The sequence below is a fragment of the Rhodoferax aquaticus genome (genome assembly GCF_006974105.1).
Lineage (GTDB): Bacteria > Pseudomonadota > Gammaproteobacteria > Burkholderiales > Burkholderiaceae_C > Allorhodoferax > Allorhodoferax aquaticus_A.
This window is the reverse complement of the sequence record NZ_CP036282.1, coordinates 681453-735765: the sequence shown is the minus strand read 5'-3', so window position 1 is coordinate 735765 and position 54313 is coordinate 681453. Positions and strand designations below refer to the sequence as shown.

The following is a 54313-nucleotide window of genomic DNA, read 5'->3' as shown; positions in this document are numbered from 1 at the left end:
GGGCGGGGTGTTGGTCTTCGGCTATTGGGCTTATGCCGTTGTGAGGAGGCGAGTAGCGCAGGCGTGGGTGGATCAGGGCTGGCGATTGTTTGAGCCCGCAGGGCGAGTTCGAGCCAGACCCCACCCATGCCGAGCAACGCAGCGTGCCCGCAGGGCCGACGCATCCGGCTCGCCTTCTTTTGCTTACTTTTCTTGGCGAAGCAAGAAAAGTGAGTGCGCTGTCGGGCGCATGTCCCGACACGCCACAAAGTCCAGAGGTATCGTGAGAGAAAAGCAAGGTCACACGCATCCCCCCAAGTACAACGAAAATACCCGCTGCCCCCAGCCCCCTCTGCTTGCGCCGAGGAGCACAGAGCCAGACGGGTGAGGACGGGCGATTGTTTGAGCCGTAGGCGAGTTCGAACCCGGCCCCGGCTGGGTCGAGCACCGCAGCTTGCCCGTAGCGCAGCGAAGGGACGCAAGCAGTGGGGTCGCCTTTTCTTTGCTTACTTTCTTTTGGCGACGCAAAAGAAAGTGAGTTGCTGCCGGGCAAGCCCCGGCATGTTGGCGCGCAAGCCCACCCGAAGCTGAATTCACATCAGCGCCCAAGGTACACCTCAATCACCCGCTCATCCGCCTGCACCTGATCCAGCGTGCCTTGCGCCAACACCGAGCCCTCGCACAACACGGTGACGATGTCGCTGATGGTGCGGATGAAACTCATATCGTGCTCCACCACCATGAGGGAGTGCTTGCCTTTCAGGCTCAAGAATAACTCCGCCGTGCGCTCCGTTTCTTCATCCGTCATGCCCGCCACCGGCTCATCCAAGAGCAAGAGCTTGGGGTCTTGCATGAGCAGCATGCCAATCTCTAACCACTGCTTTTGCCCGTGGCTCAAGTTGCCTGCCAAGCGGTGCACGCTCTCTGCCAAATGGATGGTGTGCAGTACCTCGGCCAAGCGGTCGCGCTGGGCCGAGTCGAGCTTGAAGAACATCGAGGCTTTAACGCCCTTGTTCGTCTTCAAAGCCAGCTCCAAGTTTTCAAACACCGTCAGCTGCTCAAACACCGTGGGCTTTTGGAACTTGCGGCCAATGCCTAGCTGGGCAATTTCGGCCTCTTTGTAGCGCAGCAAGTCGATGGTGCTGCCAAAGAACACCGTGCCCGTATTGGGCTTGGTTTTGCCGGTGATGATGTCCATCATCGTGGTCTTGCCCGCCCCATTGGGGCCAATGATGCAGCGCAGCTCGCCCGGTGCAATGTCTAGCGACAAGTTGTTGATAGCCTTAAAGCCATCAAAGCTCACGCTCACATCTTCCAAGTACAAGATGCGCCCGTGGGTTACATCCACCTCGCCCGGCGTGGCCAGCCGAGAAAAGCCTGCAGCGCGCCCGCCCGACTCGGTTTGCCCTGTGCGCGCTTCAAGCGCCGCTACATGGGCTTGCACGCGCTTAGCGCCTTGTTCCAGCAGATCGGGGGTCATGCTTTGCCTCCCTTGAGCTTTTTCACCAAGCCCACCACGCCATCGGGCAAGAACAAGGTCACACCAATAAACAAGGCCCCCAAAAAGTACAACCAAAACTCAGGGTAGGTCACGGTCAACCAGCTCTTGGCACCGTTGACCAAGAAGGCACCCACGATGGGGCCAATGAGGGTGGCACGCCCGCCCACTGCCGCCCAAATGGCAATCTCAATCGAGTTCGCAGGGCTCATTTCGCTGGGGTTGATGATGCCCACTTGCGGCACATACAAAGCCCCGGCCACGCCACACATCATGGCGGAGATCACCCAAATGGTGAGCTTGTAGCCAATGGGGTTGTAGCCACTGAACATGACCCGCGTTTCTGCATCGCGCACGGCTTGCAGCACGCGGCCAAACTTGCTGCCCACCAACCAGCGCGCCATCAAGAAGAAGCTAAGCAAGGTGGCTGCGGTCATCACAAACAAGGTCATGCGCATGCTGGTGGTGGCAATTGGGATGTCCACAATGCGTTTGAAGTCGGTAAAGCCGTTGTTGCCACCAAAGCCGGTTTCATTGCGAAAGAACAGCAGCATTGCCGCAAACGTCATCGCCTGCGTGATGATGGAAAAGTACACGCCCTTGATGCGAGACCGAAACGCAAAGAAGCCAAACACCAAGGCCACCAAGCCCGGCACCAGCACGACCAGCAGCAGCGTGGCGACAAAGCTGTCAGACAAGGTCCAATGCCAGGGCAGAGTCTTCCAGTCCAAGAACACCATGAAGTCAGGCAAGGCGCTTTTGTAGTTGCCGTCCAAGCCAATCTGGCGCATGAGGTACATGCCCATGGCATAGCCGCCCAGCGCAAAGAACACACCGTGCCCTAAGCTCAAGATGCCGGTGTAGCCCCAGATCAGGTCCATGGCCAGCGCGCATATGGCGTAGCACATGATCTTGCCCACCAGCGCCACCGCAAAGTCGCTCATGTGGAACACGCTGTCCGCAGGCACCCACAGGTTCAGCACCGGTACCACGGCGCACAGCACCACCAGTGCCACCAACCAAGCGCCCCAAGCTGAGCGCGTTAACAAGGGCTTGCTCATGCTTCCCTCCCTTTCATGGCGAAGATGCCTTGCGGGCGCTTTTGAATGAAGATGATGATGAACACCAGCACCGCAATTTTGGCCAGCACCGCGCCGGTCCAGCCTTCCAAGAATTTGTTCAACACGCCCAGCCCCATGGCTGCGTACACGGTGCCCGCGAGTTGCCCTACGCCACCTAGCACCACCACCATGAACGAGTCCACGATGTAGCCTTGGCCCAGGTCCGGCCCCACGTTGCCCACTTGGCTCAAGGCGCAACCGGCCAGGCCCGCAATGCCCGAGCCCAGTGCAAATGCGTAGGTGTCAATCCGCGCGGTGTTCACCCCCATGCAACTGGCAATCGGCCGGTTTTGGGTCACGCCGCGCACAAACAAACCCAGGCGGGTTTTCTCAATCAAGAACCACACACCCACCAAGACCGCAATGGCAAAGCCCACGATCACCAAGCGGTTGTAGGGCAAAGACAAGTTGCCCATGAGCTGCACGCCGCCGCTCATCCAGCGGGGGTTTTCTACGCCCACGTTTTGGGCTCCGAAAATGGTGCGCACCAGCTGCATCAGCATCAAGCTAATGCCCCAGGTAGCCAGCAGGGTCTCCAGCGGGCGACCGTACAAAAATCGAATCACGCTGCGCTCTAGCGCCGCGCCCACCAAGGCCGACGTGGCAAATGCCACTGGCACGGAGGCCAGCAAGTACCAGTCAAACGCGCCGGGTAGGTATTTCTGAAACAGCCCCTGCACCACATAGGTGGCATAGGCGCCAATCATCATCAGCTCGCCATGGGCCATGTTGATCACGCCCATCAGCCCATAGGTAATTGCCAGTCCCAGTGCGACCAACAGCAAGATGCTGCCTAAGCTGATGCCACTGAACAAAGCACCTAAGCGGTCGCCCCAGGCCAAGCGCGATTCCACCGCGCTCAAACTCTTGTGCAGCGCTGCTTTGACGGAGCCGTCTGTCTCAACCTGCAAGCGCTCTACCAACAAGGTCTTGGTGGCCGCCTGGGTGCTCTCGCCCAAGGCTTGCGCGGCCTCTAAGCGCTTCGCAATCTCGGTGCTGCCCAGCAAGGCGGCGGCGCGCAGCAGGCCCAGCTGGTCTTTGATGTCGGCCACCGTTTCGGCAGCCAGTGCTTGTTCTATCAAAGGCAGCTTGCTCTCATCCACCTCGCCGCGCAGCGTCTTCACTGCGTCACGGCGTACCTGCGCATCCGCAGAGAGCAGCTTGAGTGCGGCCAGCGCAGTGTCTAGCTCGCCACGCATGCGGTTGTTGTTCATCACGTCTTCGGCGGTCTCGGGCAGTGCCACAGGGGCCCCGGTGACAGGGTCTTGGCCTTGCCCATCGACCACCAGCACAGGGGTTTCGCCCACCAGCTTTACCGCGTCGTCCGACAGCGCTTGGATGAACGCAAGCGTCTTGGCATCGGCGTGGCTAACCGCCGCACGCAATGCCTCGATACGCGCATCTCCCTCGCCCACCGCAAGGGATTTTGCCTCTGCAGCGCTCAGTGCATATGCACGACCCGCTATGCAAAACATAGCAATGAGTAGCACATGGATTATTCGCTTTGGCATACGCCAAGTTCTCCCAGTCAAACCAAACAACCGCCACCCCCTGCAACAGGCGGCGGCGGCCCGGGCCTTTTCGGCTCTCTCCCTGACCTTGCCTGTGACAGCCTTACTTCTTGACGGGTTCGTCAGGCTTGACGTCGTTACCTTCGATGTACGGAGACCATGGCTTGGCCTTCACAGGACCCGGTGTCTTCCAGACCACGTTGAACTGGCCGTCGGCCTTGATTTCGCCGATGAACACGCTCTTGTGCAAGTGGTGGTTCTTTTCATCCATCTTGGAGACGATGCCGCTAGGTGCCTTGAAGGTTTGACCCGCCATCGCTGCGATCACCTTGTCCACGTCGGTGGACTTGGCTTTCTCCACGGCTTGCTTCCACATATTGATGCCGATGTAGGTCGCTTCCATCGGGTCGTTGGTCAAAGGCTTGTCCTTGTGTCCAGCAATGCCCTTGGCCTTGGCGTAATCAGACCACTTCTTGATGAACTCGGTGTTGGTGGGGTTCTTGATGGACTGGAAGTAGTTCCATGCCGCCAAGTGGCCCACCAGCGGTTTGGTGTCCACACCGCGCAACTCTTCTTCACCCACGGAGAAAGCCACCACTGGCACGTCTTTGGCCTTCAAGCCCGCGTTGCCCAGCTCTTTGTAGAAGGGCACGTTAGAGTCGCCGTTGATGGTGGACACCACGGCGGTCTTGCCGCCAGCGCTGAACTTCTTGATGTCCGCCACGATGGTTTGGTAATCGCTGTGGCCAAACGGTGTGTACTTCTCGTCAATGTCGGTGTCCTTCACGCCCTTGGACTTCAGGTAAGCGCGCAAGATTTTGTTGGTGGTGCGGGGGTACACATAGTCGGTGCCCAACAAGACCCAACGCTTGGCAGCGCCGCCTTCTTTGCTCATCAGGTAGTCGACAGCAGGAATAGCTTGCTGATTAGGCGCTGCACCCGTGTAGAACACGTTCTTGGACAGCTCTTCACCTTCGTACTGCACGGGGTAAAACAGCAGGCCGTTCAGCTCTTCCACGACCGGCAGCACCGACTTGCGGGACACCGAAGTCCAGCAACCGAAGATGACGGAGACTTTGTCTTGGGTCAGCAACTGCTTGGTCTTTTCAGCAAACAGCGGCCAGTTAGACGCTGGGTCTACCACCACAGGTTCCAGCTTCTTGCCGAGCACGCCACCCTTGGCGTTGATTTCGTCAATGGCCATCAACACAGTGTCTTTCAACACGGTTTCAGAAATGGCCATGGTGCCAGACAGGCTGTGCAAGATACCCACCTTGATGGTGTCAGCCGCAAAAGCTGGCACTGCAGAGAGGGTGCTAAGAGCGACGGCAGCCGTAAGGGCCTTGAGCGTGAAGCGCCGAGAATTTGTGCGTTGCATGAAGAGACCTTCCAAAGTTAAAGAAAAACCAAACTCGCCGCGCTGGGTGCTTGCTGCTGCAAGCCTTTGCGTTAACGTGGTTCAACTTTAGGCAAGGCCCCGGGTTTGGGAAATACGCCGAGTGGCGTATGTGGGGCCGTAGGGCTCAACACTCTTCCTCGTTCAGTCCGCTTCAGTTTTTATAGCTGCTTGCGCAATCCACATGCGCGCCAGAGCCATAATTAGCCCAAATTTTTCTCACCATGACCGCAGCTGCACACCGCCCCACCACCCCGCTGTTTCGCCGCGACCTGGTCCGCTGGCAGCACCTGGTGGTGCCGCAATGGTTGGCGCTGTTGCAGGCTGGTGCGCCGGTGGAGGCTGCGCCTGAGGGGGCGTGGTGTGTGCTGGAGGTGGGGTCGGACGGCGGGGCGGCCTATGCCCAAGGCCATGTCCCGGGCGCTAGGTATGTGGACACGCACTGGCTGGAAGCGCCGCCGCTCTGGAACAAGGTGAGCGATGACGCTTTGCTGGCGGTGCTGCTGGGCCTGGGCATTGCCCATGACACCACGGTGATTGTGCTGGGGCGCACGGCCACGGCCGTGGGCCGCGTGGCGCATCTCATGCTCTACGCCGGGGTGCGCGATGTACGCTTGCTCGATGGAGGCGTAGCAGCGTGGCAACGTGCGGGCTTGCCGTGGGCCCAAGGAAAAGGGCATTTGCCCTCACGCGTGCAAGCACCCTGCCCGCCAGCAGGCTTTGGTGTGCCCTGCCCCGCACAGCCGCAGTGGATGCTGAACTTGGCGCAAGCCGAGCAGTACCCCCACACGCCGGGCGCGGCCTTGGTCAGCGTGCGCACCTGGGGGGAACACACGGGCCGCACCTCGGGCTACGACTACATCAGCGCCAAGGGCGACATTCCCGGCGCGCTGTGGGGCCATGCGGACAGTGCGGAGAGGCACGCGCTTGCCCGTGTGGATGTCAACGGCATGGACGCCTTCCACACCGCCGACGGCTGCCTGCGCAGCGCGGCTGACATTGCCGCCATGTGGCGTGCAGAAGGCATTCACCCCGGCTTGCAGCTTGCGTTTTATTGCGGCACGGGGTGGCGGGCGTCGCTGGCTTTTTTCTACGCCTGGCTCATGGGCTGGGAGCACATTGCGGTGTTTGACGGCGGCTGGCTGGAGTGGAGTGTGGCGCTCGCGCCAAGCAATACCCCTGCAAATTAGCTGTGCGAATCAGTGTGTGGTCCAGCGCACACACCATCCTTACAGTTGGGCGATAAGCGCCGCCTTGGTTGCCCCCAATGAGAAGATGCCCTTGGACTTTCTGCGTTTGGTCTATGTAAGCAGTTTGGTGGATGAATATGGCTTTGCCCTGGCGCCACTGCTGACCACGCTGAGCCGCGACTATGTGGCGGGGCAGGTGTCTAGCCTCACCGTGTTTGCCAACGGTAGCCTGATGCAGATGCTGGAGGGTGAGCGTGCACCCGTGCGCACCGCGTTTGCCCATGTGCGTGCGGAACCTGTGCACTTTGGCATCACCCTGCTGGTAGAGGACCCCATTGCAGAGCCCAGCATTGGCGGCACCCACCTGGGGTTGCTGCAGTTTGTGCACGAGATAGGTCGAACGATGTCACCCTCCGTAGAGCTGTTTCAGCTTTCACCCACTGAGCTGTCCAAGCGACTACCGGCCAACGATGTGCTACCGCTGTTTACAAGCTTTGCCTCGGGCAGCCGCGGGGTTGCCTGCTAAAACAAGGCCGCTGTAGGGTGCACGCTATGCCGCACTAAGCGGGCAAGCACACCGACCCACCCAATGTACGAGCGCAGAATGGGCACACCATGCATGCACTGCCGCCTGACGCACCCAGAAACATAGAGGACGCTTTATGTGTGAATGAATGTGTTCCTGTCAAGGGCCATCCATCCGATACTTTGGAAGTGACAAAAAAAGTAGTTAACTATAAAAAGGCCGTTGGCAGCCGCATCAAAGCTCTTCGTACCGAAAGCAGCCTGTCGCAGGAAATTCTTTCCGAGCGCTGCGGGATCTTTCGCACCTACTTGAGTCGCATAGAGTCGGGCTTGGCGAACCCCACCTTGGTGGTATTGGTGGCCTTGGCGCAATCTTTAGGAGTAGAGCCTTTTGAGCTTCTGCTGGTGGACAAACACGAGCCACGCGCCTGAAACCACGTTTCACTTGCACGCTTGGAGTCTTTTGGCTACAATACCTACCAACTAGTCGGCATACAAAAGGTTTTTATGATGGAACAACTCCATACCGATGTTTCGCAACGCGTGGTGCTGTACACCCCGAGCTTGCCGTGGCAAGCCTCTCCGGTGGCGGGGGTAGAGCGTCGCCAATTGGAGCGCGATGGGGGTGAAGTAGCACGCGCCACCTCGGTGGTGCGCTACGCCGCTGGCGCGCGCTTCAATAGCCACACGCACGCGCTAGGCGAAGAGTTCTTGGTGCTGGAAGGCATCTTTGAAGATGAGCACGGCAACTACGGCCCCGGCACGTATGTGAAGAACCCACCGGGCTCTTCGCACACCCCGTTCACCCGCGACGGTGTAAGCATTTGGGTCAAGCTGCGGCATCTGGATGTAGCAGATACCGAGCGCGTGGTGGTGGACACGGCCACTGCCCAGTGGTATCCGGGCATGGTGGCAGGTTTGTCCGTGCTGCCTTTGTCCGAGTACGCGACCCAGCACACGGCCTTGGTGCGTTGGGCACCTGGCACACGGTTTAACCGCCACCGCCATTTTGGTGGCGAAGAGATTTTTGTGGTGAATGGCACCTTTGAAGACGAGCATGGCAGCTACCCCGCAGGCACATGGATACGCAGCCCGCACATGAGTGAGCACCAACCGTTCAGCCTTGAGGGCTGTACGATTCTGGTCAAGACCGGGCACCTGCCCCTGTAATTTAGTTGCACAGATGAAGCATTTTTCAGAACTCAGTGGCGCAGCCGAGCGCGTGGTGGACGTGGCCGAGGTGCTGATACAGCAAGCCGGCTACAACGGTTTTTCTTATGACGACGTGGCACGCCAAGTAGGCATCAAGAAGCCCAGCATTCACCACCACTTTCCCACCAAAGCCGATCTGGTCGCTGTGGTGGCGCAGCGCTACACGCACCGGTTCAGGCAGGAACTGTTGGGCATTGAAGGCAAACACGCCAAGGCTGCGCAACGCCTGACTGCCTACGCGGCCTTGTTTGAGGCAACCTATGCCCAAGACCAGCGCCTGTGTGTGTGCGGCATGCTGGGTGCCGAGGCCCAGGGCCTGCCACCCGAAGTGCGCCAAGAGGTGAACTATTTTTTTGCAGCCAATCTGGAATGGCTGACCCACGTGTTTGCCTCAGGTGCGGCCCAGGGCGGCTTGCGCTTGAGCACAACGCCACAGGCCCATGCCCAACTGTTTCTGTGCGCGCTGGAAGGCGCCATGGTGGTTGGACGTGGCGGCACACCCACCATGGGCCCTGCCATGGTCGGTGAAAGCCTGATTTCTCTCATGCTGGCCTGAAAAGGCTGGCTTTTTTTACCCACACAATCTACCAAGTAGTCGGTAGTTTTTAAGACAAAGGACTTGATATGCAAACTGAATTCAAAGGCCAAAAGCTATTGGTCGTAGGCGGCACCAGCGGCATGGGTTTGGCCATTGCCCGCCACATGGTGCAGCGAGGCGCCAGCGTTGTAGTGACTGGGCACCGCGCAGACAAGACCGCTGAAGCCTTGGCCGAACTGTCTGCACTAGGCAGCGCTGCTGCCATCAACGCCGACCTCATCACCCCGCAAGGCCTTGCGGACCTGCAAAGCCAACTGGCCACCGCGCACCCCGACATCAAGCTCGTGGTCAATGCTGCAGGCGTGTTTGCGCCCAAGCCGTTTCTTCAGCACACGCAAGACGACTACAGGCCCTACCAAGCCTTGAACGAGGCGTTCTTTTTCATCACGCAAGCCGTGGTGCAGCGCATGGTGGCGCGCCAGCAAAAAGGGGCCATCGTGAACATTGGCTCCATGTGGGCCAAGCAAGCCATTGCGGCCACGCCCTCCTCGGCCTACTCCATGGCAAAAGCGGGCCTGCATGCACTGACACAGCACTTGGCGATGGAGTTGGCGACCCACGGCATCCGTGTGAATGCGGTGTCGCCCGCCGTGGTGGCTACGCCTATCTACGAGGGCTTTATCCCCAAAGAGCAAGTGCATGGGGCGCTGCAAGGCTTCAATGGTTTTCACCCCATTGGCCGCATAGGCACGCCGCAAGACGTGGCCGAAGTGGCGTGCTTCTTACTGTCCGAGCGCGCCGCGTGGGTAACAGGCGCCATTTGGGATGTGGATGGTGGGGTGATGGCGGGGCGCAATACCTAAGCAGTCACGTCCGCGCCGCAGGCGTGCCGTCTAGCCCGAATTGGTGCCAGGCGCGGCGCAGTTGGGTGTCGGAGCTAAAGCCTGCGGTCTCAGCGGCTTGGGTGACGTTGCGGCCAGCTTGCAGTGCGGCTTGCGCCACGGCCAGGCGGATGCGGCGCAGGTACTGCAAAGGCGCAATGTCGGCGTGTTCGATGAACAAGCGCGTGAGGTGGCGGGGCGAGGTGTGGGCGACTTCGGCCATGCGGGGCACGCTCCACGCCGATTGCGGCGCTTGGCTCACCGCGTCTTGCACGCGGTGCAGCGCAGCATGCATGTGGTTGCGGTAGGCCAAAAAGGGCGAGAACTCGGGGTCGTGCGGGCCACGGCGCAGGGCCACCACCATGGCCTGCGCCACTTGCGCGGCCAGCGGGGCACCGCACACCGCGCTGATGCGGTGCAAAAACAAATCAATGCCCGTGGTCACCCCGGCGCTGCTGAACACCGCGCCGTCTTCCACAAACACGCGGTTGGCCACCACGTCGCACCGAGGCTCTGCGCGGGCCAATTCCTCCAAATGCTGGTGGTGGCTGGTGGCGCGCCGCCCTGCCAGCAAGCCCGCATGGGCGGCCAGCACCGAGCCCGCACACACGGTGACCAGCTCCACACGGCCCGCCTGCAAACGCAAACCGCGCAGCCAGTGCAACAAGGCCTGCACTTCGGGCACTTGCACATCAATGGCCTCGCCGGGCTGCCCCACCACCACCACCCAGGTGGGGCGCGCAAAGGTATAGGGGGGCAAGGGCTCCAGCCCCGCCAGCTGCGCGCCCACCGAGCTGGGCATTTGCGCCGTGGGCCCGGCAAACCGCATATGAAAGCGCGGGCTCTGGCCTTGCAGCACTAGGTGCCGGTTGGCAATGCGCAAAGCCTCGGCGGGCCCCGCCCAGTCCAAAATCAAGCTGCCGGGTAGCAGCGTGAAGAGCACGTCAATCACAGCGGGGTTGGCAATCACGGTATGGGGTTCCATGCATAGTCCATTTGTTTGGCGGTGCGGTGGGCCAAGGCCTCGCCGCCCAAGCGAGCCACCAGGTGCAAGCTCATGTCCATGCCCGCGCTGATGCCCGCAGAGCTGAGCAAACGACCGAGGTCTACCCAGCGCGGCCCTTGCACCACATCCAGCGCCGGAAACTGAGCGCGCAAGTCCTCAATATCTTCCCAATGGGTGGTGACCTGCTCACGCACGATGACGCCGCTGGCGGCCAGCAAGAAGCTACCGGTGCAGACCGAGGCCGTGATGCGGGCGTGGGCAGACGCCGCGCGAAGCCACGCCAAGGTGGCAGGACATTGCATGGCCGCTGTCACCACGCCACCGGGCACGATGAGCAGGTCAAAGCCTGGGGCTTGCGCAAAGTCGGCATCGGGCAGGAGCACCAAGCCTGCGCGGGCCCGCACGGCTTCACGTCTGCGGGCCACGGTGCGCACCGCAAACAATGGCGCTGTGGCATGGCTGCGCCCGTGCACGCGGCTGGCGGTGGTAAACACCTCGTAGGGGCCGGCAAAGTCCAGCACCTCTACGTCGTCGAACACCAAGATGCCCACTTGCAGAGGCGGGTCGCCTGCGGTGTTGGGGGGCTGTTGCACGTCGGACATGCCTTACGCAGCGGCCTTGGCACGGGCCAAGGCTTGCTCTACGGTGCACAGCGTGGCAAAGCGCTCAGTCAACACGGTGGTGGTGCGGGCCTTGATGTCGGCAGCGCTGAGCGGCTGGCCATTGGGCTGCTGCATGTCAAAGGTGAGCGTGGCGTCCACCACATAGTCCACCGCCCAGCCCAGGTCCGAGGCGTGGCGCGTGGTGGTTTCGCAGCATTGCTCGGTGCGAATGCCGCTGACGATCAGGCGGCCAATGCCGTTCTCGGTGAGCCACACATCCAGCCCTGTGCCCACCAGGGCGCTGTGGCGGTGCTTTTCAAACGTGGCGCTGGCGGCAAAATCCACCAAGCCGCCCAAGGGTTTGATGAGGCCTGAGGCGTGGGCAAACGCGTTGTCAGCCTGGTCGGGGCCGTCGGTATGGAACACCCGCACCACCGGCACGCCTTGGGCAAGAGCCCCCGTAATCAAAGCGTTTTGCGCGGCCAAGTAGGCGGGCATGTCACGCTCGGTAGAGTAAGGGCGGTGGCGGAATGACTCTTGCACATCGATCACTAACAGACAGGTTTTCATGGCTAGACGCTTTCAAGCAGTGGTTAAAGACCGCTCTATTTTGTTGCGCAAGCTGCCATTTAACCACTTACAAAGAGACCAGACCCCATCAAATTAGGACATTTTGTAGTTGTACAAAATGAAGCCCTTGTTGTCGCCCACTTGGTCGTACAAGCGCCGGGCGCGGGCGTTGGTGTGGTGGGTGCCCCAGTACATGCGGGGCGCGCCGCGCTCGCGGGCGACCTGCCCTACGCGGTGAATTAGCGCACCGGCTACACCGGCACCGCGTGCTGCAGGGTCTACAAACAGGTCTTGCAAGTAGCACACGGGTGCAGTCCACACATTCACATGGAACAGGTAGTGGGTGATGCCCACCAAGCGCCCGTCCACCCAGGCGCCAAAGCCATACACCTCGTCAGCTTGCAGCAGGCGTTGCCAGGTGTGGGCGTAGGCCTCATCGGGCAGCACGGTTTCATAAAACGTTTTGTAGGCCTGCGCCAGCGGCAGCCACTGATCAAAGTGCGCGGGCAAGAAGGTGGCGATCTCCAAACCGGCGGGTGTGGGGGCGCTCAAACGGGCACCTTGCTGGCAAGGTTTTGGCTCATGAGCTGGGCCATACGCGACTCGGGCTCGCCGCCGTGCGCGCTCAACCCGGCTACCACGCCACGCTGCTCGGGTGCCTGTTTGTTTTGGCTCGCCTTCCACTTGCCCACCCAGCGCTGCACGGGTATTTCAATGCCCACAATGGCGGCCAGCATTTTGTCGATGTAGTCCTTGGGCGCGTCTGCCACTGCCCACGGCAAGGCTTGCCCCGCTTCGTGGCGCTGGGTCAGGCGGCTCACGATGTCGAGCACGTGCTCTGCGTCTTGCACCACCTGTGCGCTGCCATGCGCGTGCACGGCCACATAGTTGTAGGTGGGCACCTCTTTGCCATGCGCATGCTTGCTGGGGTACCAGTTGGGCGAGATGTAGGCCTGGGGTCCAGTGAACACCGCCACGCCCGACACGGGTGCGGCTTGCAAAGCTTGCCATACCGGGTTGGCACGGGCCACATGGCCTACCAAAGTGCCATGCTCGCCACGCGATTCATCCAGCAAAAACGGAATGTGGTTCACCAACAGTTCGCCTTGGTGTGGCACCACCCAGCTTGCCAAGGGGTAGTCACGCACCATGGCATACAGGGTGGCGGGGTCGGTTTCTTTGAAGTGGTTGGGCAAGTAGGTCATGGTGAATCAGGTACGTGGTTGAAGAAAAATGGCAGAGACTTGTCTACGCGGCTTAAGCCTGCGCCCAAGGCTGGGGCTCACACCGCACTTCGCTCTGGACGGAGTTGGCAATAAAGCATTCGTCGTGGGCGCGGTGGTGCAGGGCTGCTAGCTCTGCGGGCGTGGGCTCTGGGCCCGCAAACTGCACGGCGGGGCGCAGGGTCACGCGGGTCATGGCCTGTTTGCCGTGGGCGTTGCGCGCCATCAGGCCCACGGCGGCGTCACGGTAGTGGTTGACCACCCAGCCTGCGCGGGCCGCAATGTCCAAAAACCACAGCATGTGGCAGCTCGACAAAGAAGCCACAAACGCTTCTTCAGGGTCCACCCCGGCGGCGTCTGACATGGGCAGGGGCACCACATGCGGCGAGGACGAGCCCAGCACCTGCTGCCCACCGTCAAACTGCCAGGTGTGGCGGCGGCTGTAGCGGTGGTCGGTATAGGCTGCGTCGCCGCGCAACCACTCTACGGTGCAAACATGTTCTGCCATGGCGTTCTTTCTGTTCAGGGGCAAGGGGCTTGCCTACAATGGTTCTTCAGTTTATTCACTTCAACGCGACGCCAAAGGGCCAATTCGCCATGCTGGAAAGAACCAATGCGCCCGCATCCCGCCCCACCAAAGGCGAGGCCTTGCGCCAGCAGGTGTACGTGGAGTTGCGCCGTGCCATTGAGCAAGGCACGTTTGCGCCGGGCACGCGGCTACCGCCCTCACGCGCGCAAGCGCTCACGCTGGGGGTGTCGCGCAACACCGTGCTGTGGGCCTTGGAGCGCTTGCAGGCCGAGGGCTATGTGGTGGCGCGCGTAGGCGATGGCAGCTATGTGTCGGAGCATTTGTCGCAATGGGCCAGCAAGCGCAGCGCGCCCACGCCACCCGCCCTTGGCGCCAGCCTGTCCAACCGGGGGCGCCAGCTCACCCATGCCGTTCGGCACTGGAACCCACCGCTGCAAGGCGCCCTGCCCTTTCGCATTGGTGCGCCTGAGGTGGCCAGCTTTCCGTTTGCGCTGTGGGACAGCTTGGCCCGCCAAAGCACCAAGGCGGAGCGCGTGGCACAAGCGCAATACCTAGACCCCGCGGGCTCGCCTGCCCTGCGCAGCGCCATTGCGCAGTGGCTCTGGGCGTCGCGCGGCATACGCTGCGAGGCGGCGCAAGTGGTGGTGTGCTCAGGCTCGCAGCAAGCCATTGACCTGATAGGCCGCTTGCTCTTGGACGGGGGTGACGAAGTGGTAGTGGAAGACCCGGGCTACCCCGGCATTCAGGTGAGCTTGGCCGGGCATGGCGCCAAGGTCTGCCCCGTGCCGGTCGATGACGAAGGGCTGCAGGTGGACCAAGCCGCTGCACGGTGGCCCCAAGCGCGTATGGCCGTGGTCACGCCTACCTCGCAGTTCCCGACCGGCGTGCGCATGAGCCTGCAACGCCGCGTGGCCCTGCTGGACTGGGCCAACACCCAGCGTGCCTGGGTGGTGGAAGACGACTACGACGGCGAGTTCCAGTACGGCCCCCACCGCTTGCCCGCGCTGTGCAGCCTGCCGCATGCGCAGCGTGTGCTCTACGTCGGCACGTTTTCCAAAACGCTACACCCCGGCCTGCGCCTGGGCTTTGTGGTGGTGCCGCACGCGCTGGCCCATGCCTTTGCCATGGCCCGCGCACTGACCGACCGCCACGCCCCCGGCGACACGCAAGCCACCCTCACCCGCTTTATCACCGAGGGGCATTTGCTGCGGCATCTGCGCCGCATGCGTGAGCTCTACCCCAAACGCCAGCAGGTGCTGATAGACGCCGTGGCCCAGGCCACCCAAGGCCGCTGGCAACTGCGCCCCAGCAACCAAGGGATGCACCTGCTGCACGAAATGCCCGCCGACTACCCCGACCAAGCCTTGAGCCAACGTGCGCAGGAGGCCGGCCTCATGCTCGCCCCGCTGTCGCGCTACACCATGGAGTCCAAACGCCGCGGCTGGCTCTTGGGCTACGCGGGCTACGACAGCACCACACTGCGCATGGCGGTGGATCGCCTAGGGACATTACTACAAAAATGATAGTTGCCTGCGCATATTGCATGGGCACTGGGGACTGGTTTCTCCCTTAAACACACTGTGCTGTCATGTGTCGTTCTGCTGGTGTTAGAGTCGCGGTTTTGCTGGGTCTGCTAAAAGCACCTCCTCACGCCCCGTACTTTGGAGTGGATGAGAGGTGAACGCAGCCAACGAGTGGGGTCAAGTACAGAGACCGTCGAGCGTTCAGTACGGGTCTTGTGACTCATTACTGTGACTTGACTCCGTTCGCGATGGGCCATACGTCGCCTCTCTATGTTTCAGTCGATGTCGGTGCAAACACCTACTTGTGCCTTAGAAATCGCGATGCCAATTTCAGTAAGATCCTCGCTCACGCATATGCAGCGCGAAATGTAAAACGCATCGCTCGCGCTTTTCGATACTTAGCAGGGAGAGAGAAAAAATGAAACGCACACCATGGGAATGGCTGGGCTTGGGTGTCCTATTGGTTGGTTGTGGCGGGGGCGGAGGTGGCGGCGGAGGAGTTAGTCCTAGCACCTCTTCCAGCAACTCCACAATCAGCGGGGTAGCAGCTTACGGAGCACCATTGGCTAATGCCTCAGTAGTGGTGAGTGATGGAAATGGACGCAGCACAACCGCCACTGCAGACGCCAATGGCGTTTACTCGGCAACGGTTACGGGGTTTACTGCTCCACTGTTAATTGTCGCAAGTGCCAACTCTGGCGAAAGCACCCGACGCTACCTGTCTCTCTTGGACACTGTTCCCGCATTGGGCACAACAGCTGTAGCGAACGTCACACCATTGACCCAGGCGATCGTGGCTATGGCATCGACCAATGGCACAGATCCAGAAGAATTCGCACGTGATGCGTCCAAACTGCGAAACCTACCTCTGGCCAATATCGCCACTGCGGTAACGCGCCTACAAGGTACGTTGGCACCGATCTTGACTGACGTGGGCTTGAGCAGCAGCTTTAACCCCATGCGAACATCCTTCGCAGCAGACCGCACTAGTGCAGGTGACAAACTGTTGGATACGGTCAAAGTAACTGTGAGTGACCAAGGGGTCAACCTACTTAACGTGCGCGCGCCCATTGCTAGCAATGGTGCGGGTGACAGCAACAGTGTCACTGTAAAGGGACTTGGCGGCGCGGCGCCTGCGGCATTGCCAACACCAACAATCCCACTTTCCGACTTGGTTTCATTGGATGCCTGGCGCAATCAAGTCAATAACTGCTTGGCATTGCCACCGGCGCAAAGAGCAAGTTATTCAGGCGGTGCATACACCTTCCTAGGCGCCTGCGCTTCCGTCACCGGTTTTTCCAATGCTTACAAACACAACGGATACACCTTAAGTCAGACTTGGGGCGCGCGATTGCTGGATGGCATTCCAGCAGGCGCTGTGATGGCGTATCCAGAAATTCTGACATTCTTAAAAAATCTCGCCACAGATGACATCGCCTTAGTGCGACTGAGCTACGCCTCCCCGGTTGGCGGCGGGTCTTACATTGAGACGGCTCGCAAGATCAGCGGTCAATGGGCGATCGACGGAAACCAACGCAACTACGACGCAAGTGTCTCGGTCGCCTTGCAGCGCCAAGAAGATGTCAGTACCAACCCATGGAAAACGGGTGGCGTCAGCGTAGGTAAGTCCAGCGCCTATTCCAGCCGCATGTATTTCCGCTTCAACCAGTCAGGTCCGAACGGCTCTGACGTTTACGCGGTGCGTGTAAAGGGACCAGGTTTGCCATCAGCTGGTTTGGTATTCGCGCGTTCCAGTGCGTGCGGTACCGGCGACTACCTCGCGTTTTATTCTAACGATGGTGGTCTGCCCGCTGCAACATTGGCCACCCAGCCGACTAGCAGCACTGGCAATGGCTGGAATGTTGACGTTGCTCCGTTGGGTAGTGTCTACACGGGAAGCAGTTTTTACAACGACTGGAGAGGAACCTACGATCGTTTCAACTCAACGGCTCAAACGGCTGTGGACTTGTCAACGATCCCCGAGTTTGCGAGTTATGCGTGGGAGGTCTTCACTGTCACCGGTGGATCTACTCCTTTCGCCAGCTTTAATTCGCGCATTACCACGCGACCTGTTGCAGCCGCAGAGGGCTCAAAAATGCAGTGGGCGAATTTTTCATCCGCATCTCGTGAATATGCAAACCCCAGCGTCAGCGTGAAAGCTGGGGAACTTACCTCGGTTAACTTGGCTTGGACGCTGCCAGCAGGCGCACCAATGGTTCGCTCCGCCTATATCGTGGGCTACGATGGCACAAATCGCATGACCATGGATGCGAATGTTGCAAAGCTAGGAGACACCTCCGTGACTCCTCTGGCGATCCAAGAGCGGGACGCGAACAACAGCGTTTGCTCGTACAACAAACTGCCAGCTTTCACTACAACAACAGGCTCACGGGCCATTGCGACCCGGCAATCCACTGATCGTGGACTGCAGTTGCAGCAGAGTCTCTGGCATGCTGGTAGAAGTTAAGCGAGAGGTTTAAGCGTTAGAACAATGGAGGAGCGTCGCGTTTGCGACTGCTCCTTTTTTTGGCTTTGATGCTTTGTGGTGCGGCCCTGTTGAAGCCAATTCCGCTGGCGCGATTTCGTAAAGCATAGCAGCGCGCGCCCTCAAGACACTACAAAAATAGTAGCTACTCGTATTTATCCCATTAGGAAAAACAGCCATTTCTGCATCAAAAATCGGTACTGCATCCATCACTATTGGGCTGTTCTGCCGCAATGCGTCAGCGTATTACCGCCCGGCACCAGGGACTTCATAACAAAGCCAAGTTTGGAACCAAAAGACATTCCGCGTGGGCGGCTGGAGAGACGAAGCTGTTTCATGTTTTCGAAGCGTATGCCCGGGACTGGGTGCAGGCAGCTACGCCCCAGCAACCAAGGTATGCACCTGCTGCACGAAATGCCCGCCGACTACCCCGACCAAGCCTTGAGCCAACGCGCGCACGAGGCAGGCCTCATGCTCGCCCCGCTGTCGCGCTACACCATGGAGTCCAAACGCCGCGGCTGGCTCTTGGGCTACGCGGGCTACGACAGCACCACACTGCGCATGGCGGTGGAGCGTCTGGGCGTGGTGTGCTCGTTGATGGGCATCTAAGTGCCCTAAGACGACGGCCTCCATAAGGGAACGCAGACGCGCACCCAATGGGAGTGCCAGCAGACGTACAACAACTCGCCAAAAACTCCCACAAAATCCAAAAAGGCAAGTTGCTCACCCGGAAATTCGATTTTCCCGTTGTGTAACAACAACGCTATCTCCCACTAAAAATGCGGTTTTTGGGTTGAAACCGTTTTCATACGCCGTTCACGCATGCATGTGAACTGCGAATGAAACGACTCCGATTTCGGCATGACGTACCCACTACGTAACGCTCTTGGGTGTTTTCCCTTGGGGACGCGCACAACGGCACCATCGTTCCAACAATTCATCCGTTGTTACGAATTCGTGACAGCAAAGCGGGAGACAAATCCCTTTCTTTACCCTCACAGTTGAAAACGGTTATGCACAAAAAAATCAAACTTATCGCTCGCACAACTTCAGCGGCGGCCTTGCTTGCCATCGGCAGTTCTGCATTTGCAGCGCCTGAAATCGGAGCCAACATTGAGCTGGACAACACCAATCGAAGCGGAGGCGCTGTAGCAGCAGGCGACAAAGGCCTGAGTCAAAGCGGCCGTGTGGAAATCAGTGCTTCGAGCAAAGCGGGCACCAATTGGTTTGTGGCCGGGAAAAGCGCTTTTGTGACCAAAAAAGATGGCACTCTCGGCACTGACGACATGTGGATCCAACTCGGCTCTGCCACTGGCGACGTAAAGCTGGGCCGCTTTGAGTCCGCAGACCTGTTCCCCCTAGCAGGTGACACCTTGGTCAACCATGCGGGCAATGTTTACGGCGCAAACACACTGCGCGGCCGCAAAGCGGGCGACGTGTTCCATGCGCAAGGGACTATTAACTTTGGCGCAGGCTTGTCATTCGAGTTGGGATTGATTGAAACCACCAACAACAACATCGTGGGTTCCGGCTCCAAGGGTACCCGTCCGGTGTTGTCCTATGCGTCAGGTCCATTGACCTTGCGTGCGGGCGTCGAAAGCGGTGAGTATGCGTCTGGCAATAGGGTCAGCGGATCCGGCCTAACGGGCAGCTACGACTTTGGTGGATTCAAGCTCACGGCCAACATCGCCCAAGGCAAGCAAGACTCCGCGACGGCGCTCAACCAGTCTGCAATCGGCCTATCCGCATCGGTGGGCAACCTTGGGCTGGGCTTCGCCTCGGGAACCAATGACATCACAGGTGGCGACACCAAGGTGAGCACCGTCTATGGGTCCTACAAGATTCCCTTGTTTGATGTGAGTGGAGCTTCCGTCACCCCCGCCTTTTCAAGCTCAACCGTGAAAAACAGTGTCACGGGCATCAGCACCGACGAGAACGCCTTCCGCGTCCGTTTGAACTACACCTTCTAAACGCACAGGCCAACTGCTCACCAAGGGCCAACACAACGGGGTGCGCGCAAGCGCACCTTTTTGCGTTGGCGGTGCTGCATGATGGCTTGCGGACCTACTCGCACGGGGTGCGTGCTCTCCATCATGGCGCGTGGGGTGCGCAGCGCCACCAAGGCAGTTGGCGCACCTGGCTGGCGTGTGAAGGCAACTCAGTGCGCTGCCACCGGCGAGGCGCGCGCACGCTCAGTCGCCCAAGTCAACCACCTGTGTCGGCACCAAGCCCGCTGGAGCTGCGTAATCCGCCAACACAAAAATACGATGCGACTGCGTCACCAGCGTTTGGAGATGGGCTGTCAAGATACGGATCGACGCAAAGTCTAGCGCCGCAAAAGGCTCGTCGACCAACGCAAGTTCAGCCCCACTGGCCAAGGCCGTTGCCCACCACACCTTGCGCTTGGAGCCCGTGGAGAGCATGTACAGCGGCTTGTCCCAATGCGGCTCCAAGTCCAAGGCTTGCGTGAGGGTGTCTAAGAGCGAAGCACTCCACCGTGGGTAGTGCTGGCGCATGGTTTGTAGGTAGGCGCTGACAGGGGTGGCGTCATAGGCGGTGCTGCGCGGCTCCGTCCAGACCACATGGTCTCGGTACGCGGCCGCGTGCTCTCGCGCATCCAGAACACCCGCCTCTAGATGCAGGCGAACATGCCCGTGCTGGGCTTGCAACTCCCCGGCCAAAAGGCGCAGCAACGTGGTCTTGCCTCGGCTTTCACCCCCCTGCACGAGACACACGCCCGGGCGCAGTTGCAGGTTGAATTGCGCAAACACAGGTCCGTTGGGGCCGGAGAAACCAAGCCCTTGCGCAGAAAGCATAAGAGGGGGCATAGACACGGGGTTCCGATAAGCCACTGCGTTGCCCTGATGCCTAGGGGTTGCAGTAGTCGCAGCGCGAGGGCGGTACGGTCAAGCGTAAGACCTCTTGCTCCACATGGCCACACACGGCGCAGGTCGTGGCTTTGGCCTTCAGCGCTGAGCTGGGTTCACCGCATGCCTCGCAGACCGCACCGTAGATGGGCGACACCTCCCCAAAGCCCGTGCTGTGGCAGGCGGGGCAAGGGGTCCGCAGGAGCTGCGACAGCTGCTCGGCGCAACGCCCGATCATGGCCATGCGGGTGGGGTTGCGATGGGCGCGCATGTCGGTTTCTAGCCAAACGGGGCCATGGGCGAGAGCGCCACGCACGTGCTTCTCCAGCTGGCACCAGTTGTCACAGGCCTTGCTGAAGTGGGGTTCTGTGGGCCGGCCCACGATCACGCCATGGCGCTCAAAGCCCGCAGACTTTGCAAACGCCAGTGCCTCGTCCCAGGTGTTGGCGGTGGTTTGGTCATAGTTGGTCTCAGGGCCCTGCACCACGCTGTAGACCAAGCGCTTTTCGTCAGCATCCCACCACGCCAGCACTTCGCTGGCCCAGGCGGTCAGGCCCACATGGGGATCGGGGCCAAAGCTGCCTTCGCTGCCCAGACCATAGCGCTGTCCACTCAGCTGGGTGGCCAGCTTGGCCTTGGTCGCGGCAGCATCGAGCTGTGTGCCGCGGCGCGCCACCTCTCCGGTAAAGGTACCCAAGGTATCGGTGTCGTAACCGTGCACCGTTTCTACGGTGTAGCCCGCCTCTGCCAGCGCGGACTCCAGTGCAGCCTGCTTGGCGTGTTGGGTCAAAAGTGCAAGAGTGGGCATAGTGGTCAGGCCATGATGGCAGCGTTAATGGGCGAGGCTGGCCCGTGAAGGCCGTGATTCCCGCAGGTAAGAGACAAACCGTTTAGCAGCGGCCGACATGGGCTGGTCACGCCGCCACACCAGCAGCCATTGTCGACGAATCGGAAACCCGCTGACCTTGAGTTGCACCAATTGAGGCCCGCGCGCAGGCGACGGCGTATCCACAATATCGGCCACCGCTAGGCGCGACACTACCGCCAAGCCCAGCCCGGCAGACACGGCATGCTTGATGGCTTCGTTGCTGCCTAGGCTCATGGCGATGTGCGGCTCGAACCCCACACGCGCAAAGTGCTGCTCCGCCGCCATGCGGGTGCCACTGCCGGGCTCCCGCATCAACCACCGCGCCTTCGCCAAGCGCGAAAGTGTGAGGCGCTTGCCAGCCAAGGGGTGGTCGGCCGCGGCAATCACGACCAATGGGTTGTCCAAAAAGGGAAAGGTGTCCAAAGGCAACTCGTCTGGCGGCAACATCATGACGCTGAGGTCGTCGCGGCTACGCTGCAGTCGGTCCACCACGCGGTCTCTGTTTTCTACGGTGAGCTCAATGTCAACGCCGGGGTGCGCTGCCGCAAAGGGGCCCAGAAGGTCAGGCACAAAATACTCGGCCGTGGTAACAGCGGCGATGCGCAAGCGCCCGCGCAACAAACCATGCACTTCGGCCATGCGGGTTTCAAAGCGCTGCCAGCAGCCCGTGATCTCGTTGGCAGCGTCTTGCATGGCTTCACCCGCTTGCGTGAGCCGCAGCTGGCGGCCCACGGTTTCGAACAGGGGCTCACCGACTGCGAGCGCGATCTCGCGCAGCTGAATGCTCACGGTGGGCTGCGAGACATGCAACTCTTGTGCGGCACGCGTGACAGAGCGCAAACGCGCGGTGGATTCAAACGCACGCAGCTGTTGGGGTGTTACACGCTGCAAGCGCTTTAGCAATGTTGGCATAGCTTTTTATCTATGGATTGCATGAAAACAAAGTATTTTTCATTATGCGCCAAAGTCCCTACAGTCACGCCGTTCCTCCACACCACACTGAGTACTTCATGAAAATAGATACCGCCCAACAACTCGCCCCAGCCCCCCATAACGAAGCGGATCGCGGCGCGGCTGACACCGTTGCCATCACGATTGCCCATGGCGATGGCATTGGCCCCGAGATCATGGAGGCGACCCTCAAAGTGCTACAGGCCGCGGGCGCACGCATCGCCCCGGAGACGATTGAGATTGGCGAGAAAGTGTATTTGTCAGGCAACTCTGCGGGCATTGCGCCTGAGGCATGGGACAGCTTGCGCAAGACCCAAGTGTTCCTCAAAGCACCGATCACCACGCCCTCGGGCGGTGGCTACAAAAGCCTGAACGTCACGATCCGCAAAACCTTGGGGCTCTATGCCAATGTGCGCCCCTGCGTGAGCTATGCCCCATTTGTGGCCACCAAGCACCCCAAGATGGACTTGGTCATCGTGCGTGAAAACGAAGAAGACCTGTACGCCGGTATCGAGCACCGCCAGACCGATGAGGTGTTTCAGTGCCTTAAGCTCATCACCCGCCCTGGCTGCGAAAAAATTGTGCGTTACGCGTTTGAATACGCACGCAACAATGGCCGCAAAAAGGTCACTTGCATGAGCAAAGACAACATCATGAAGATGACGGACGGCCTCTTCCACAAGGTGTTCGACGAGATCAAGCTGCAGTACCCAGAGATAGAAAGCGAGCACTTCATCATCGACATTGGTGCCGCCAAACTCGCCACCAGACCCGAGCGCTTTGATGTGATCGTGACGCCCAACCTGTACGGCGACATCATCAGCGACATTGCAGCCGAGATGACGGGCTCGGTGGGTCTGGCTGGCAGCGCCAACATTGGCGAACACATTGCCATGTTCGAAGCAATCCATGGCAGCGCCCCTGACATTGCAGGCAAAGGCATTGCCAACCCTTCGGGTTTGTTGCTCGCGGCGGTGATGATGCTGGTGCATATTCGGCAAGCCGACATTGCCAGCAAGATTCACAACGCATGGCTCAAAACCATTGAAGACGGCATCGTGACCGCAGAGCTTGCAGCCAGTGCAGTGGGCCGCCCCTTTGGCAGCATGGACTTTGCCGATGCCGTCATAGAGCGCCTGGGCCAGCTGCCCACTACCTTCAAACCGGTGTATTACAACAACCCAAGCGCGGTGGCGGCCCAGGCCCCTGCCTTGTACACCCGCGCCGCGCCCGCCAAAAAAGAAACCGTAGGCGTTGACGTGTTTGTGCATGATGCGCAGTGCACGCCTGAAGCCTTGGCGGACACACTGGGCGGCTTGGGTACCGCGTCCTTGCAGCTGCAGATGATTACCAACCGGGGTGTGAAGGTGTGGCCGGGCGGCTTTCCCGAAACCTTTTGCACCGACCACTGGCGCTGCCGCTTTGTCGCCCGCTCAACGGGCGGCACCATTGGCCACGCAGACATCATTGCGCTACTCACCCAGCTGACCGAAGCGGGCGTAGACGTCATCAAAACGGAGAACTTGTGCACCTTTGACGGCCAGCAAGGCTTTGCTTTGGGACAAGGGCAGTAACGGCCGCACGCTCCAAAAGGCCTGTACTGCAAGAGGTTCTGCCCACACAGGGGCAGAACCTCTGGTCATTCCGGCAGGCGATAGACCAGTACTTTGAGCGCACGCTCGGGATACGCGTCAGCAAACGCCGCTGGGTTGGGAAGGCGCTCTATGAACTGCAGTTCTGGCGCTTGTTCTTGCACATGGCCTTGCAGGAAGGCCGTGTCCAGCTCCGGGGCATTCAGGCACACCAGCGCATGGCCCCCAGGGGCCATCAGTTCAGGTAGGCGGCGCACGAGGCGGGCGTAGTCTTTGGTGGCAACAAAGCTGCCTTTTTGGTAGCTGGGTGGGTCCAACACCACAAGGTCGTAGGGGCCGCTGCGGGTGATCTTGCCCCAAGTCTTGAAGATGTCGTGACTTAAAAAGCGGACGCCGCTCTCGAACCCGTTCAGCCGGTGGTTTTGCTGGCCGGTGGCCAGCGCCCCCTGGCTCATGTCGACATTGATCACCTGATGAGCGCCCGCTTGCAAGGCCACCACGGAAAACGAACAGGTATAGGCAAACAGGTTGAGCACACGGAAGGCATAGGTCTTAGGGTGGGCAGCCACGTACTCGCGCACCCAGCGCCGGCCCTGTGCCATGTCCAGAAACAGGCCGTGGTTTTGCCCGCGTAGCACGTGCACCTTGTACTGGGTGCCGGCCTCGGTCACCACATGCGGCTCTGGCACGGTGCCGGCCATCAGACGGGTGTCAGCCAGGCCCTCAGCGCGGCACTGGAAGACCCAGTTGAGCGCGTGCTCCGGTGCGAGAGTGCTCCAGCGCACCGACAACGCAGCACCGATGGTGGCCAATGCGTCCTCGCCCACCGGTTTGAAGCTGGTGAGCACCAGCACCGGCGGGTACCAGTCCAAGGACCATTGTTCGCAACCGGGGTACAGACCGCCTCGGCCATGAAACAGGCGGCAGGCGTCGGGGGAGGAAATGTCCATCGAGGCGATGGCGTGGAGCAGAGCTTGCAAAGTGAAGGGCCTTCCATGGATGACTAGGCTGGAAGTGTATGCACCGCAGCCGCCACAAAAATGCCTATGGCGGGTATTGGCCAATCCAATTGGTTATTTCAATAGTCAAAACCTAAACTGCAACACAGCCCGATTTACCAACCGCAACAGGAGACCTGTATGACCACAGAAGCCAAGTGCCCCTTTCCCCACGCAGCCCGCAGCCACACGCAAGCTGCTGCGCCATCGAACGCCGATTGGTGGCCCAACCAGCTCAAACTGGGCATCCTGCACCAGCACGCACCGGCCTCCAACCCCATGGGCGAAGACTTCAACTACGCCGAAGCATTCAAATCGCTCGATCTCGACGCGGTGGTGCAAGACCTGACCGCGCTGATGACCGATTCGCAAGACTGGTGGCCTGCAGACTGGGGCCACTACGGCGGCCTGATGGTGCGCATGGCCTGGCACTCGGCCGGCACCTACCGCACGGCGGACGGCCGTGGTGGCGCCGGGTCCGGCAGCCAACGCTTCGCTCCTCTCAATAGCTGGCCGGACAACGGCAACCTCGACAAAGCCCGCCGCCTGCTGTGGCCCATCAAGCAAAAATACGGCCGCAAGCTCTCTTGGGCAGATTTGATGATTCTGGCCGGCAACGTGGCACTCGAATCCATGGGCTTCAAGACCTTCGGTTTCGCCGGTGGCCGTGAAGACATCTGGGAACCCGAGCAAGACATTTACTGGGGTGCCGAAAAAGCATGGCTGGCCACCAGCGACAAGGAAAACAGCCGCTACAGCGGTGGGCGCAAGCTCGAAAGTCCGCTGGCCGCTGTGCAAATGGGCCTGATCTACGTGAACCCCGAAGGCCCAGACGGCAAGCCAGACCCCGTGGCCAGCGGCCGCGATGTGCGCGAAACCTTTGCCCGCATGGCCATGAACGACGAAGAAACCGTAGCCCTGGTGGCCGGCGGCCACATTTTCGGCAAGGCCCACGGTGCTGGCGACCCCACTTTGGTGGGCCCCGAGCCAGAAGCCGCTGGCATTGAAGAGCAAGGCTTCGGCTGGATCAACAAACTCGGCAGCGGCAAAGGCGTGCACACCACCACCAGCGGCATTGAAGGCGCCTGGAAGCCCAACCCTACAAAGTGGGACAACGGCTACTTCGACATGCTCTTAGGCTACGAGTGGGCGCTGACCAAGAGCCCCGCCGGCGCGCACCAGTGGGTCGCCCAAAACGTGAAACCCGAGCACATGATTCCGGACGCGCATGACGCGTCCAAAAAGCACCCGCCCATGATGACCACGGCCGACATGTCGCTGCGTATGGACCCTGCGTACGAAAAGATCTCGCGCCGCTTCCACCAGAACCCGGCTGAGTTTGCGGATGCGTTTGCCCGCGCCTGGTTCAAGCTCACCCACCGCGACATGGGCCCGCGTACCCGCTACCTGGGCAAACTGGTGCCCGCCGAGGTGCTGAGCTGGCAGGACCCTATCCCTGCGGTGGACCATGCACTGGTGGATGCGGCTGACGTGGCCGCGCTCAAAGCTCAGGTGCTGGCTTCCGGCCTGAGCATTTCGGAGTTGGTGAGCACGGCGTGGGCCTCAGCGTCCACCTTCCGTGGCAGCGACAAGCGCGGCGGTGCCAACGGGGCCCGCATCCGCCTGGCCCCAGCCAAAGACTGGGCAGCCAACCAGCCTGCACAGCTGGCCAAGGTGTTGGGCAAGCTTGAAGCAATTCAGCAAGCCTTTAACGCCGCGCAAACCGGCGGCAAGAAGATTTCGCTGGCGGACTTGATTGTGTTGGCAGGCAGCGCAGCGGTAGAAGCTGCGGCTCACAAGGCGGGCCAGGCAGTGACCGTGCCTTTTGCCCCGGGCCGCATGGATGCATCGCAAGCGCAAACCGATGGGGAGTCTTACCAGGTGCTGGAGCCGGTGGCCGATGGCTTCCGCAACTACACCCACAAGGGGTTGGAGGGCGTGGCTGCCGAGTTGCTGCTCGACAAGGCGCAGCTGCTCACCCTGAGCGCACCGGAGATGACCGTGCTGGTCGGTGGCCTGCGTGCCCTGAACGCCAATGTGGGCCCAGCGCAGCATGGTGTGTTCACCACCCGGCCTGGAACCTTGAGCAACGACTTCTTTGTCAACCTGCTCGACATGCGCACGAAGTGGAGCAAGGCGACAGAGGCTGGTGTGCTCGAAGGCCGTGACCGCCAAACGGGTGCTTTGAAGTGGACTGGTACGGTGGTGGACCTGGTCTTCGGTTCCAACTCACAGTTGCGGGCCTTGGCTGAGGTGTACGCCACCCACGATGCGCAAGCCAAGTTTGTGCGCGACTTTGTGGCCGCATGGACCAAGGTGATGAACCTGGACCGCTTCGACCTCGCTTAATCGCTCCAAGGCGAAAGGCTTAGGCTTGCAAAAGCCGGGGCCTTTTTTTCATTGCTGGCGCGGACGGCGACAGAGCCACCTCAGCGGCAGACACAAAAAAACCAGCCCAAGGGCTGGTTTTTTTTCGGCGCTGCAAGGCGCGTGGTCAAGCGCTTACTGCTTGATGGCTTCCACCTGAACAATCAGCTTTACCGCGTCAGGAAAGCCAAAGTTCATGCCCCAGCCCATGCCCCACTGGGTGCGCTGGATGGTCGCTTCAAAGTCGCCACCACAGGTTTCACGTTTGAGCATGGGGTTGATGTAGCAATTGAAGTTGCTGGCTTTCAAAATCACAGGGTTGGTCTTGCCCAACAGGGTCAACTGGCCCGCCACTTCGGTGACCTTGTCGCCATTGAAGCTGAACTTGTCGGCCACAAACTTGATGGTGGGGTACTTGGCCACATCAAAGAAGTCGGCGCTTTGCAAGTGCTTGTTAAAGCCGTCGGTGCCCGTGTTGATGGAGGTGGCATCGATCGTCAAGTCCACCTTGCCTGATTTGCCTGCGCGGTCCAACTGCACGGTGCCCTCTTTTTTGTCGAAACGGCCACGGTTGGTGGACGTGCCGAAATGGCCAATCTCAAAGGTCACAAAGGTATGGGTAGGGTCCATGGCATAGGTGGCCGCTTGGGCATGCACCAAACCGCCCACCGATGACAGTGCCAAAGCCGCAGCAACAAAAGACAAACGCATAAATACTCCTTAATGAAGGTTCAAAAAAACAGGGGACTCACAACTTGCCAACGCCGCTGAGCGCGAGCTTGAACTTGACTTGCACATCGTCAGCCACCATGGAGGTGTCAGCCCACTCGTTCTCGCCAATCTTGAACTGCAAGCGCTTGAGGGCAAAGCTACCGCTTGCCGTGGTGCTGGGGCCTGCTTGGGTGAGTGCAAACGGAATCACCACGTCGCGGCTTGCGCCTTTGATGCTGAGCTTGCCGCTCACCTCGAACTTGCCGCCGCCCAGTGCTTTGACGGCGGAGGATTGGAATGCGGCTTGCGGAAACTTGGCCGTGTTAAACCACGTAGCTTTGGGCAATTCGGCATCGCTCTCCGGCGCACCCAGCGTAGCGCTGGCAATGTCTACGGTGAAGGCAATCTTGCTGGCGTCGGGCTTGGCCGGGTCAAAGCTGACTTGGGCGTCAAACTTCTTAAAGCGCCCCTCCACGGGAACGCCCATTTGCTTGCTCACAAACACAATTTCGCTCTGTGCAGGCACCAACTTTTGTTGGGCAAAGGCAGCAGGACTCGCCACCACTGCGACGGCGGCAATCAAAGAAAACAAACGGTGTGCGCGCATACCAAGTCTTTCAGGTCAACAGATAAAGAGGGGAAGTAAAAGGACTAGCGGCCGCGACCCGGCAACATGCGTTGCACCAAGCCATCGCGGTCTATCCATTGGTGCTTCAGCGCGGCTGCAATGTGCAGCAGGGCCAGCCCCACCAAGGCGAAGGCACTGATCTCGTGCCAGGGCTTGATAAGCTCCGCCAAGGCCTTGTCGGCAGGCACAAAGTCAGGCAGGGGCAGCACGCCAAACACCACAATAGGAAAACCTGCCGCCGAGCTGTAGGCCCAGCCGATCAAGGGCACAGCAAAGAACAAGGCGTACAGGGCGACATGCGTGCCGTGGTGCGCCCAGTGCTGCCACTTGGGCATGGCCGTAGCGATTGCGGACGGCAGTGCAGGCGGGCGGTGTGTCAAGCGCCACACAAGGCGCAATACGGCCAAGGCCAAGAGTGTGGTTCCCGCCCATTTGTGCCAGTTGTAGAGCTTTAGGCGTGTGGGAGAAAACGGCAAGTCGGCCATGTACAGGCCCACCGCAAACACCGCCAAGATGGCCAGCCCCAAAACCCAATGCAACACGATTGCCACCAAGGTGTAGCGAGGTTCTGGTGCGGTGTGCGAGGGACTGGGCGTTGTCATGGCCGCAAGTCTAGAAGGCCATGTCCCTTGAGCTTTTTAGATTTATTGAAGACACCATTCAAATTCTATGAATTTAAAAGTTCCCTGGATTGAAAAATTTATTTCAAACCCAAGGGCAGCGCCTCCCGAACCATGGCTCAGCATGCAATCCATGCTGGACATGGCGGCACGGTTGCGCCGAGGCCAAGCATGCAGACACTCGACCCAACGCTTGGGCGACGCGAATCACCCAAGCGCTAGCAACTTACCAGCAGCAGGGCATCAAGCCGCCACAGCATGCGATGCCCGCTGCGCAGCATGAGGCTGCGAACGCAGTGGCGGAAAAGGCCGATGCACCGAGTGCAGCGAAGGCCTTGAGGAAGATGGATTTCATGAAATTTCTCCAGTTGATACAGATAAACGGCGGGATAGTGCGTATCTCGCCTTTCAGTCTGGAGGTTTCCATGGCGGGAATGGGGAAGTTCCCTCCGGCGCTGAAGGGTTTGTTCCATGTGCTCCATGGCCCTCCACGAGTGGCTCACGAACTGGGCTAAGCACTATCGCTGGGGCGGTGGAACACACGCCGCAGCCGTGCTCCGAAGGGGAAAGCAGGCAACACGGGGCGCGATCTGCACAACAAGCCTTTAAGGGCTCAGCCATCGCACCCACACCCATACACGCCATCATCACCAAGGCCACAAGGCGGACAAAGGAGAGCTGGAGAATGCGCATAGGGAAAGTCTAACAAAGAACCCCGCATCGGTGTCGCGGGGCAATCGTCGCAAGCCGCTACCTGCCGGTGCTTCAGGCCTCGAACTGGGGGTGCAGTTGCCGAATGCGCGCCATGGCCATGCCAGCTGCTGCGGTGCGGGTTTCAACGCCCAGCTTAACGAACACGCGCTCTAGGTGTTTTTTGACGGTCATGGGGCTTGAGCCCAAGATGTCGCCGATGTCGCGGTTGATCTTGCCTTTGACCACCCAGTACAGCACCTCGGCTTCGCGGGGTGTGAGCTTGAAGCTCAGGGCGATCGCGTCCATCACGCTTTCGTCGGACACCTCTTGCATGATGATGAGCCAGTCGCCACCGCCTTCACTGTCGCCAATGTGTTGGTGCAGGCGAAAGGTCAAGCGCTTGGGGCCTTGCTCAATGCTGAGCCGTGGTGGCTCGCCCGACAGTTTGCCTGCGGCAACATCGGCCGCATTGCGCCGCAGCCATTGGCACACCGCCTCCGGGGTGTGGGGCGCCTCGCTGGCGTAGTAGCGCATTAGCAGCGCACGCGCCAAGGGGGTTTGCCACATGAGCTTGCCGTCGTGCACCCGCACGGTGATGCTGGCGTAGCCAAAGGCGTCCAGCGCGTTACGCGCCTGCCGGCGCTCACGGGCACCCGCCAAATGCACTTGCATGCGGGCCAGCACTTCTTTGGGCTTGATGGGTTTGGTCACGTAGTCCACGCCGCCGCTTTCTAGCGCGGCCACCAGGTACTCGGTCTCGGTCAAGCCCGTCATGAAGATGATGGGAATGTGCGCGGTGCGGGGGCTCGCCTTGAGACGCCGCGCCACGTCAAAACCGTCCATACCAGGCATCATGGCGTCCAGCAACACAATGTCTGGCAGAGCCTGCTCGGCGCGCTGCAAAGCGGCCTCGCCATGGGTGGCCAAGAGCACGGTGTAGCCGGACTCGTCCAAGGCGTCGTGCAAGACGGACAGGTTGTCGGGCACATCGTCCACGATGAGCACCACATCACAGTTGGCGCGGTCTAGGGTTTGGTCCAAGCGAGAACGAACTACAGGGGGCTTAGAGGGCATGGGTATCCGCTTGGAGTTGTTGGCCCATGGCCTCAAACTGAAACTGGCGGGCCAGGCTGCGCATCTCGTCCAGGAAAGCCGTGCATTCGGGCTGCACAGTGGCAATGCGGTCTAACACGTTCAGGATGCCCCGGTAGTAACCAAGGGCCACCACATCACGCAAGGCGTCTAAGTGTTCTGCACTGGGGCGCTGCAGCGCTGTGATTTCAGCGCTTGCCGGTTGGGGCAACGCGGGCTTTTCATTCGTGGGTGCGCCTGCCGCTGCTTCTGCCTGCGGCAACCACTGCAACCCCAGGCGCAGGGTGAGCCAGTCCAACAATTCTGAGTGCCGCACCGGCTTGACGTGAAAGTCTTCTGGGGGCACACCAACGTCGTTGTCTAGGCCCTTGTCAAACGCGTTGGCCGACACAATAGCGACGCGGCTAGGCGGGTAGGGGCTGCTGGCTTGTAAGGCGCGAATACGGCGCAGGGTTTCCCAGCCGTCAATGCCGGGCATGGCCAAGTCCATCAAGATGACATCGGGGTGCAAGCCCGCGCTCAGCAGGTCTAAACAGTCGTGGCCACTGGCAGCCGTGCGCAGGCTAAAGCCCAAGGGCTGCAGCACATGGACCAAGAGGTCTCGGTCGGCTTCTTCGTTGTCTACCACCAGCACGCTGCGCTGGGGGCCTTGGTACTGCACCCTGGCCCCCACCACGGCTTTGCGCACGGCCTTGGTTGCCGCCGCACCGATGGGCTGGTGCACCTCAGGCAAAAACAGCTTGACCTTAAACACCGCGCCATGCCCCACGCTGCTGACCACGCTGAGCTCGCCCCCCATCAGGTCTGTGAGCATTTTGGCAATGGTGAGGCCCAGCCCCGCGCCCGGCGCGGTGGCCCCCGGCGTGTTGGCCCGGGTAAACGGCTCAAAAATGCGCGCGTGCTCTTGCTCTGACAAGCCGGGGCCTGTGTCGGCAATCTCGACCCAAGCCATTTCCCGCGCGTAACGCACCCTGAGGCTGACTTGGCCGACGCTGGTGAACTTGATGGCATTGCCCAGCAAGTTAAAGAGGATCTGTCGCACCCGCTTTTCATCCGCGCGCACCACGGCAGGCAACACGCCCTCGATCTCAAATCCAAAGTCCAAGCCCTTGCCCTGCGCTTCCAGCTCAAACATGCTGGCGGTCTCTTGCACAAAGGCTGCAAACGCCATGGGCTTGACATTGAGCGTGAGCTTGCCGCTCTCGATATGGGCAATGTCTAAAGTGCCTTCAATGAGCGAGAGCAAGTGCTCCCCGCCGCGTTTGATCACGCCCACGGCCTGCTTGCGGTGGGGGGGAATAGACGCATCCTCCCCCATGAGCTGGGCATAGCCCAAGATGCTGTTGAGCGGCGTGCGCAGCTCGTGGCTGATGGCGCTGATGTAGCGGCTTTTGGCCTGGTTGGCTTGGTCTGCCGCATAGCGGGCTTCTTCGGCCACGCGCGTGGCTTTTTGCAAGGCCTGGTCGGTTTGGCGGTGCGACTCGATCTCGCGCATGAGCAAATGGGTTTGCCGGTTGGACTCTTCTTGCGCCACCTGGCGGCTCTTGTGCGCCAAGACCACCCACCACGCCACCAGGCCAGAAATCACAATGAGCACCAAATAGGCCTTTAAGAAGCCCGCACGCAAGGCGGCATGCGGGGCCTGCACCAACGCAGGGTCAGCCACAGCGTCGAGGGCTGCTTGGGCCAGGGCGCGCAACTCTTGGTGGTACAGCAGGCCAAACACACTGGCCAGTAGCAGCACGATGACCAACATCAAGAGCAAAAAGTAGCCCAAACCTGTGTCGAGGTACGGCCACACGCGCTGCGGCAGCAAGAAGCGCAACGTAGCCGACCATTGGCTTGAAAAACTGGCGTGGGGTTTGCACAGGTCGCCGCAGCGGGCGTCCAGCGTGCAGCACAGCGAGCAAATTGCGCCTTGGTAGGCTGGGCAGTGGGCCATGTCGGGCCCCTCGTACTCGCGCTCGCAAATCACGCAGCGCAGCATCGGCGAATGCTCTCGGGTGGTGTTCGCGGCTTGCAGCGCCCCACCCAGCGGCGCAGCGTGGGGGCCGGCCTCGCGTGCGATGTAGTACTTGCCCCGCGTGGCCCAAGCGATCAGTGGCGCCGCAACACACGCGGTGCCCAGCGCGATGATGGCGGAGAAGGCCTGCGCCAAAGGGCCAAAAGCACCCAAGTGCGCGGCCACCGACAACAGTGACGCCAAGGCCATTGCGCCCACGCCCACGGGGTTGATGTCGTACAGATGCGCGCGCTTGAACTCTATGCCCGGTGGCGACAAACCCAGCGGCTTGTTAATGACAAGGTCAGCCACCACGGCCATCATCCAGGCAATGGCCACATTGGAGTACAAGCCCAGCACATCGCCTAGCGCTTGGAACACATCCATCTCCATGAGCATGAACGCAATCAAGGTGTTGAATACGACCCACACCACGCGCCCGGGATGGCTGTGCGTCAAGCGCGAGAAAAAATTGCTCCAAGCCAAAGAGCCGGCATAGGCATTGGTGACGTTGATCTTGATCTGGGACACCACCACAAACAAGGCCGTAGCGGCGACCGCCCAGCCGTAGTTGGGAAACACGTATTCGTAGGCGGCCAAATACATTTGGTTGGGGTCTACGGCGCGTTCGGGTGGCACCGCGTGGCTGATGGCCAAGTACGCCAAGAGCGCGCCCCCCAGCATCTTGAGCACGCCCAAGACCACCCAACCAGGCCCGCCCAGCAGCACGCTGGCCCACCACTGGCGCGCATTGGCCTGGGTACGTGCCGGCATGAACCGCAAATAGTCCGCCTGCTCCCCCATTTGGGTCATGAGCGCAACCCCCACCGTCAAGGCAGCACCAAACAAGGGCAGATCAAACCCAGCGTCTACCCCGCGCTCACCGATGTAGTGCACCACGCCCGTGAATGCACCGGGGTCGCGCATCAGCACATAGACATAGGGCACCACCAGCATCACCAACCACAGAGGTTGGGTCCACACCTGCAAGCGGCTGATGGTGGACACCCCGTAGGTGACCAGCGGGATCACCACCACCGCACAAATGAGGTAGCCCCACTTGGGTGGGATGTTGAGCGCCAGTTCTAGCGCGTAGGCCATGACGGCGGCCTCTAGCGCAAAGAAGATGAAAGTGAACGAAGCGTAGATCAGCGATGTGACGGTGGAGCCTATGTAGCCAAAACCCGCGCCCCGGGTCAACAAGTCCATATCCACCCCATAGCGGGCGGCGTAAATGCTGATGGGTAGGCCCGCCAAAAAAATGATGAGCCCCGTGGCCAAGATGGCCCACAGCGCGTTGCTAAAGCCGTACTGCACCAAGAGGGTGGCGCCTACCGCCTCCAAAATCAGAAACGAGGCCGCACCAAACGCCGTATTGGCCACACGCCGAGGTGACCACTTGCGAAAACGCTGCGGCGTGAAGCGCAGCGCATAGTCTTCCATGGTCTCGCTGGCCACCCAATCGTTGTAGTCACGCCGCACCAAGGTGATGCGCTGCCAAGCGTCTGGGCGTGCACCAGCGGGTGGCGAAGCCTGCGGTTCGGCAGGGGATAGGGGGAGCGAAGAGGTCACCACCAAGCTGGTGCAGTTTTCATGCCACGGCACGGCTTTTGCGTAATGGCAAGAAGAAACGCACACTATAGGTTCGGCCATCTCGCTGGCCGCATGGGCCGTGCTGGCGAATCCCCTAGCTTTGGAGTGAAACAGAAAAATGGAACTCACACCCCGAGAGAAAGACAAGCTTTTGCTGTTTACCGCTGGACTGCTGGCGGAACGCCGCAAGGCCCGTGGTCTCCAACTCAATTACCCGGAGGCCGTGGCCCTGATCAGCTGCGCCGTGATGGAAGGCGCGCGTGACGGCAAAACCGTGGCCCAACTCATGAGCGAAGGCCGCGCCGTGTTGACCCGTGCCGATGTGATGGAGGGCATTGCAGAAATGATCCCCGACATCCAGATCGAAGCCACCTTCCCAGACGGTACAAAACTGGTAACCGTCCATCAACCGATCGTATGAACACCCCCCGGCTTGCCCACTGCCCCGAAGCGAAGAAAGCCGCTTTCCCCCTTGCAGGGGGCAACACCAGTGGCCCGGCAAAGCCGGTTCCACGGTGTCTCTGGCAAAGACGACTCCCCCCTCTTCTCGCTCATTTTAGGAGATCCCATGCGTTCCTCATTGAAATCCGCTCTTCTTTTCGTAGCTACTAGCGCCCTATCCACGGGCGCTAGCGCCCATATTGGCACCGATCTACACAGCCACGGCAGCTTCATGACCGGCCTGCTGCATCCGCTGGGCGGTATGGACCACTTGCTGGCCATGCTGGCCGTCGGTGTCTGGAGTGCAGTGTCGGCCCGCCGTGCCGGGCCTGCCCTGTTGTGGGGACCACTTGCCTTTGCCAACATGCTGGTGTTGGGCGCCCTGCTGGGCCTGCAAGGCTTGGGCGGCGCCGTGGTGGAGCCCATGGTGGCGGCCTCGGTGCTGGCGCTGGGCCTGCTGGTGCTGACCCGCCAAGGCATGAATGCTGCAGCCTCCATGGTGCTGGTGGGTGGCTTTGCGGTATTCCATGGACTGGCGCACGGCGTCGAACTAGCCGCAACCGGCAACGCATTGGCTGCGGTAGCAGGCATGTTTGCTACCACCATTGCGCTGCACCTGACTGGCGTGGCATTGGGCTGGACCTTGCGTGCGGCCAACGTGTGGGCTACCCGCGCCACCGGCGCGGCCGTGGCTGCCTCCGGCGTGGCCCTGTTGATGCAACTGGCATAAAGGACAAGCCCATGATCCCCGGCGAACTCCTTCTTGACGACGGCGAACACCTGCTCAACACCGGCCGCCGCACGGTGACGGTGGTGGTGCAGAACCAGTCGGACCGGCCCATCCAGGTCGGCTCGCACTACCACTTTGCGGAGACCAATGGCGCACTCGGTTTTGACCGCGCAGTGGCGCAAGGCATGCGCCTCAACATCGCCTCCGGCTCGGCCGTGCGCTTTGAGCCCGGACAGCAACGCACGGTGGATCTGGTGGATATCGGCGGTGACCGTGTGATTTACGGCTTTCGCGGCCTGACCCAAGGGAGTCTTTAAATGACGAACAAATGTTTGCAGACCTCGCCATACCAGGGATGCCGTGGAACCGGCTTCGCCGGGCCACTGGCATCGCCCCCGGCAAGGGGGGTGGCGAAGCGTGCGCAGCACCGTAGCCTGGGGGTGAACTGATATGGCAACCATCGGACGCCGCGCCTACGCGGAAATCTTTGGACCGACCACCGGCGACCGTGTGCGCCTGGCGGATACCGGCCTGGTCATTGAGGTCGAAAAAGACTACACCTTGGCCTCAGGCAGCTATGGCGAAGAGGTGAAGTTCGGCGGCGGCAAAACCATTCGTGACGGTATGGCGCAAAGCCAGCGCACCAACGCGCCGAAGGCGGGACTTGGAGACAGCACCGGAGGTGCTGTGGACTGTGTGCTCACCAATGCCCTCATCCTGGACCACTGGGGCATCGTCAAGGCCGACATCGGCTTGAAGGGCGGGCGCATTGCGGCCATCGGCAAAGCCGGCAACCCGGACACCCAACCGGGCGTGGACATCATCATCGGGCCGGGCACCGAGATCATTAGCTGCGAGGGCAACATCGTCACCGCAGGCGGCATCGACTGCCATATTCACTTCATCTGCCCGCAGCAAATTGAAGAAGCACTCTCCAGCGGCGTGACCACCATGATGGGTGGCGGCACGGGTCCGGCCACCGGCACCTTTGCCACCACTTGCACGCCTGGCCCATGGAACATCGAGCGCATGCTGCAGGCGGCTGACGCCTTACCCATGAACCTCGGCTTCTTTGGCAAAGGCAATGCCAGCCTGCCCGGCGCGCTGCATGAGCAGATCAACGCCGGTGTAATCGGCCTCAAGCTGCACGAAGACTGGGGCAGCACGCCGGCTGCCATCAGCAACTGCCTAGATGTGGCTGACGAAACCGACATTCAGGTAGCCCTGCACTCCGACACGCTCAATGAATCCGGTTTTGTGGAGAACACGATTGAGGCCACCAAGGGCCGTGGCCTTTGCGCCTTCCACACCGAAGGCGCAGGCGGCGGCCACGCCCCGGACATTCTGAAGGTGGTGGGCCAGGCGAACTTTTTGCCCAGTTCCACCAACCCCACCATGCCCTACACCCAGAACACGCTGGATGAGCATGTGGACATGCTGATGGTCTGCCACCATCTGGACGCGGGCATTGCCGAAGACCTGGCCTTTGCCGAGAGCCGCATCCGCAAGGAAACCATTGCGGCGGAAGACATCCTGCACGACCTGGGCGCGATCTCCATGATGAGCAGCGACAGCCAGGCCATGGGCCGGGTGGGCGAAGTCATCATCCGCACCTGGCAGACGGCCGACAAGATGAAGTCGCAGCGCGGATCACTCCCAGAGGACTCCGCACGCAACGACAACTTCCGCGCCAAGCGCTATGTGGCCAAGTACACCATCAACCCTGCGATTGCGCACGGCATCAGCCATGAGGTGGGCAGCATTGAAGTGGGCAAATGGGCCGACCTGGTGATCTACAAGCCCGCTTTCTTTGGCGTTAAACCCGCGCTGATCTTGAAGGGCGGCTTCATCGCCCACGCCGCCATGGGCGACCCGAATGCGTCCATCCCCACCCCGCAGCCGGTGCACTACCGCCCCATGTTTGGCAGCTTCGGTGGCGCGCTGCACCGCGGCTCGCTGACCTTTGTGTCGCAAGCGGGCTTGAACGCCGGCATCAAGGAGCGCTTTGGTCTGGCCAAGAACGTGTCAGCGGTGAAAAACATCCGTGGTGTGCGCAAGCAGCACATGGTGCACAACAGCTACCTGCCGACCATGGAGATCGACGCGCAAACCTACAGCGTGCGCGCCGACGGCCAGCTACTGACCTGCGAGCCAGCCGTCAAGCTGCCCATGGCGCAGCGCTACTTTTTGTTCTGAGATGAGGCCCATGCTGGGCGATAAGCCGTCGGGAGACTACCCGTGCCTGCGTCGAATGATGCGGCGTGTGGCTGCGCCACAATGTGCTTTTCGACCAAACACCTGAATACCTATGCTCCAAGTCTCCAAACTTCTTCCCAAGGGCCAAGGCGTGGCCGCTGTTTTGCTCAAGCGCGCAGCCACCGTTGAATTGGATTGGGACGTGCGCCAGAAAAGCCGTTTTGACGCTACGGATTCCTTAGGCCGTACCTTGGGCGTGTTTTTGCCCCGTGGCACCGTGGTGCGCGGTGGCGACGTGCTGGTGGCGGAAGACGGCTCCATGGTCAAAGTCAGCGCAGCGCCCCAGGCCGTGCTGAAGATCACCCACTGCGCCAACCACGGCACACCCTTCGACCTGATCCGCGCGGCCTACCACCTGGGCAACCGCCATGTGCCCATCGAGTTGCAACCCGACCACCTGAAGATTGAGCCCGACCATGTACTGGCCGACATGCTGCGCGCCATGCACCTGATCGTGAACGCGGTGATTGAGGCGTTTGAGCCCGAGAACGGTGCCTACGCCACAGGCGGCCACCACGGCGGCCATCACCATGGGCACGATCATGACCACGATCATGACCACGCCGGCCACAGCCATGACCATGCCCCAAAACCAGCGGCCACTTTGCGCGGCATTCCGGTGGCGGTGCAGGCCAAGCCCCATGTGCACGGCCCCGGCTGCAACCACGGTCATGACCACGACCATGCGCACAAGCACGGCGACCAGTAAACGAATCACACCATGCTCGACAGCAGCCTGATGCAGCTCATGTGGCTGGCCTCCCCGGCCTTGCCCATTGGGGGATTTTCCTACTCGGAATGTTTGGAAGCCGCTGTGGATACTGCGCGAGCCGCTACAGAAAGTGAAGCATCTGCTTGGCTGGTGGAGCAGCTGCATATGACGCTGGCCCGCTCGGAGCTGCCCGCAGTGGCCCAAGCCATTGCCGCCTGGCGCGCGGACGACCAGCCCCGCATTGCCGAGCTCAACGCCTGGGTGCTGCAGACCCGCGAAAGCGCCGAGTTGCGCGCCCAGACCGAGCAAATGGGCAAGAGCCTGCTGGAATGGCTCAAGAACCACACCACCGCCACGCCCGCGCAGATTGCCCTGCTCGCCGCAAGCGGCCAAGGCGCACTGCGCACGCCAGAGCCCACCTACCCGATTGCGTTTGCGCTGGCGGCCAGTGCCACACAGGCTCCGGTGCGCGAATGCCTGCTGGCCTTTGCCTTCGGCTGGGCCGAGAACATGGTGCAGGCCGCCATCAAGGCCGTGCCGCTGGGCCAAAGTGCTGGGCAACGCATTCTGTCCGCGCTGACCGCCGAGATTCCTTCCGCCGTCGATTACGCCCTGAGCGTGGGCGACGACACCCGCCAAGCCTTCAGCCCCATGCTGGCCATTCTGAGCAGCCAGCATGAGGTGCAGTATTCCAGGCTTTTCCGCTCCTAGCGCACGTTGATAGTGCGCAAGTAGCTCACTTTTTTATAGTAAACACCATGTCTGCACTCCACCACATCGCCAACCGCACCAAGACCCTCCCCCCTCTGCGCGTGGGCATAGGCGGGCCTGTTGGCTCCGGCAAAACTACGCTGCTAGAAATGCTGTGCAAGGCCATGCGCGACCAGTACGACCTGGTCGCCATCACCAACGACATTTACACCAAGGAAGACCAGCGCCTGCTCACCGTGAGCGGCGCCCTGCCCGCTGAACGCATCATGGGTGTGGAAACCGGCGGCTGCCCACACACTGCCATCCGCGAAGACTGCTCCATCAACTTGGAAGCCATTGACCGCATGCTGGTGGACTTTCCCAATGCCGACATCGTGTTTGTGGAGAGCGGCGGCGACAACCTGGCCGCCACCTTTAGCCCCGAGCTGAGCGACCTGACCATCTACGTGATCGACGTGGCCGCTGGTGAAAAGATTCCGCGCAAAGGCGGCCCTGGCATCACCAAGAGCGACCTGTTCATCATCAATAAGACCGACCTCGCCCCCCATGTGGGTGCGAACCTGGACATCATGCGCAGCGACACCGAGCGCATGCGCAACACGCCCAAAGGCATGAAGCCTTTTGCCATGACCAACCTCAAGACTTTGGCGGGTTTGCAGGAGGTGATTGCCTTCATCGAAACCAAAGGCATGCTGCGGCCTCAATGACCGCCATCGGCCTGCTGCATGGCTTCAGCTCCCTTCGGTTACGCCACGGCCTTGTTGGCTGGCAAAGTAGACCACTTTGCGGGCGCGCATCACATCGCCCAGCGGCCGATGGGCTGCCAGCGCTTGCCATGGGTCAAACACGGCGGCTTCCACTTGCTTAGCGAAGGTGGCATCGAGCGCGGTGTCCTGCTTGGGCAAGGTGAGACGGGCCACGGTGGTGTAGGGGGTGGGCCAGTCCACCGTGGCGTCTTCAATGGGGGTGATGGCCTCGCTCACATAGGGCTGTAGTTGCAAATCCCAGTGCAGGTCTTGGCCTTTTAGGCGGCCAGAAAAGTCGGCGTTCCAATCGTCTTGGCTGCCTTGGCTGGGGGCGCCATTGCTTGCGGCGGGTACCAAGCGCACACGCACCGCATACGGGCCGCTGGCAATGGGCGCTGCGCTGTGCATGGCAGTTGCGGCAAAGCCACCAAAGGGTTTGCCAAAGGTTTTGATGGTTTCCAAAATGCGGCCCGGCACGGCCAGCCAGCCGTAGCGCTTGCCCAAATGCTTGATGAGTGCGCCACCGCCATGCGAGGCTGCCACCACAAACTCTACAAACTCGTCACTCTTTTTGAAGGCGAACTGCGCATGGTTGATCAGGGCGAAGTCTTGGCTGACTGCGGGGCCGTGCCCCAAGGCAGAGTCGCCTTGCACGCCCAAGACCCGCAGGGCAAAGCCGCGAATATCGGGCTGGCGGTCTTTGGCTTTGTCCATGGCACCGTTGGACAGGCGCACCCACACGTCGTACTCACCGGGTTTTGCAAACAGGCCCTGCGCTGCAAAGGCGGGCAGGCCGTCGAGCACCTGCAGGCGACCATGGGCGGCCGTGAGTTGCTTGCGGTGCAGCGCGCGGCCGTTGCCGTACTTTTGCGACTTGCGGGCTTGGATGTCTGCAAACTGCTTCGCATAGTCGGCAAAGCGCGTGGCTTCGTCGGGGGCAATCACTTCTTTCCAATCGGTGCTGGGGGTGTGGGGCGCGGTCATGGCTTGGGCTCCTGATGATGTGGCGCCATGCTACCCGAGCGCACCGGGCTTGCCATCGTGTTTACCCCCATGCTGGGCCCTACCAAGCCTTGTATTTGCGCTGAGCACACCCATATCCCCACATTGCGGCAAGATTGCGGCAGGAATTTATTCAAAAGGGGCTTTTTGTGACCGACTCCATCCTCATTCAACAACCCACCGGCCCAGCCCAGCAATTGATGGTGCTGCACCATGGCGTGGGTGGCAGTGCGCAGCACATGGTGGGGGTGGGCCAGCATTTGGCCGCGCAGTTTCCCAACGCGTACATCGTGAGCGTGCAGGCCCCACACGCCAGCGACCTCGGCACGGGTGCCCAGTGGTTCTCGGTGCAAGGCATTTCTGAAGACAACCGCCCTGCGCGCATTGCCCAAGCCATGCCGGCCTTCCTCAAAGACCTGCGGCATTGGCAAGCGCTGAGCCAGGTAGGCCCCGAGGCCACCTTGCTGCTGGGTTTCTCACAAGGCGCCATCATGTCTCTGGAAGCGGTGCAGGCAGAGCCACAGGTGGCTGCCCGCGTCGTGTCGCTGTCAGGCCGCTACGGCACCCTGCCTGCGCTTGCCCCCGAGCGCACCACGCTGCACATGATCCACGGCAAATCGGACGCCGTGATTCACTACGGGTATTGCGTGACTGCAGCCGAGCATTTGATCATCCTGGGTGGCGATGTGACGGCCGATGTCATCCCCTTCCTAGGCCACGAGGTCAATGACGAGGTGCTGACCTTGCTGACCGAGCGGCTCATGAGCCACTTGCCCAAGCACCAATGGGCGGAAGTGATGAAGGCGGCACCGCAGTCGTAGCACCTGAGCACTGGCGTGCAGCCGATGGCTTGCATTTGGCGGTGCGGACGATTTGTCCAACGGGTGGCAGCGCTTTGAGGACGCGTTGCTGACTCGCTTGTTCCGACAGGCGATGGAGGGCAAGACCAGCGTGCGCAGCGAACAAGAGCGCCTCGCCATTGCACGCACCCACCTTGCCAGCCAGAGCGATACCCGGCAGCTCACGCGCTGGCACCAACCAGCGGGTTTGGTCAGCGCCTTGGAAGCTGTGCAAGCCCCTGCCTCACGCGGCAGACAAGCTAGCGATGCGCATCCCAGCCCATACGGCGCGTGCCCCGAGTTTTACCCCGGGAGGCTCCTTGGGCTTGAGCGCGTTGACCGTCGGCGCGTTTTTGAGCCACAAGCTTCCCGACGCCTTACCGGCGTGGGCTTCAGGTCCACCATCACCGACAACGTGGTTAACTACCTGCGCTACGTCGACGTAGACAATGCTGATCTGCGCTTGCGCCCCGGCATGACGGCCAACCGATCAGCGCCGCGCCTCCTGTGTTTGAGACTGGCGAGGCCACCTGATGCTTTACAGCGTCTTCCTTCTCGCCTTGCGCTCAGTGCAGCGCAACATGCGCCTGTCGTTTCTCGCCATCGTGTGTATCGTGATGGGGGTGAGCGCTGTGAGCGCCATGGTGACTTTAGGCAACGTTGCAACCCATTCCATTCAGTTGCAAATCCCCCGAATGGGGCCCAAATTGCTGCTGCTGATGCCTGGCCAGTGCGGGCCGGGTGGGAGTGGCGGCGGCGGCGGTGTGCCCCATTTTGCGCAAGCAGACGGCGAGGCTATTGCGACCTAAATGAGAGGCGTGGCGGCAGTTGCGCCGCAAGGACGAGCCGCGGTGACGGTGGTTGGCAATGGCCGCAACTGGGTGAGCTCGGTCACCTGCACCACCAATGCATGCTTTACCGTGCCCAATTGGATGTTAGCCAGCGGCCGTTTGTTCGACCCTGACGAACAATGCGCAGGCAGCGCGGTGTGCATCCTAGGCGAGACCGTGCCGCCAGCAAGCCACTCGAAGTCAGTTTGCGTCAGTGAATGCGTGAGGGGTGCAAGCTGGCGTAAGGAAGCGACGATAACTTCAATATCTTCGACACACAACAGTTGGCCGCGACACTGTCCAGCACCATGGGAGTGCTTACCGATTTGCTGGGTGCCGTTGCTGCGGTGAGCCTGTTCGTTGCTGGAATAGGCATCATGAACATCATGCTGGGGAGCGTGACCGAACGTACGCGTGAGATTGGTCTGCGCCTCGCTGTTGGCGCACTGGAGTCGGAGGTGTTGCTCCAGTTTTTGATTGATGCGGTGGTGCTGTCTGCGCTTGGCGGTGTGATTGGCGTGGCTATTGCCACCGGCGCATCGTATGCGCTGTCGATGGTAATGTCCGTTCCCTACGCGTTCGATCCGGCTATCAATGCATTGGCTTTGGTGTTTTCTGCCTGCATCGGTGTGGTGTTCGGCTACTTTCCTGCGCGCCGTGCGGCACGCATGGACCCTATTGAAGCCCTTAGACACGAATAGACGAGCGAGGACACGCTACCATCAGCGCATGAAAACGACTTATATTTTTGGCGCAATTTTGCTTTGCAGTGCAATGGGTGTGGTGGTGGGTGGCCGCGGTGCGAAGACTGCGTGTTTGGCAGTTTCCGCTGCCCTTGCGATTTATGGGCTTGCGCGCATGCTGGGCTAAGCGGATGGTGTTTTCATTCTGGCATGAGAAGTATGTACCGAGCAGGGGTCGGGCATGTACCGAGTAGTCACCAAGTCTTTCTCTTATACCGGCGGCCAACGACGCCGCACCACCGAGAACGGGCCTTGGCAGCCGCATGAGCAATGGGCTATGGCTTGGGCGAACTACCTTCGGTCTACAGGCAACTATGAACGCGTTGAAATTGAGTCCAACGTGATCGATAAGACAGCCGGAAACGGCTTTACCCGCTAGCGGTGTATGCAAACCTTGGAACAGTTAGGCTTCACGATCGACCGATTAACTTTTGAAACGCATGACGCACATTAACGGCCTGGAATTGCCATCCCCTAGCGGAAGCGAGCTCAAAGCTGCACGTCTCACGGCGGGTTTAAGCCAAGTGCAAGCAGCCGAGCTTATGGCCTACCCAGTGCAAGCAGGGAGCCGAGGCGGCTTGCAGTCGCGAACTTGGCAGGCGCTAGAGAGCACAAGTGATGACCGCAATATGCCGGGTCCCACATTTGCGCTTTTCTTACTACTCACAGACCAACACCCTTCGTTGCGTTTAGTGCCGCGTGATGGAGCTCATGAGACAAGCGCGTGTGCCAAAGAGGGCCACCCATAAGTCTACGTCGGAGGTTCCACTCCAGCCTCTGGGGCGCCCCCAATCGACTCGAAGCTTGAGACCATGCTGAGGGTCGAGGCTAGCGAGGGCGTCTTAGTTCTGCACACGGCCGACGCTTTGCTGTCCAGTTGTAGTTTCGCGCCTCAAACAGAGACTGAGTTAGCAAACCAATAGATGCACATCCAGTTCCAGTGACGCAAGTGGGCCAAAAGCCAGCCATTGGGCGCATGTGCTTACCCTAGCCACGCATCTTGCCCCTTTACCACCTGGGCTTGAGATTACAAGCCTAGGCAATTACGACTTGGGAAACCGCTCCCTCGTCAGCTATGGGCATCGTTCAATGAGCGCCGGTGGTACGACATTGGCAGGCTCCCTGTGTGATCGCGCTGGCGGAAGCAGCGCACGTCACCCAAATAATGCCAGCCGTCGGCATCCCAAAGCCGCTAGCAACCACACTTATGTACGGTAGGCGTGAGTGCTTGACCGAAATCAACATGAACAGCTAGGCTTCTAAAGAGGCTTGGGCAACGACTACTCACGAAACATGACCCAGCAATGGAAAAAGCCCACCAAGGTGGGCTTTTCATATATTGAACCAACAATTCAATTGGTTGCGCGAGAAGGATTTGAACCTCCGACCTTTGGGTTATGAGCCCAACGAGCTACCAGACTGCTCCATCGCGCGGTATTCCTATATTATATACTATTCCGCATTGGTTTCTGCGACTTCTTCGTTATTTGTTTCCGCACGGTCAACAAATTCAACCAAAGCCATAGGCGCGTTATCACCAACGCGGAAACCCATTTTCAAAATACGTGTGTAACCACCTGGGCGTGCCTTGAAACGTGGGCCCAGTTCGTTGAACAACTTCGTAACGCTGTCGCGGTCACGCAAGCGGTCAAATGCCAAACGGCGATTTGCCACAGTTGCTTCTTTTGACAAAGTGATCATAGGTTCGATCACACGGCGCAATTCTTTAGCCTTTGGAACCGTTGTCTTAATGACTTCGTGTTCGATGATGGAGTTCATCATGTTGCGCAGCATAGCCAAACGATGTGAGCTAGTGCGATTGAGTTTACGTAGACCGTGTCCGTGGCGCATAGTAAGTTTCCTTTTTGAATAATAAAAGGGCAGCCGGATCAGGTACTGCCCCTTGCACTGAACCCCATTTACAGGGTTCGGATTAATTAACGCTTTTCTAAAGCTGCTGGTGGCCAGCTTTCTAACTTCATGCCAAGCGTTAAACCACGAGATGCAAGCACCTCTTTGATTTCGTTGAGTGATTTACGACCCAAATTCGGAGTTTTCAACAACTCGTTTTCGGTGCGTTGAATCAAATCACCGATGTAATAGATATTCTCTGCCTTCAGGCAATTCGCGGAACGCACAGTCAACTCTAGCTCGTCGACAGGGCGCAGCAAGATCGGATCAAACTGTGTATTACCACGTGGGGCTGGCGCATCAAATGCTGCCAACTCACTACCTTCCAGTTGTGCAAATACGGCCAACTGCTCGACCAGAATCTTGGCGGAAGCACGGACGGCATCTTCAGCAGACACTGCACCGTTGGTTTCGATTTCCACAACCAACTTGTCCAAGTCCGTACGCTGTTCAACGCGCGCACTCTCAACTGTGTAGCTAACGCGCTTGACAGGAGAAAATGAAGCGTCCAACACAATACGGCCAATAGAACGATTTGGCTCATCCGCATGACGACGCATCGTTCCTGGAACATAGCCACGGCCTTTTTCGACCTTGATCTGCATGTCCAACTTACCACCGTGTGACAAGTTCGCGATAACGTGGGCAGGATTGATAATCTCAACATCGTGAGGTGTCTGTATGTCCGCAGCTGTCACAACACCTTCTGAATCCTTGCGCAGACTCAGAGTCACCTCGTCACGGTTGTGCAACTTGAACACCACGCCCTTGAGGTTCAAAAGGATGTTCACAACATCTTCTTGCACACCGTCAATGGACGAATACTCATGCAGAACACCTGCAATCGTCACTTCAGTAGCGGCAAAACCTGGCATAGACGACAACAGAACACGACGCAAAGCGTTACCGAGTGTGTGCCCGTAACCGCGCTCGAATGGCTCCAAAGCGACTTTAGCCCGGTTATTACCGAGCTGCTCAACACTGATTGATTTTGGTTTCAGCAAAGCATTTTGCATTCAAGACTTCCTCTCAATACCCCCAGCTCGTTACACCGGTAAGGCTGGTGAAGCGCCCCGATGTTGATGCAATCTCAATCGGGGGACGTTTAAATTATTTTGCCAGTTTAGCGAGAGTACAACTCAACGATCATCGATTCGTTGATATCAGCGCCAAATTGATCGCGGTCTGGTACGGACTTAAAGGTACCTTCAGCTTTTTCGATATTCACATCTACCCAAGAAGGCATACCGACTTGCTGCGCCAACTGCAATGCTTCGACGATGCGATTTTGCTTCTTAGACTTTTCACGAACAGCAATCACGTCACCGGTTTTCACCATGTACGACGGAATGTTGACTGACTTACCGTTGACCAAAATAGCCTTGTGGGAAACCAACTGACGGGCTTCTGCACGGGTAGATCCGAATCCCATGCGATATACCACGTTGTCCAAGCGGCTTTCTAGCAGGGACAGAAGATTCGCACCAGTGTTCCCACGGCGGCGGTCTGCCTCTTCGAAATAGCGACGGAACTGCTTTTCTAAAACGCTATACATGCGTTTTACTTTTTGCTTTTCCCGCAACTGCATTCCGTAGTCTGACGTCCGAGCACCCGAAGTGCGGCCATGCTGACCTGGCTTAGAGTCAAATTTTGCCTTGTCCCCGATCGCGCGACGAGCGCTCTTCAAGAACAAATCAGTGCCTTCTCGGCGAGATAGTTTGGCCTTAGGGCCTAGGTAACGTGCCACTTGATCTTCCTTTTATGTCATCTACTGCGCAGAAACGCAGGAGCCTTCAGTACACACTGCAGGCGGTGGGCTTGTGAAATTAAATGCGGCGGCGCTTTTGAGGGCGGCAACCATTGTGTGGCACGGGGGTCACGTCGGCAATCATATTGATGCGGATCCCAAGCGCTGCCAAGGCACGAACAGATGATTCGCGACCTGGACCGGGGCCTTTGATCTCAACATCCAAATTCTTGATGCCTTGCTCAATTGCGGCGCGTCCAGCCACTTCCGAAGCCACCTGTGCCGCGAAAGGAGTCGACTTACGCGAACCCTTGAATCCCTGACCACCTGATGACGCCCAAGAAAGTGCGTTGCCTTGGCGATCAGTGATCGTGATGATAGTGTTATTGAAAGACGCATGGACGTGCGCGATACCGTCCGCTACGTTCTTACGTACTTTCTTCCGCACACGTTGTGCTGCGCTATTTGCTGGTGCTTTTGCCATATCAGACTCTCAATCTATTTATTTCTTCAACGAAGCAGCAGCCTTACGCGGACCTTTGCGGGTACGTGCATTGGTGCGTGTGCGCTGCCCACGCATCGGCAGGCCACGGCGATGACGGAAGCCTCGATAGCAACCAATATCCATCAGACGCTTGATGTTCATTGTCGTCTCACGACGCAAGTCACCCTCGATAGTGAAAGCTGCGATTTCGTCGCGAATCTTCTCAAGGTCACTATCAGTCAAGTCCTTGACTTTCTTTGAGTAAGCGATGCCGCATGCTTCGCAAATTTTGCGAGCGCGTGTGCGTCCAATTCCAAAGATGGCGGTCAGGCCAATCTCGGAGTGTTGTTGCGGCGGAATATTGATGCCAGCGATACGTGCCATTTTCGTCCTCTAAAACTCTTGCAATTAGCCTTGGCGTTGCTTATGACGCGGATCTGTACAGATCACACGAACAACACCCTTGCGGCGGATAACTTTGCAGTTGCGGCAAATTTTCTTAACCGAAGCTGAAACCTTCATATCTTTCTCCTAAAACCTTTGTGCACATTGCCACTGCAACGCACTAACATTTATAGTGCCACTCAGACCCACATAAGCGAACCCGAAATGCCCCAAAACCAACGCTCCACGGACCTCGTCTGTTTTGACTCAATCGCTTCAAGTAGACTTGAAATTCGCCTTCTTCAGCAACGACTCGTACTGCTGAGACATCATGTAGTTCTGCACTTGGGACATGAAGTCCATAGTGACTACCACGATGATCATTAAAGACGTACCACCAAAATAGAACGGAACGTTGTATTTCAGAATCAAGAATTCGGGCAACAAACACACAAACGTAATATAGATCGCACCAGCCAGTGTTAGGCGCAACAGTATCTTGTCTATGTGCTTTGCGGTGTTTTCTCCAGGCCGAATCCCGGGGATAAACGCGCCGCTTTTCTTAAGATTGTCGGCAGTTTCACGGCTATTGAACACCAAAGCGGTGTAGAAAAAGCAGAAGAAAACAATCGCACTTGCATACAACATCACGTAAATGGGCTGACCAGGACTCAGCGTACTGGCAATATCCTTCAGCCAACGCATAGACTCACCAGCGCTAAACCAGTTCGCAACGGTCGCAGGCAACAAAATAATCGACGAAGCGAAGATTGGAGGTATGACACCCGCCATATTCAACTTCAGCGGCAAATGAGACGACTGTCCGCCATAAACCTTATTCCCTACCTGACGGCGGGCGTAGTTTACCAGAATTTTCCGCTGCCCACGTTCAACAAAGACGACAAAGTACGTAACCAGTGCCACTAACACAACGATCAGCAGCGAAACAATAATGCTCATAGAGCCAGTGCGTACTAACTCTAATAGCCCTCCAACAGCATTTGGCAATCCAGCCGCAATGCCACCGAAGATTAGGATTGAGATTCCGTTGCCTAGACCACGCTCGGTAATTTGCTCACCCAACCACATGAGGAACATAGTTCCCGCCGTTAGGGTGACAACGCTTGTCAGCCGAAACCCAAATCCAGGGGAGATCACTAAACCTGCAGATGCTTCAAGCGCCAACGCAATACCCATCGACTGGAACAATGCAAGACCTAGTGTTCCGTACCGGGTGTACTGCGTGATCTTGCGACGCCCAGCCTCGCCCTCTTTTTTTAGCTGCTCGAAAGTTGGCAGCACATAGGTCAACAGTTGCATGATGATCGATGCCGAAATATACGGCATGATCCCCAACGCGAATATGGTAAAGCGCGACAACGCACCACCAGAAAACATATTGAACAGGCTTAATATCCCGCCTTGCTGGCCTTTGAACAGTTGCTGTAGTTGAGCAGGGTCTATTCCTGGTACAGGAATGTGCGCGCCAATACGGTATACCACCAAGGCTAGTAGCAAGAAAACAAGCCGGCGACGCAAGTCGCCAAACTTGCCGGTTTTCGCTATCTGTGCTGCGTTTGTTGCCACGAGCTTCTTCTCTTAGTAGATGCTTACGCTACGGTGCCACCAGCTGCCTCGATGGCAGCCTTTGCACCTGCAGTCGCACCAATGCCAGTCAGCTTTACAGCTTTAGACAAAGCGCCTGTATTGACAACTTTTACTACCTTTGCCAATTGGCCAACCAACCCAGCCTGCTTCAGAGTAAGCAGGTCGACTTCAGCAGTGTTCAACACCTCTAAAGTTGTTAGCGTGATTTCAGCATTGAACTGGAGTTGAGCTGACTTGAAGCCGCGCTTTGGTAGGCGACGGTGCATCGGCATCTGTCCGCCTTCAAAGCCTACCTTGTGGTAACCACCAGAACGTGACTTCTGGCCTTTATGGCCTCGGCCTGCAGTCTTACCAAGACCAGATCCAATTCCGCGACCAACGCGACGCTTCGCGTGCTTAGCCCCAGCGGCAGGTTTAATGCTATTGAGTTCCATATTTACCTCTTACAGCACCTTGACCAGGTAACTGATCTTGTTGATCATGCCGCGGACCTCAGGGGTATCCACCAGTTCGCTCACGCTGCGAATTTTGCGCAAGCCCAGACCGCGCACTGTGGCGCGATGCGACTCTTTGCAACCAATTGGGCTACGCACCAATTGGATTTTTACTGTTTGTTGTGTAGTCATTTTCAGGACTCCGATTATGCGAAGATCTCTTCAACAGACTTGCCACGCTTAGCAGCGACGGTCGCAGGCGTAGTTCCCAACGACAGTGCATCCAAGGTCGCGCGGACCATGTTGTAAGGGTTGGAAGAACCATGGCTCTTAGCGACGATATCTGTGATACCCACGACTTCAAAGACTGCGCGCATTGGTCCACCAGCAATAATGCCTGTGCCTTTTGGTGCAGGTGCCATCATCACGTTGGCAGCGCCATGGTGACCTTGAACTTGGTGATGAATGGAACCATTCTTCAAGCTCACTTTGATCATGTTGCGGCGAGCCTCTTCCATGGCTTTCTGCACAGCTGCGGGCACTTCTTTCGATTTGCCCTTACCCATGCCGATACGACCTTCACCGTCACCTACAACCGTCAAGGCAGCGAATCCGAGGATACGACCGCCTTTAACAACCTTGGTCACGCGATTGATCGCGATCATCTTTTCGCGCAGACCGTCCTCAGGACCCTCTGCTTTGCCTTGCATTTTTGCTTGTACTTTAGCCATCATTTATTCCGATCTGCTTAGAACTGCAAGCCAGCTTCACGTGCTGCATCAGCCACCGCCTTGACGCGACCATGGTATGCAAATCCCGCACGATCAAACGCGACTTTTTCAACACCAACCGCCTTCGCCTTCTCGGCTACGCGTTTGCCAATAATCTGTGCGGCCGATACGCTGCCGCCTTTGCCAGCAGCGCCCAACTCTTTGCGTACTTCGGCTTCGACGGTGGAAGCGGTCGCCAACACTTTGCTTCCGTCGCCAGAGATAACACTCGCGTACATATGCAAATTGGTGCGATTCACTGTCAATCGTGCCACGCCCTGTGATGCGATACGAATGCGAGTCTGGCGGGCTCTGCGAAGACGTTGCTCTTTTTTGGTCAACATAGTGCAGCTCCTTATTTCTTCTTAGTTTCTTTGATCGTGATCTTCTCATCCGAATAACGGATGCCCTTACCCTTGTAGGGCTCAGGGGGACGAACAGCACGGATCTCAGCGGCAATCTGACCAACACGTTGGCGGTCAGCACCTTTGATGATAATTTCTGTGGGCGTTGGTGTTGCAACCACAATACCAGCCGGCATATCAAAGTTGACTGGGTGTGAGTAACCCACAGCCAAATTTAGCTTTGCGCCAGATGCTTGTGCCTTGTAGCCCACGCCGATCAGATTTAGCTTTTTCTCGAAGCCTTTAGTGACGCCAACAACCATGTTGTTTACTAACTGGCGCATAGTGCCAGTCATAGCATCTGCTTCACGAGAAGCGTTCGCAGGCGTGAAGCTCAACTTTCCAGCGTCATTCACGACCTTAACCAAATTGTTTTGCGCAACTTGCAAGCTTCCACCAGAAGCTTTCACACTGATTTGCTCACTGCTTACAGCCACTTCGACGCCAGCAGGCACAACGACAGGTATTTTTCCTACACGGGACATTTCGTATTTCTCCTCAATGTAGTATTAAGCGACGTAGCACAGCACTTCACCGCCGACACCGGCAGCGCGCGCTTTGCGATCGGTCATCACGCCTTTTGGCGTCGTCACGATGGCAACACCCAGTCCATTTTGGACCAGTGGAATTGCTTCGCTACCGCGGTAAACACGCAAACCTGGGCGGCTAACGCGTTCGATACGCTCGATAACCGGACGACCTGCGTAGTACTTCAAGCTGATTACCAGCTCTGACTTGCCGTCAGCTGTAGTGACTTTGAAGTCATCTACATAGCCTTCGTCTTTCAGAACTTGTGCGATTGCGACTTTTACCTTCGAAGAAGGCACTGATACGCTTGTCTTTGCAACCATTTGGGCATTGCGGATGCGTGTCAGCAAGTCAGCGATTGGATCACTCATACTCATATTAGTTTCTCCTACCGCTTACCAGCTTGCCTTGACGATTCCAGGGATCTCACCTGCAAAAGCCATTTCGCGAATTTTTGAACGACCCAAACCGAATTGCTGGAATGTTCCGCGAGCGCGGCCAGTAATTGCGCAACGGTTACGTTGACGGGTAGGGTTTGCATTGCGGGGCAACTTTTGCAACGCAAGACGGGCAGCAGCACGTTCTTCATCAGAGCGCTTTGCATCGTTAGCAGTTGCCTTCAGGTCAGCATGCTTCTTTGCATACTTTGCCACCAACTGATCACGCTTCAGCTCACGCTGGATTAAAGCCATTTTAGCCACTTGTGACCTCAATTCTTGAACGGGAAACGGAAACCTGCGAGCAGTGCTTTGCACTCTTCGTCGGTCTTAGCCGTTGTGGTAATGCTGATATTGAGACCACGCAAGGCATCGACCTTATCGTATTCAATTTCAGGGAAAATGATTTGCTCTTTAACGCCGATGTTGTAGTTACCACGACCGTCGAAAGCACGGCCAGAGATACCACGGAAGTCACGAACGCGAGGCAAAGCAATGGATACAAAGCGATCCAAGAATTCGTACATTTGCACGCCGCGCAAAGTCACCATACAACCGATGGCTTGGTTTTCGCGGATCTTGAACCCAGCAATAGCCTTCTTTGACATAGTCACCACAGGCTTTTGGCCTGCAATCTTTGTCAAGTCGCTCACTGCGTGATCCATAACCTTCTTGTCAGCTACGGCTTCGCTCACACCCATGTTCAGAGTGATTTTTGTCAAGCGAGGCACTTCCATTACGGATTTGTAGCCAAACTTAGCCATCAACTCTGGCGCAAGCTTTTCACGGTATTGTTGTTGAAAACGAGCCATGCTTATGCCACCTTGATTTCTTCGCCGCTCGACTTGTAAACGCGCACGCGCTTACCATCAGCCAGCACCTTGATACCAACACGATCAGCCTTACCAGTTGCGGCATTAAAAATTGCCACATTGGACTGGTGAATAGGCATTGTCTTTTCAACAATACCGCCGGTCGTACCCTTCATCGGATTTGGCTTGGTGTGTTTCTTCACCAAGTTAATCCCATCAACCACCACATGGGAGTCATCTTTACGCTGGGAGATTTTCCCGCGCTTACCCTTATCACGTCCCGCGATAACGATAACTTCATCGCCTGTGCGAATTTTGTTCATGGCGCGTCCTTACAAAACTTCAGGTGCCAAGGACACAATCTTCATGAACTTTTCAGTACGCAATTCGCGCGTCACTGGTCCGAAGATGCGGGTGCCGATAGGCTCCAACTTGGCATTCAACAATACTGCTGCATTGCCGTCGAACTTCACCAAAGAGCCGTCAGCACGACGGATACCCTTGGCAGTGCGAACCACCACAGCACTGTAAACCTCGCCTTTTTTGACGCGGCTACGTGGCGCAGCTTCTTTAATGCTAACTTTAATAATGTCGCCAACGCTTGCGTAACGACGCTTAGAACCACCCAGCACCTTGATGCACAGGACGGACTTAGCGCCAGTATTGTCGGCAACTTCTAATCGAGATTCAGTCTGGATCATTTATATATTCCCAACTTGCACCGGATTTGGCACTCCGCTACTTTGCAGAGATCAACCAAAGCCAATCAGTCTTGGGCCCGCTATCAACGACATGAACCACTCACGTCGCCTCTATTTGGGCAGAACCTTCGTACTTTTTCAAGCGAAGCCCTAGATTATGTCGCACTTATGCGCGGTGGTCAACACTTTTTTATTGCGCAAGTTAGTAAAAATCGCTTCTTCTTCGAGAAAGCACCTCTTCAGACCGTTGCATGGATTCACAATACAAAGATTGGCACACACTGGTATCAGCAAAAAAAGGTATAGCAATCA

62 protein-coding genes and 1 tRNA gene (1 of these 63 running past the window's edge) are annotated in these 54313 nt (G+C 58.8%); 24 read left to right on the top strand and 39 right to left on the bottom strand.

The window, feature by feature from the left end; all coding sequences use genetic code 11:
* Positions 1-577: 577 nt before the first annotated feature.
* From urtD to urtA, 4 genes are all read right to left on the bottom strand, one after another.
* A complete protein-coding gene (gene urtD / locus EXZ61_RS03500) occupies positions 578-1459 on the bottom strand; it encodes an urea ABC transporter ATP-binding protein UrtD (protein WP_142809068.1) in 882 nt (293 codons plus the stop codon).
* On the bottom strand, positions 1456-2538 hold the full coding sequence (urtC, locus tag EXZ61_RS03495) for an urea ABC transporter permease subunit UrtC (protein ID WP_142809065.1): 1083 nt from the start codon (positions 2536-2538) through the stop codon (positions 1456-1458). Before urtC ends, urtD begins: the two co-directional genes overlap by 4 nt.
* The gene (gene urtB, locus EXZ61_RS03490; protein ID WP_142809063.1) at positions 2535-4109 is read right to left on the bottom strand and encodes an urea ABC transporter permease subunit UrtB; all 1575 of its coding nucleotides are present in this window, start codon (positions 4107-4109) and stop codon (positions 2535-2537) included. The genes urtC and urtB overlap by 4 nt, the downstream gene beginning before the upstream one ends.
* A 103-nt stretch (positions 4110-4212) precedes the next feature.
* On the bottom strand, positions 4213-5487 hold the full coding sequence (gene urtA / locus EXZ61_RS03485; protein WP_142809060.1) for an urea ABC transporter substrate-binding protein: 1275 nt from the start codon (positions 5485-5487) through the stop codon (positions 4213-4215).
* A 242-nt stretch (positions 5488-5729) separates the two neighbouring features.
* Between urtA and EXZ61_RS03480 the strand changes: the two genes are divergently transcribed.
* From EXZ61_RS03480 to EXZ61_RS03455, 6 genes are all read left to right on the top strand, one after another.
* Positions 5730-6695, top strand: coding sequence for a sulfurtransferase (locus EXZ61_RS03480; protein WP_142809058.1), 966 nt, complete (start codon positions 5730-5732; stop codon positions 6693-6695).
* Positions 6696-6759: 64 nt separating this feature from the next.
* Positions 6760-7221 carry a BLUF domain-containing protein gene (locus tag EXZ61_RS03475; RefSeq protein ID WP_142809056.1) on the top strand — a complete coding sequence of 154 codons (462 nt, stop codon included), beginning with the start codon at positions 6760-6762 and terminating at the stop codon, positions 7219-7221.
* A gap of 89 nt (positions 7222-7310) precedes the next feature.
* Entirely contained in the window at positions 7311-7652 is a 342-nt protein-coding gene (locus EXZ61_RS03470) for a helix-turn-helix domain-containing protein (RefSeq protein ID WP_142809054.1), read from the top strand.
* Between the two features lie 75 nt (positions 7653-7727).
* Positions 7728-8390: a cupin domain-containing protein gene (locus EXZ61_RS03465; protein ID WP_237219074.1), complete on the top strand. Its 663-nt coding sequence runs from the start codon at positions 7728-7730 to the stop codon at positions 8388-8390.
* 13 nt (positions 8391-8403) lie between these two features.
* Positions 8404-8988 carry a TetR/AcrR family transcriptional regulator gene (locus EXZ61_RS03460; RefSeq protein ID WP_142809052.1) on the top strand — a complete coding sequence of 195 codons (585 nt, stop codon included), beginning with the start codon at positions 8404-8406 and terminating at the stop codon, positions 8986-8988.
* Positions 8989-9056: 68 nt separating this feature from the next.
* Positions 9057-9833: an SDR family NAD(P)-dependent oxidoreductase gene (locus EXZ61_RS03455; protein ID WP_142809050.1), complete on the top strand. Its 777-nt coding sequence runs from the start codon at positions 9057-9059 to the stop codon at positions 9831-9833.
* A 4-nt stretch (positions 9834-9837) separates the two neighbouring features.
* On the opposite strand, the gene EXZ61_RS03450 is transcribed toward EXZ61_RS03455, so the two are convergent.
* The 6 genes from EXZ61_RS03450 to EXZ61_RS03425 form a co-directional block, all read right to left on the bottom strand.
* Positions 9838-10836 (bottom strand): GlxA family transcriptional regulator, encoded by a 999-nt coding sequence (locus EXZ61_RS03450; protein ID WP_142809048.1) that lies wholly within the window; start codon positions 10834-10836, stop codon positions 9838-9840.
* On the bottom strand, positions 10818-11459 hold the full coding sequence (locus tag EXZ61_RS03445; protein ID WP_142809046.1) for a DJ-1/PfpI family protein: 642 nt from the start codon (positions 11457-11459) through the stop codon (positions 10818-10820). The genes EXZ61_RS03450 and EXZ61_RS03445 overlap by 19 nt, the downstream gene beginning before the upstream one ends.
* 3 nt (positions 11460-11462) lie before the next feature.
* Positions 11463-12029, bottom strand: a complete 567-nt coding sequence (locus EXZ61_RS03440) for a cysteine hydrolase family protein (protein WP_142809044.1) — start codon at positions 12027-12029, stop codon at positions 11463-11465.
* A gap of 93 nt (positions 12030-12122) precedes the next feature.
* Positions 12123-12581, bottom strand: a complete 459-nt coding sequence (locus EXZ61_RS03435) for a GNAT family N-acetyltransferase (protein WP_237219073.1) — start codon at positions 12579-12581, stop codon at positions 12123-12125.
* Positions 12578-13234, bottom strand: coding sequence for an FMN-binding negative transcriptional regulator (locus EXZ61_RS03430; protein ID WP_142809042.1), 657 nt, complete (start codon positions 13232-13234; stop codon positions 12578-12580). The genes EXZ61_RS03435 and EXZ61_RS03430 overlap by 4 nt, the downstream gene beginning before the upstream one ends.
* A gap of 52 nt (positions 13235-13286) precedes the next feature.
* Entirely contained in the window at positions 13287-13760 is a 474-nt protein-coding gene (locus EXZ61_RS03425) for an OsmC family protein (RefSeq protein WP_142809040.1), read from the bottom strand.
* An 89-nt stretch (positions 13761-13849) separates the two neighbouring features.
* Here EXZ61_RS03425 and pdxR point away from each other — a divergent pair, with 89 nt between their 5' ends.
* The 4 genes from pdxR to EXZ61_RS03405 all read left to right on the top strand — a co-directional run bounded on the left by pdxR (position 13850) and on the right by EXZ61_RS03405 (position 19759).
* Entirely contained in the window at positions 13850-15304 is a 1455-nt protein-coding gene (gene pdxR, locus EXZ61_RS03420) for a MocR-like pyridoxine biosynthesis transcription factor PdxR (RefSeq protein WP_142809037.1), read from the top strand.
* 1006 nt (positions 15305-16310) lie between these two features.
* Positions 16311-17771, top strand: a complete 1461-nt coding sequence (locus EXZ61_RS03415; protein ID WP_142809035.1) for a hypothetical protein — start codon at positions 16311-16313, stop codon at positions 17769-17771.
* A 414-nt stretch (positions 17772-18185) separates the two neighbouring features.
* The gene (locus EXZ61_RS03410) at positions 18186-18398 is read left to right on the top strand and encodes a hypothetical protein (RefSeq protein ID WP_142809032.1); all 213 of its coding nucleotides are present in this window, start codon (positions 18186-18188) and stop codon (positions 18396-18398) included.
* Positions 18399-18802: 404 nt separating this feature from the next.
* Positions 18803-19759 (top strand): carbohydrate porin, encoded by a 957-nt coding sequence (locus EXZ61_RS03405; protein WP_142809031.1) that lies wholly within the window; start codon positions 18803-18805, stop codon positions 19757-19759.
* Positions 19760-19981: 222 nt separating this feature from the next.
* Here EXZ61_RS03405 and EXZ61_RS03400 read toward each other — a convergent pair whose 3' ends face one another.
* Genes EXZ61_RS03400 through EXZ61_RS03390 form a run of 3 tightly spaced genes read right to left on the bottom strand, consistent with a single transcriptional unit; the run spans position 19982 to position 22436 of the window.
* Positions 19982-20605 (bottom strand): ABC transporter ATP-binding protein, encoded by a 624-nt coding sequence (locus EXZ61_RS03400; protein ID WP_142809029.1) that lies wholly within the window; start codon positions 20603-20605, stop codon positions 19982-19984.
* A 52-nt stretch (positions 20606-20657) separates the two neighbouring features.
* Positions 20658-21464, bottom strand: coding sequence for a DUF6671 family protein (locus tag EXZ61_RS03395; RefSeq protein WP_142809027.1), 807 nt, complete (start codon positions 21462-21464; stop codon positions 20658-20660).
* A gap of 24 nt (positions 21465-21488) precedes the next feature.
* Entirely contained in the window at positions 21489-22436 is a 948-nt protein-coding gene (locus tag EXZ61_RS03390; protein ID WP_142809025.1) for a LysR family transcriptional regulator, read from the bottom strand.
* Between the two features lie 98 nt (positions 22437-22534).
* Between EXZ61_RS03390 and EXZ61_RS03385 the strand changes: the two genes are divergently transcribed.
* Positions 22535-24049, top strand: coding sequence for an NADP-dependent isocitrate dehydrogenase (locus EXZ61_RS03385; RefSeq protein ID WP_142809023.1), 1515 nt, complete (start codon positions 22535-22537; stop codon positions 24047-24049).
* Positions 24050-24114: 65 nt separating this feature from the next.
* On the opposite strand, the gene EXZ61_RS03380 is transcribed toward EXZ61_RS03385, so the two are convergent.
* Entirely contained in the window at positions 24115-25047 is a 933-nt protein-coding gene (locus EXZ61_RS03380) for a class I SAM-dependent methyltransferase (RefSeq protein WP_142809021.1), read from the bottom strand.
* A gap of 159 nt (positions 25048-25206) precedes the next feature.
* On the opposite strand from EXZ61_RS03380, the gene katG reads away from it, so the two are divergent.
* Positions 25207-27414, top strand: coding sequence for a catalase/peroxidase HPI (gene katG, locus EXZ61_RS03375; RefSeq protein ID WP_142809019.1), 2208 nt, complete (start codon positions 25207-25209; stop codon positions 27412-27414).
* Positions 27415-27567: 153 nt separating this feature from the next.
* Here the strand turns inward: katG and EXZ61_RS03370 are convergent, their stop codons facing one another.
* From EXZ61_RS03370 to EXZ61_RS03350, 6 genes are all read right to left on the bottom strand, one after another.
* Entirely contained in the window at positions 27568-28143 is a 576-nt protein-coding gene (locus EXZ61_RS03370; protein WP_142809017.1) for a YceI family protein, read from the bottom strand.
* 37 nt (positions 28144-28180) lie between these two features.
* On the bottom strand, positions 28181-28750 hold the full coding sequence (locus EXZ61_RS03365; protein ID WP_142809016.1) for a YceI family protein: 570 nt from the start codon (positions 28748-28750) through the stop codon (positions 28181-28183).
* A gap of 44 nt (positions 28751-28794) precedes the next feature.
* Positions 28795-29373 (bottom strand): cytochrome b, encoded by a 579-nt coding sequence (locus tag EXZ61_RS03360; protein ID WP_142809014.1) that lies wholly within the window; start codon positions 29371-29373, stop codon positions 28795-28797.
* 236 nt (positions 29374-29609) lie between these two features.
* Complete coding sequence (locus EXZ61_RS21865; protein ID WP_168224689.1) at positions 29610-29864, bottom strand: hypothetical protein; 255 nt, start codon at positions 29862-29864, stop codon at positions 29610-29612.
* Positions 29865-30156: 292 nt separating this feature from the next.
* The gene (locus EXZ61_RS03355; protein WP_142809012.1) at positions 30157-31158 is read right to left on the bottom strand and encodes a response regulator transcription factor; all 1002 of its coding nucleotides are present in this window, start codon (positions 31156-31158) and stop codon (positions 30157-30159) included.
* A complete protein-coding gene (locus tag EXZ61_RS03350) occupies positions 31148-34831 on the bottom strand; it encodes a hybrid sensor histidine kinase/response regulator (protein ID WP_142809010.1) in 3684 nt (1227 codons plus the stop codon). Before EXZ61_RS03350 ends, EXZ61_RS03355 begins: the two co-directional genes overlap by 11 nt.
* A 58-nt stretch (positions 34832-34889) precedes the next feature.
* On the opposite strand from EXZ61_RS03350, the gene ureA reads away from it, so the two are divergent.
* From ureA to ureG, 7 genes are all read left to right on the top strand, one after another.
* Positions 34890-35192: an urease subunit gamma gene (gene ureA, locus EXZ61_RS03345; RefSeq protein ID WP_142809008.1), complete on the top strand. Its 303-nt coding sequence runs from the start codon at positions 34890-34892 to the stop codon at positions 35190-35192.
* Positions 35193-35339: 147 nt separating this feature from the next.
* Positions 35340-35942, top strand: coding sequence for a HupE/UreJ family protein (locus tag EXZ61_RS03340; RefSeq protein ID WP_142809006.1), 603 nt, complete (start codon positions 35340-35342; stop codon positions 35940-35942).
* Positions 35943-35953: 11 nt separating this feature from the next.
* The gene (locus tag EXZ61_RS03335; RefSeq protein ID WP_142809005.1) at positions 35954-36259 is read left to right on the top strand and encodes an urease subunit beta; all 306 of its coding nucleotides are present in this window, start codon (positions 35954-35956) and stop codon (positions 36257-36259) included.
* A gap of 133 nt (positions 36260-36392) precedes the next feature.
* Positions 36393-38138 carry an urease subunit alpha gene (ureC, locus tag EXZ61_RS03330; RefSeq protein ID WP_142809003.1) on the top strand — a complete coding sequence of 582 codons (1746 nt, stop codon included), beginning with the start codon at positions 36393-36395 and terminating at the stop codon, positions 38136-38138.
* A 112-nt stretch (positions 38139-38250) separates the two neighbouring features.
* On the top strand, positions 38251-38907 hold the full coding sequence (gene ureE, locus EXZ61_RS03325; RefSeq protein ID WP_142809001.1) for an urease accessory protein UreE: 657 nt from the start codon (positions 38251-38253) through the stop codon (positions 38905-38907).
* A gap of 12 nt (positions 38908-38919) precedes the next feature.
* Positions 38920-39621, top strand: a complete 702-nt coding sequence (locus EXZ61_RS03320; RefSeq protein WP_142808999.1) for an urease accessory protein UreF — start codon at positions 38920-38922, stop codon at positions 39619-39621.
* Between the two features lie 47 nt (positions 39622-39668).
* Positions 39669-40328 carry an urease accessory protein UreG gene (gene ureG, locus EXZ61_RS03315; RefSeq protein WP_142808997.1) on the top strand — a complete coding sequence of 220 codons (660 nt, stop codon included), beginning with the start codon at positions 39669-39671 and terminating at the stop codon, positions 40326-40328.
* Positions 40329-40352: 24 nt separating this feature from the next.
* On the opposite strand, the gene EXZ61_RS03310 is transcribed toward ureG, so the two are convergent.
* Positions 40353-41351: a catalase family protein gene (locus EXZ61_RS03310; protein ID WP_142808995.1), complete on the bottom strand. Its 999-nt coding sequence runs from the start codon at positions 41349-41351 to the stop codon at positions 40353-40355.
* Between the two features lie 167 nt (positions 41352-41518).
* Here EXZ61_RS03310 and ypfH point away from each other — a divergent pair, with 167 nt between their 5' ends.
* From ypfH to EXZ61_RS03295, 4 genes are all read left to right on the top strand, one after another.
* On the top strand, positions 41519-42190 hold the full coding sequence (ypfH, locus tag EXZ61_RS03305; RefSeq protein WP_168224688.1) for an esterase: 672 nt from the start codon (positions 41519-41521) through the stop codon (positions 42188-42190).
* 599 nt (positions 42191-42789) lie between these two features.
* Positions 42790-43017, top strand: a complete 228-nt coding sequence (locus EXZ61_RS22560) for an ABC transporter permease (RefSeq protein WP_425353606.1) — start codon at positions 42790-42792, stop codon at positions 43015-43017.
* A gap of 329 nt (positions 43018-43346) precedes the next feature.
* Positions 43347-43739, top strand: a complete 393-nt coding sequence (locus tag EXZ61_RS22555; RefSeq protein ID WP_425353605.1) for an ABC transporter permease — start codon at positions 43347-43349, stop codon at positions 43737-43739.
* A gap of 223 nt (positions 43740-43962) precedes the next feature.
* Complete coding sequence (locus EXZ61_RS03295; RefSeq protein WP_142808991.1) at positions 43963-44160, top strand: hypothetical protein; 198 nt, start codon at positions 43963-43965, stop codon at positions 44158-44160.
* Between the two features lie 978 nt (positions 44161-45138).
* Here EXZ61_RS03295 and EXZ61_RS03285 read toward each other — a convergent pair.
* The 18 genes from EXZ61_RS03285 to rplN all read right to left on the bottom strand — a co-directional run bounded on the left by EXZ61_RS03285 (position 45139) and on the right by rplN (position 54001).
* Positions 45139-45215 (bottom strand) — tRNA-Met (locus EXZ61_RS03285).
* An 18-nt stretch (positions 45216-45233) separates the two neighbouring features.
* Complete coding sequence (gene rplQ / locus EXZ61_RS03280; protein ID WP_142808987.1) at positions 45234-45632, bottom strand: 50S ribosomal protein L17; 399 nt, start codon at positions 45630-45632, stop codon at positions 45234-45236.
* 86 nt (positions 45633-45718) lie between these two features.
* Positions 45719-46708 carry a DNA-directed RNA polymerase subunit alpha gene (locus EXZ61_RS03275; protein WP_142808985.1) on the bottom strand — a complete coding sequence of 330 codons (990 nt, stop codon included), beginning with the start codon at positions 46706-46708 and terminating at the stop codon, positions 45719-45721.
* A gap of 107 nt (positions 46709-46815) precedes the next feature.
* A complete protein-coding gene (gene rpsD, locus EXZ61_RS03270; RefSeq protein ID WP_142808983.1) occupies positions 46816-47439 on the bottom strand; it encodes a 30S ribosomal protein S4 in 624 nt (207 codons plus the stop codon).
* Positions 47440-47518: 79 nt separating this feature from the next.
* On the bottom strand, positions 47519-47923 hold the full coding sequence (rpsK, locus tag EXZ61_RS03265; RefSeq protein ID WP_142808981.1) for a 30S ribosomal protein S11: 405 nt from the start codon (positions 47921-47923) through the stop codon (positions 47519-47521).
* Between the two features lie 18 nt (positions 47924-47941).
* Positions 47942-48307 (bottom strand): 30S ribosomal protein S13, encoded by a 366-nt coding sequence (gene rpsM / locus EXZ61_RS03260; protein WP_142808979.1) that lies wholly within the window; start codon positions 48305-48307, stop codon positions 47942-47944.
* Positions 48308-48331: 24 nt separating this feature from the next.
* Entirely contained in the window at positions 48332-48445 is a 114-nt protein-coding gene (gene rpmJ, locus EXZ61_RS03255; protein WP_084795560.1) for a 50S ribosomal protein L36, read from the bottom strand.
* 138 nt (positions 48446-48583) lie between these two features.
* Positions 48584-49894: a preprotein translocase subunit SecY gene (gene secY / locus EXZ61_RS03250; RefSeq protein WP_142808977.1), complete on the bottom strand. Its 1311-nt coding sequence runs from the start codon at positions 49892-49894 to the stop codon at positions 48584-48586.
* Between the two features lie 23 nt (positions 49895-49917).
* Positions 49918-50349: a 50S ribosomal protein L15 gene (gene rplO, locus EXZ61_RS03245; RefSeq protein WP_142808975.1), complete on the bottom strand. Its 432-nt coding sequence runs from the start codon at positions 50347-50349 to the stop codon at positions 49918-49920.
* Between the two features lie 9 nt (positions 50350-50358).
* The gene (gene rpmD, locus EXZ61_RS03240; RefSeq protein WP_142808974.1) at positions 50359-50541 is read right to left on the bottom strand and encodes a 50S ribosomal protein L30; all 183 of its coding nucleotides are present in this window, start codon (positions 50539-50541) and stop codon (positions 50359-50361) included.
* A 14-nt stretch (positions 50542-50555) separates the two neighbouring features.
* A complete protein-coding gene (rpsE, locus tag EXZ61_RS03235) occupies positions 50556-51080 on the bottom strand; it encodes a 30S ribosomal protein S5 (protein ID WP_142814079.1) in 525 nt (174 codons plus the stop codon).
* Positions 51081-51097: 17 nt separating this feature from the next.
* A complete protein-coding gene (rplR, locus tag EXZ61_RS03230; RefSeq protein WP_142808972.1) occupies positions 51098-51463 on the bottom strand; it encodes a 50S ribosomal protein L18 in 366 nt (121 codons plus the stop codon).
* Between the two features lie 11 nt (positions 51464-51474).
* Positions 51475-52008, bottom strand: coding sequence for a 50S ribosomal protein L6 (gene rplF / locus EXZ61_RS03225; protein WP_142808970.1), 534 nt, complete (start codon positions 52006-52008; stop codon positions 51475-51477).
* A 24-nt stretch (positions 52009-52032) separates the two neighbouring features.
* Entirely contained in the window at positions 52033-52428 is a 396-nt protein-coding gene (rpsH, locus tag EXZ61_RS03220; RefSeq protein WP_142808968.1) for a 30S ribosomal protein S8, read from the bottom strand.
* A gap of 18 nt (positions 52429-52446) precedes the next feature.
* Complete coding sequence (gene rpsN / locus EXZ61_RS03215; RefSeq protein ID WP_142808966.1) at positions 52447-52752, bottom strand: 30S ribosomal protein S14; 306 nt, start codon at positions 52750-52752, stop codon at positions 52447-52449.
* Between the two features lie 8 nt (positions 52753-52760).
* Positions 52761-53300, bottom strand: a complete 540-nt coding sequence (gene rplE, locus EXZ61_RS03210) for a 50S ribosomal protein L5 (RefSeq protein ID WP_142808964.1) — start codon at positions 53298-53300, stop codon at positions 52761-52763.
* 2 nt (positions 53301-53302) lie between these two features.
* The gene (gene rplX / locus EXZ61_RS03205) at positions 53303-53623 is read right to left on the bottom strand and encodes a 50S ribosomal protein L24 (RefSeq protein ID WP_142808962.1); all 321 of its coding nucleotides are present in this window, start codon (positions 53621-53623) and stop codon (positions 53303-53305) included.
* Positions 53624-53632: 9 nt separating this feature from the next.
* Positions 53633-54001, bottom strand: a complete 369-nt coding sequence (rplN, locus tag EXZ61_RS03200) for a 50S ribosomal protein L14 (RefSeq protein ID WP_142808960.1) — start codon at positions 53999-54001, stop codon at positions 53633-53635.
* A 311-nt stretch (positions 54002-54312) separates the two neighbouring features.
* Here rplN and proC point away from each other — a divergent pair, with 311 nt between their 5' ends.
* On the top strand, position 54313 holds a 1-nt sliver of the coding sequence (proC, locus tag EXZ61_RS03195) for a pyrroline-5-carboxylate reductase (protein ID WP_142808958.1). It continues 818 nt past the right edge of the window; just 1 of its 819 coding nucleotides falls inside the window; the start codon is cut by the window's right edge — 1 of its three bases falls inside, at position 54313; its stop codon lies beyond the right edge, outside the window.

Bases quoted from the DNA above. Each gene is read 5' to 3' on its own strand.
- urtD (WP_142809068.1), bottom strand. From the start codon at position 1,459: ATGACCCCCGATCTGCTGGAACAAGGCGCTAAGCGCGTGCAAGCCCAT.
- urtC (WP_142809065.1), bottom strand. From the start codon at position 2,538: ATGAGCAAGCCCTTGTTAACGCGCTCAGCTTGGGGCGCTTGGTTGGTG.
- urtB (WP_142809063.1), bottom strand. From the start codon at position 4,109: ATGCCAAAGCGAATAATCCATGTGCTACTCATTGCTATGTTTTGCATA.
- urtA (WP_142809060.1), bottom strand. From the start codon at position 5,487: ATGCAACGCACAAATTCTCGGCGCTTCACGCTCAAGGCCCTTACGGCT.
- EXZ61_RS03480 (WP_142809058.1), top strand. From the start codon at position 5,730: ATGACCGCAGCTGCACACCGCCCCACCACCCCGCTGTTTCGCCGCGAC.
- EXZ61_RS03470 (WP_142809054.1), top strand. From the start codon at position 7,311: ATGCATGCACTGCCGCCTGACGCACCCAGAAACATAGAGGACGCTTTA.
- EXZ61_RS03465 (WP_237219074.1), top strand. From the start codon at position 7,728: ATGATGGAACAACTCCATACCGATGTTTCGCAACGCGTGGTGCTGTAC.
- EXZ61_RS03460 (WP_142809052.1), top strand. From the start codon at position 8,404: ATGAAGCATTTTTCAGAACTCAGTGGCGCAGCCGAGCGCGTGGTGGAC.
- EXZ61_RS03455 (WP_142809050.1), top strand. From the start codon at position 9,057: ATGCAAACTGAATTCAAAGGCCAAAAGCTATTGGTCGTAGGCGGCACC.
- EXZ61_RS03450 (WP_142809048.1), bottom strand. From the start codon at position 10,836: ATGGAACCCCATACCGTGATTGCCAACCCCGCTGTGATTGACGTGCTC.
- EXZ61_RS03445 (WP_142809046.1), bottom strand. From the start codon at position 11,459: ATGTCCGACGTGCAACAGCCCCCCAACACCGCAGGCGACCCGCCTCTG.
- EXZ61_RS03440 (WP_142809044.1), bottom strand. From the start codon at position 12,029: ATGAAAACCTGTCTGTTAGTGATCGATGTGCAAGAGTCATTCCGCCAC.
- EXZ61_RS03430 (WP_142809042.1), bottom strand. From the start codon at position 13,234: ATGACCTACTTGCCCAACCACTTCAAAGAAACCGACCCCGCCACCCTG.
- EXZ61_RS03425 (WP_142809040.1), bottom strand. From the start codon at position 13,760: ATGGCAGAACATGTTTGCACCGTAGAGTGGTTGCGCGGCGACGCAGCC.
- pdxR (WP_142809037.1), top strand. From the start codon at position 13,850: ATGCTGGAAAGAACCAATGCGCCCGCATCCCGCCCCACCAAAGGCGAG.
- EXZ61_RS03410 (WP_142809032.1), top strand. From the start codon at position 18,186: ATGCACCTGCTGCACGAAATGCCCGCCGACTACCCCGACCAAGCCTTG.
- EXZ61_RS03405 (WP_142809031.1), top strand. From the start codon at position 18,803: ATGCACAAAAAAATCAAACTTATCGCTCGCACAACTTCAGCGGCGGCC.
- EXZ61_RS03400 (WP_142809029.1), bottom strand. From the start codon at position 20,605: ATGCTTTCTGCGCAAGGGCTTGGTTTCTCCGGCCCCAACGGACCTGTG.
- EXZ61_RS03395 (WP_142809027.1), bottom strand. From the start codon at position 21,464: ATGCCCACTCTTGCACTTTTGACCCAACACGCCAAGCAGGCTGCACTG.
- EXZ61_RS03390 (WP_142809025.1), bottom strand. From the start codon at position 22,436: ATGCCAACATTGCTAAAGCGCTTGCAGCGTGTAACACCCCAACAGCTG.
- EXZ61_RS03385 (WP_142809023.1), top strand. From the start codon at position 22,535: ATGAAAATAGATACCGCCCAACAACTCGCCCCAGCCCCCCATAACGAA.
- katG (WP_142809019.1), top strand. From the start codon at position 25,207: ATGACCACAGAAGCCAAGTGCCCCTTTCCCCACGCAGCCCGCAGCCAC.
- EXZ61_RS03370 (WP_142809017.1), bottom strand. From the start codon at position 28,143: ATGCGTTTGTCTTTTGTTGCTGCGGCTTTGGCACTGTCATCGGTGGGC.
- EXZ61_RS03365 (WP_142809016.1), bottom strand. From the start codon at position 28,750: ATGCGCGCACACCGTTTGTTTTCTTTGATTGCCGCCGTCGCAGTGGTG.
- EXZ61_RS03360 (WP_142809014.1), bottom strand. From the start codon at position 29,373: ATGACAACGCCCAGTCCCTCGCACACCGCACCAGAACCTCGCTACACC.
- EXZ61_RS21865 (WP_168224689.1), bottom strand. From the start codon at position 29,864: ATGGAACAAACCCTTCAGCGCCGGAGGGAACTTCCCCATTCCCGCCAT.
- EXZ61_RS03355 (WP_142809012.1), bottom strand. From the start codon at position 31,158: ATGCCCTCTAAGCCCCCTGTAGTTCGTTCTCGCTTGGACCAAACCCTA.
- EXZ61_RS03350 (WP_142809010.1), bottom strand. From the start codon at position 34,831: ATGGCCGAACCTATAGTGTGCGTTTCTTCTTGCCATTACGCAAAAGCC.
- ureA (WP_142809008.1), top strand. From the start codon at position 34,890: ATGGAACTCACACCCCGAGAGAAAGACAAGCTTTTGCTGTTTACCGCT.
- EXZ61_RS03340 (WP_142809006.1), top strand. From the start codon at position 35,340: ATGCGTTCCTCATTGAAATCCGCTCTTCTTTTCGTAGCTACTAGCGCC.
- EXZ61_RS03335 (WP_142809005.1), top strand. From the start codon at position 35,954: ATGATCCCCGGCGAACTCCTTCTTGACGACGGCGAACACCTGCTCAAC.
- ureC (WP_142809003.1), top strand. From the start codon at position 36,393: ATGGCAACCATCGGACGCCGCGCCTACGCGGAAATCTTTGGACCGACC.
- ureE (WP_142809001.1), top strand. From the start codon at position 38,251: ATGCTCCAAGTCTCCAAACTTCTTCCCAAGGGCCAAGGCGTGGCCGCT.
- EXZ61_RS03320 (WP_142808999.1), top strand. From the start codon at position 38,920: ATGCTCGACAGCAGCCTGATGCAGCTCATGTGGCTGGCCTCCCCGGCC.
- ureG (WP_142808997.1), top strand. From the start codon at position 39,669: ATGTCTGCACTCCACCACATCGCCAACCGCACCAAGACCCTCCCCCCT.
- EXZ61_RS03310 (WP_142808995.1), bottom strand. From the start codon at position 41,351: ATGACCGCGCCCCACACCCCCAGCACCGATTGGAAAGAAGTGATTGCC.
- EXZ61_RS22560 (WP_425353606.1), top strand. From the start codon at position 42,790: ATGCGCCTGTCGTTTCTCGCCATCGTGTGTATCGTGATGGGGGTGAGC.
- EXZ61_RS22555 (WP_425353605.1), top strand. From the start codon at position 43,347: ATGGGAGTGCTTACCGATTTGCTGGGTGCCGTTGCTGCGGTGAGCCTG.
- EXZ61_RS03295 (WP_142808991.1), top strand. From the start codon at position 43,963: ATGTACCGAGTAGTCACCAAGTCTTTCTCTTATACCGGCGGCCAACGA.
- rplQ (WP_142808987.1), bottom strand. From the start codon at position 45,632: ATGCGCCACGGACACGGTCTACGTAAACTCAATCGCACTAGCTCACAT.
- EXZ61_RS03275 (WP_142808985.1), bottom strand. From the start codon at position 46,708: ATGCAAAATGCTTTGCTGAAACCAAAATCAATCAGTGTTGAGCAGCTC.
- rpsK (WP_142808981.1), bottom strand. From the start codon at position 47,923: ATGGCAAAAGCACCAGCAAATAGCGCAGCACAACGTGTGCGGAAGAAA.
- rpsM (WP_142808979.1), bottom strand. From the start codon at position 48,307: ATGGCACGTATCGCTGGCATCAATATTCCGCCGCAACAACACTCCGAG.
- rpmJ (WP_084795560.1), bottom strand. From the start codon at position 48,445: ATGAAGGTTTCAGCTTCGGTTAAGAAAATTTGCCGCAACTGCAAAGTT.
- rplO (WP_142808975.1), bottom strand. From the start codon at position 50,349: ATGGAACTCAATAGCATTAAACCTGCCGCTGGGGCTAAGCACGCGAAG.
- rpmD (WP_142808974.1), bottom strand. From the start codon at position 50,541: ATGACTACACAACAAACAGTAAAAATCCAATTGGTGCGTAGCCCAATT.
- rpsE (WP_142814079.1), bottom strand. From the start codon at position 51,080: ATGGCTAAAGTACAAGCAAAAATGCAAGGCAAAGCAGAGGGTCCTGAG.
- rplR (WP_142808972.1), bottom strand. From the start codon at position 51,463: ATGTTGACCAAAAAAGAGCAACGTCTTCGCAGAGCCCGCCAGACTCGC.
- rplF (WP_142808970.1), bottom strand. From the start codon at position 52,008: ATGTCCCGTGTAGGAAAAATACCTGTCGTTGTGCCTGCTGGCGTCGAA.
- rpsH (WP_142808968.1), bottom strand. From the start codon at position 52,428: ATGAGTATGAGTGATCCAATCGCTGACTTGCTGACACGCATCCGCAAT.
- rplE (WP_142808964.1), bottom strand. From the start codon at position 53,300: ATGGCTCGTTTTCAACAACAATACCGTGAAAAGCTTGCGCCAGAGTTG.
- rplX (WP_142808962.1), bottom strand. From the start codon at position 53,623: ATGAACAAAATTCGCACAGGCGATGAAGTTATCGTTATCGCGGGACGT.
- rplN (WP_142808960.1), bottom strand. From the start codon at position 54,001: ATGATCCAGACTGAATCTCGATTAGAAGTTGCCGACAATACTGGCGCT.